Source organism: Mycobacterium colombiense, from assembly GCF_001953985.1.
GTDB classification, from domain to species: domain Bacteria; phylum Actinomycetota; class Actinomycetes; order Mycobacteriales; family Mycobacteriaceae; genus Mycobacterium; species Mycobacterium colombiense_B.
Map to the genome: position 1 here is coordinate 171,778 of NZ_MBEI01000046.1, position 55,308 is coordinate 227,085.

A 55,308-nucleotide genomic window follows, 5' to 3' on the forward strand; every position below is an offset into this window, starting at 1 on the left:
AGATGTTGTTCGAGCTCGAGGGTGAAGCGCCACGCGTCCTGCGGGCTGGAGACGCGTTCTGGGGACCCGGCGGTGACGTGATCCACTATCAGGACGCGAACAACCGCACTGACATTCCTTGTAGCTTCGTCCTGACATTGTTCTGCCTGCCCGGGCAACCGATGCTCGAGCCGGTTACCGAAGAGGAGCTTGCGGAGCGAAAGGGACTGCGCGTCAACAGTTGATGTGATGGACCCGTCCGCTCTACCGGTTTCGATAGCGTCGCGTAGTCATTCGCGAAAACCTATGAGCAAACGTGCGATTCGACCGCGTAGCGCAGGCCCGAAAACCCGCAGTCAAAGCAGCGTGCTTCCTGGTCAGGGCAGGGGTTCGATTCAGGCCTCACGACTGCTTGACGGTGAAGTGGTAGTCGGCGTCCGTGCCGCCGGCTTGGATCCGCACGGAGTACTGGCCTGGTGCGAGGCTGAGCGGCCCCATCGGGTCGCACGCGTCGTACATGCCGCGGTCGTTGAGTGCCCCGCTGGCATCGACCACGGACCATTCGAATCCGTTGACTTGTCACGCGCGCGGTATGGCGAAGCCGCCCAAGGAATTTGAAGGTCAGGATCCGCCTGCACGACGCTTCTTGGTCGCCAACCAGTCCCGTGGCGGATCGGCCGCAACCATCACGGCTCGGCAGCCATGGGTCGCGACGATCCAACCCGTTGGGCGTCGAAGGGTCCTGCCTTTCAACTCGGATTGCTTGTCCGGTCTGCCACTTCGATTAGGCTTGATTCATGGGTGGCGAGTTCATCGAAATCCGGATAACCCACCCCCGGGAGTTTATCGAGCGGACGCCCGAGGCCGTCCGCCCACGGTTGCTGGACTGGCAGGTTGACGCCAAGGGCAGGCACGTCGCCTGGCGCTACCGGATAACCCGCTACGAGCAGGACGGCCAACCGAGGTGGTGGTTGGATGGAACCGGCCAGCACCCGTGGACCAGCGACGATGTTGAGTACCTGAAGGACGTGGCCGAGCACCACGCCGGTCGGCTTTTGCGCAGACAGCGATGGCGGCCTAAGAGCATGTACAACGGCCAGGAGCCGCCGCTGTGGCTAGGTGGTCGAGGGTGGTCTTCATAGGTGACCCCCCTTGATGCCGTCAACACCCCAGGACGAACCGCAGACAACGAGCGGGAACGAACGGGCAGTTCAGCCCATTGAAAGTAGGTGTTGCGGCTGGTCTGCCAAGGGGAGCGGCACGCGACTAGGAAGCGTCGCGCAGGCGGGTCTCCACATCCTTGATTCCCTGGCGCAAGTGCTGGGCCAACGACCATTCCTCACCGCTATGGGCATCGCGTAACGCCACGTCTACTGCCGATTTGGCGTCCGAGAGGTGCCCTCGGCGTTCCTCTCCCTGAGCGGTGATGGCATGAAGGACGGCCCTCACGGCCTCCTGACAAGCGTTGGCGAAACCGCTGAGATGTGTGACCGACATGCTGACCCCTTTTTTGTGCCCGTTCAGGCGAAGTGCCCGCTGTTACGGGACTACAAACATTCCGGCGATCTCAGTCCCGGGCGGCGCCACCAACGAGCGCCTGCGGGGAGCGCAGGTCAGTTGCCGGCTTCGATTGACGCGACTCTTGCGGCCGCATCGGGACCGCAGAAGCGCTGGAGGTCCACTCCGCCCGCGCCGACCAGGTCGTCAATGCGGCGCTTGAGGTCGCCCGAGGAAATGTGGGCGTACAGGTTTCTACCCGGGCAGGAGGTTTGGGCCAGGTCCCGATGGCCCGCCAGTGTGTCGGTCGAAACGTGAAAATTCTGAGCCGCCCATGCGAACGCGCGAGCCGCTCCCTGGAGCTGGGCCTCTGGCACAGCCTCTTGATCGAAGTCTCCTTCGCAGAGAACCAGGAAATGGCCCGTCGTGTCGTAGTCCGTCGCGGTATCGCCGGCGATCTCGGTGCTCCGCAGTTCGTAGATGTTGCCATTGCGGTCCACGCCGACGTGATAGGCGATGTCGATCCACCCGTGCTGGTCCTGGTGGTATCGCTGATCCTGTCGGAGATGGCTTGGAGCATTGCGGTTTTCGCCAAGGACGACGGCCTCATGGTGGAGAGTCATCCGGGTGATGGTGTGGCGCTTCCCTCCGGAGCGGGCCGGTCGCGCGCCCCAGGCGTCCCGGCATAGCAACAGTGCCGAAGTCGTCGCGGTCAGGCTTGCACTGATTGTTCGCGTCGGAGTCGAGCAGCCGCCGACCATGGACGCCACGCCGGCGCTGCCGGCCAGCGCCAGCAACTGACGGCGGCTGAAAAAAGCTGGCCGGCCGGACGCAGGCTCACACACGGTCCTCACGATACGGGCGTGAGCCGGCCTTTCTGGCGAGATCAGATCAGGCGAGGCGGGTATTGGCCGTAAATGCCTGAGGAGTCTCCGGCCATGAATGCCTGGTGCTGGTTGTCGGCGCGGGCTGCCATCTTGACTCGCTCGTTACACCGGTAGCCACATCCCACACATAAGCAGGGTGAGGACCAGGTGCAGGGCGTGAGTTGGGCCGCTGGTCACGATCACCGGCGCCGGCGCCCCTACCGTGTTGTTGATGACGATCGACGGCGGGGGAGGGGGCGGGGGTGCGTAGATCGTCCATTGCTGCCCGTCGAAATAGCGTTGCGTCGCATGCGGGAGCGCTGTCTCGCCCTCACGCCCACGCGCAAAACACGCGATGGGGGCAGTCGACGTTGTTCGATCCCGACTCATAGATTCGCATCGATCGAGCGGCTAGCGCGTCCCGATGACCGACATGTATTTCCGTCGGCTCGAATGCTTTTCGGAATTGGTGCCGGCCAAGTCTCGCTGGATGCAGGGCTGGGAAATTCTTGAGGCACGGGTCGGGGAAAGTCTGATGAGTCTTGGAGATCGGGCCTGCGCGTCGTCGGATTAAACTGCTGTGGGTTTGGCGGTTCCATCCAGCGTTTGCGGCCATCATCCCGAGAATTCTCGGCTCAGTGCGGTTGCGTGGCGGTTAAACGGATATCCCAGTCTTTGACCATCGATTGCGGTGGCCGGAAATTAACGGTCCCGGAGGACCAAGATGGGCATCGGAATTTCAGTTGAGGGGCTAAGCAAGTCATTCGGCTCTGCGCGGGTGTGGGAAGACGTCACGCTGGACATCCCTGCGGGTGAGGTGAGCGGGCTGATAGGCCCGTCCGGCACCGGCAAGTCGGTTTTTTTGAAGTCATTGATCGGGTTGCTGGTGCCGGAGCAGGGCAAGATCATCATCGACGGCAGCGACATCATGAAGAGCACGGCGAAAGAGCTGTACGAGATCCGCAGGCTGTTCGGCGTCATGTTCCAGGACGGCGCGCTGTTCGGCTCGATGAGCCTGTACGACAACACGGCGTTTCCGCTGCGCGAGCACACCAAAAAGAAGGAAAGCGAGATCCGTGACATCGTCATGGAGAAGCTCCAGCTGGTGGGCTTGGGCGGCGACGAGAACAAAATGCCCGGCGAGATCTCCGGCGGTATGAAAAAGCGCGCCGGCCTGGCCCGCTCGCTGGTGCTCGACCCGCAGATCATCCTCTGCGACGAGCCCGACTCCGGCCTGGACCCCGTCCGCACCGCCTACCTGAGCCAGCTAATCCTCGACATCAACGCACAAACTGACGCCACGATCCTGATCGTGACGCACAACATCAACGTCGCACGCACTGTGCCGGACAACATTGGCATGTTGTTCCGAAAGCACCTGGTCATGTTCGGCCCCCGCGAAGTGCTGCTGACGAGCGACGAACCGGTTGTTGGGCAGTTCCTCAATGGCCGCCGCCTCGGGCCGATCGGCATGTCGGAGGAGAAGGACGAGGCGACGATGGCTGAAGAGCAGGCCCAGGTCGACGCGGGTCACCACGCCGGTGGTGTAGAGGACATCGAGGGCATGCCGCCGCAGATTACCGCCACACCCGGCATGCCGGAACGCAAAGCCGTCGAGCGTCGCCGTGCCCGGGTGCGCGAAATCCTGCCCACGCTACCGACAAACGCGCAGGCGGCGATCCGCGAGGACCTCGAAGGCACCCACAACCACCAGTCCGGCCAGTCCGGGGACGAATCAGGCGGGCGCGGCCGCGAGGACACCGATACGCCATCGACCACTGCCGCACACCGGGGTTGAGCGGGCAAAGCGCCATGCCGGTCGGTGTCTGGGGCGTACCAACTGCGGAGGAGACGCGATGCGACAGCACATTTCGACACTGCACTCTTCGCCGATGTGCCGGCACACCGGCCGCTGTTCGGGCACATGCCCGCGTTCGGTTTAACGACAGGAGCGCTCAATGAGCTTCAACCTCGCCGTCATCCTTCGTGAATCTTCAAATGCCCATCCCGATAAACCGCTCTGCCATCTCGGGGAGCAGACCTTCAGCTACGCTCAGGTCGACGAGCTCTCCGGTCGGATCGCCACCAGCCTGCGTGCCCTGGGCGTGCGTCGCGGTGACAAGGTGGCGGTGCACCTACCCAACATGCCCCATTTCTTGTTCGCCTACTTCGGCGTTCTGAAAGTCGGTGCGGTGCTGGTGCGGCTGAACCCGCTCCTGCGCGCGCCTGAGATCTTGTACCGCCTCGCCAATTGTGGGGCGCGACTGCTGATCACCTTCGAGGCCTCGGCTGGAGAGGCTCTCCGCGGCGCCGCCGAAATCGATGGGCTGCCAACGTATGTGGTGAAGGCGCCAATGAACGCCCAACTCCCCGCGGGCACACATCATTTCGATGAGCTGTATTTCGCCGAAGACACCAAAGAGATCGAGCCGACAGACGCCGACGACACGGCGGTCATCGTTTACACCAGCGGCACTACCGGCAAACCCAACGGCGCTGAGCTCACACATTTTCAGTTGTACAGCAGCTGCGCCAGCACCGATGAGCCTGTTTGGTTTCCGTGATGAGGGCATCAGGTATCGCGCGCTGCTTACGCTCGACGACGGTGGCCACGACCTGACCGCGTTGAGTTCGGCGAGCACCTGAAACCTGCTGTAGCTGAATGTGTTCGGGCATATGGACCACGCTCATGTCCCACCGAGCGCGTCCCGCACGCGTCCGCGGGCCCGGTCGAGCCGGGCGGCGGCCTCGGCCGCGTCGACGCCCGCGAGCAGCGCCACGATCGCGGTCTTGGCGTGACCGCCCGCGGCGGCGAGCGCGGCTGCCGCGGCCTCCTCGTCGACGCCGGCCGCGTCGCGGACGATCCGCACCGCCCGGCGGCGCACCTTCGCGTTGGTCGCGCGCACGTCGACCATCCGCGGCCCGTACGCCTTGCCGAGCGCGATCATCACGCTCGTCGAGAGCGCGTTGAGCACCACCTTCTGGGCTGTGCCCGCGGTCAGCCGCGTGGAGCCGGCGAGCACCTCGGGCCCGGTCAACAGTTCGATCACCACGTCGGCGGACGCCTCGCTGCCGGGGTTGTTGACGATCGCGACGGTCAGGGCGCCCGCGGCGCGCGCGTGCTCGAGCGCCCCGAGCACGTACGGTGTGCGGCCCGACGCCGTGATCCCGACGAGCGCGTCGGCGGCGGTCAGGTCGGCGAGTTCGGCGGGATCGAACGTGTCTTCGGCACCCTCGATCGCTACGGTCAGCGCCGCCGGTCCGCCGGCGATCACGCCGCGCACCAGGTCGGTGCCGAACGTCGGCGCGCACTCGGCGGCGTCGAGTACCCCGAGCCGACCGGGTGTCCCGGCGCCGGCGTAGACCAGGCGGCCGCCTCGCTCGAGCCGCGCGGCGATCGCCTCGGCGGCCGCCGCGATCCGTGGGACCGCCGCGGCCACCGCTCCGTGCGCTTCGGCTTCGGCGGCAACGAGCAGCGCGACGACCTCCGGGATGGGGCGCGCGTCGAGATCGTCAAGGTCTGGCCGAACCGCCTCGGTGGCGAGTGCGTCGAGCCCTTGCGGGACAATGGCTTTCGGATCCGCCTGCACGCGAATCAGATACGGCTCGTGGATCGCCCGTAGTTGCAGCGCGCCGTCGAGCGCGTCGCCGGCGGCCGGGATGAGGTCCAGCTGCGCGCGCAGCGCCGGGACTCCCGCGAGTCCGCCGACCATCGCCACCGGGCCATCCCCGGCCGCGCGGGCGGTCGCGGCGAGCGCATCGGCGGCCGCGCTGATGATCGCCAGCGCCGCGGCGTCGCCCTCCGCGGCCAGGACGTCGGGCGCGAACGACGCCAGCGCGGCGGCATCGGTGAGCTGCGCGGACCAGGTCTCCGGCGCGCCGAAGCGGGCGCGGGCGGCGTCGAGCAGCGTGGTGGCCGGTCCGCGGCCGTCGTGAGCGCGCAACGCCGCGCGCAGCCCGGCGGCGCCGATCCACGCGCCGCCGCCCTCGTCGCCCAGCCAGGGGCCCCAACCGTCGGCGCTGCGCAGCGCGCCGTTCGCGTCGATCGCGAGCGCCACCACGCCCGTGCCTACGATCAGCACGGCGCCCGGCTCCCCATTCAGCGCGCCCGCGTGTGCGATCACCGCGTCACTCGTCACGGCGACGCGTTGCACCCCAAGCGATTTCAACAACGCATCGCCCAGAGCATGCGCCGCGTCCGGCGCCGCCAGCGCCCCGGCCGCGCCCACGACCACCTCGTCGACCGGGCCGAAATCTCGCGCGATGGCCAGGATCGCCGCCTCCGCGGCCCGTACGCCGCCGGGCGTCGCGAGCCCCGGCGCGCCCGCGCCCTGGACCCTGCGGCCACCGCCTGCCGCGGCCCGGCAGGACGTCTTACCCAGGTCGACGGCGAGGATCACCGCAGCTTCTGCGCGAATTCGATGATGTTGCCGTCCGGGTCGGCGATGTGCAGCGTCCGTTCGTGCCACGGTCGATCCACCGGTCCGCTCAGGATTTCGACACCGAGCCCTTGCAACCGTGCCGCTTCCGCATCGACGTCGTCGATCAGGAAGCCGATCTCGCCGCAGGGCGGGTTGCCGCCCTCGCGACCGATGAGCTCCGGCAACTTCGAGCGTTCGAAGAGTGAGAACTTCGTGTTCTCCATTTCGAACTCGACATAGCCGTCGCCCTCGATCCGTACCCGAAGACCGATCACATTCTGGTAAAACGCCACGGACCGGCGCAGCGACTCGACATAGTGAATGACGTAGTCCACACGACGCATGAAGGCACCGTAGCGTTTCCCCGCGGCGTAAGGTTCGACCATGAACGTCCCGCCGGACATTCGCTATGCCAAGAGCGGTGGCCTCAACATCGCGTTCTCGGTGACCGGAGCCGGGCCCGACCTCGTCGTCGCGCCCGGCTTCATCTCGCACCTCGACATCATGTTGGAGGAGCCGTCGGTCGTTCACTTCTACTCGCGGCTCGCGTCCTTTCGTCGCGTCGTCACCTTTGACAAGCGGGGCACCGGTCTCTCGGATCCGGTGATGCACGCGCCGACGTTGGAAGAGTCCGTCGATGACCTGCGCGCCGTCATGGACGCGGCCGGATGTGAACGCGCCGACCTCGTGGGCGTTTCGGAGGGCGGCACGATGGCGATGCTGACAGCGGCGAGCCATCCCGATCGGGTGAATGCGCTTGTCCTATATGGCTCGTTCTCCCGGCTGCTCCGATCGACTGACTACCCGCTCGGCGTCACCGAGAAGCAGCTGTCGGCGTTGGTTGAAGTGAGTGCGAAAGGCTGGGGTGAGGGCGTCGGATTGGGCGCCTGGGCTCCAAGCCGGCGAGGCGACGCCGATTTCCGGCGGTGGTGGGCGCGGCTGCAGCGCGTGGCCGCCAGCCCGGGCATGGTCCGCAACATCTTCGCGCTCTATCCGCAGCTGGACATCCGTGACGTGCTGCCCGCGATCCAGGCGCCGACGCTCGTGGTGCACCGGCGCGACGACCGGATGGTGAGGTGCGAGTTGGGTCGCTACCTTGCCGACCACATCCCCGGGGCCAAGTTCGTCGAGATCGACGGCGCCGACCATCTGTTCTTTACGGACGACGCCGATGCGCTGCTCGATGAGGTCGAGGAGTTCCTTACCGGCGTCCGTCCGCAGCCGGCGGTCGAGCGCGTCCTGGCCACGGTGCTGTTCACCGACATCGTCGACTCCACGAAGCGGGCGGTCGAGCTTGGCGACCAGCGATGGAAGGAGCTGCTCGGCAGGCACGACGCCCAGGTACGGCGCCAGCTCGCACGGTTCCAGGGTTGTGAGGTCAACACGACGGGCGACGGCTTCCTCGCCCGGTTCGACGGGCCCGCCCGCGCGATCCGGTGCGCCATGGCGATCCGCGACGTAATGCGGAGTCTGGGCCTCGAGGTGCGGGCGGGCGTCCACACGGGTGAGGTCGAGTTGCGCGACGACGACATCAGCGGCATCGCGGTCCACATCGCGGCGCGTGTGGCGGCGGCGGCCGGGGCCGGCGAGGTGCTCGTTTCGCGCATCGTCGTCGACCTGGTCGCCGGGTCGGGCCTCAGCTTCAGCACTCGCGGCGAGCACGTCCTCAAGGGTGTGACGGGTGCGTGGGGGCTGTTCGCCGTCGAGGGTTGACGCCCGGCACCGATTGCAGCGGGGCGCAGAACTGATACCGTTCAAATCGCAGGTGGTTCACCATATTGACCGCACGAAAACCGGCAGCCCACAACCGCACTGGAGGAGTTCATGCGCAGGAGCGCGTCATGAGCGATGCCGCCTGGGCCCTCTATACCGAGCAGATGAACAACGTCGACGGCTGGTTCTTCGAGGCCGATGTCGAGCTGTTCAGCCAGTTGCTCGCGTGCCAGACGGCCGAGGGCATCACGGGTGACATGCTGGAGATCGGCGCGTACCAGGGCAAGTCCGCCATCTTGATGGGTTACGGCCTGCGTGACGATGAAGACCTGGTGATCTGCGATCTGTTCGGCGCCGTGATGGATCACGCCGACATCGCGCGGGCCCCGCGCCAAGAGTACTCCGGCCTGGATCAGCAGCAGTTCCTGGCCAATTGGGATCGGTTCCACACCCGCCGGCCAACGCTGGAGGTGTGCGAATCATCGGCGCTCGATCTGGGAGAACGGGCACTGCGTTTCGTCCACATCGACGGTTGTCACGCTTACCGGTGCGTCGCCAACGACATCAGCCTCGCCGTGACGCACACGGCCGAACGGGGCGTGATCGTGATGGACGATTATCGAGGGGTCGAAACCCCCGGCGTGGCGGCGGCCGTCTGGCAGGCCGTCGGCAATGGCTTCGTGTTTCCCTTCGCCGCGACGTATATGAAGCTCTACGCCTGCACGTCGGCCGCAGATCAGAGTTACTGGTCAGAACGGATCCGGGATCGCGGCGACATCTGCGCATTCCCCGATTTCGAGTTCCCGTCATATCGCAGCGTTTCGGATATGCAGATTCAGCACTCGACCGACGAGCACTGACGGGGCTTCAGCCCGAGTCTTGGCCGACCGTGGCTTCCACGAGATCGGCGGCCGTGGCGGCGCTTTCGGCGGGCGTGGCCATCTGCGCGGCGACCTCAAGGGTTCGGGCGATGCAGTGCGGAGTGAGGATGGCCCGCAGATCGGCGAGCAGCGAATCCGGGGTGGTTGCGGAGAAGTGGCGTCCGATGCCGACGCCCAGCTGGCCGACCGCGGCGGCCCACATCGGCTGATCGACCGAAACCGCAAGGGCCAACGTAGGTTTGCCGGCCCGTATGCCGGCGAACGTGGTGCCGGGACCCCCGTGGTGCACGACCGCGCGGCAAGCGGGAAAGACGGCCGAGTGGTTCACCGCGCCCACGACCTTTACCTGGTCGAATTGCGGGATGCCGGCCAAATCACTTACGCCGCTGCAGATCAGCGCACGCTCGCCCAGTTGCGCGCAGGCCCCGTTGATCATCTCGAGCAAGCCGGCGTGAAACGCGACTCGCGCGCTACTGCCAAAGCCGAAGTAAATCGGCGGCGTTCCCGCGGCGATCCATAACGACACCTCGTCGTCGACATTCGTCGTCAGCTCCAGCGTCAGCCCGCCGACGAAAGGCCGTCGGACACCCCATTTCGCCCACTCGGCTGCCAGCCCGGGGAAGAAGAGTTCGTCGTAGGCCTGCATCTCCAGCGGTTGTCGCGCCGAGGGCCCCGTTTGCTTTGGGAGGCCCAACGTTTGGCGCAGGGCGTCTTCGGCCTCTTTGGTAACTTGCGTACCCGTATCACGCCCGAGCGGGTAGATGTGCAGCGCAGCCTGCGGAATGTCGTAGTATTCCGCAACATTGGCGGCCAACCCCTGCTGGCTCGCGTCGGTCAACAACAGGTCGGCCCCGTCTGCCAACGACGTGAGCGCCGTGCCCAGCTGCGGCCAGAGTCGTTTGAGATCCTCCGAAATCACCCACGCCATGAAGACCGGGTTGGGCGACTCCCCGTACTTGCGGGCGATGTCCGCGTTCTGCCGAACCTGGTCGGGACCGTGGGGGACCGCAGCAAGCCCCGCCGACTCGACGAAGCCGACATAGTTGGGCGGCACCGCCATGGTGACATCGTGTCCGCGGCGCTGCAGCTCCCGACCGATGGTGGCGCACGGCTCGACGTCACCCCGAGTTCCCAAGGTTGCCAGCACAACTCTCATCGCCGGACGCCCCCAGCGGAGCCAGGGTCGACGATGCCCCTGAAATATTCGATCGTCCGTTCGACGCCGTCTTCGAACGAGAATCGTGGAATCCAGCCGAGGGCGGATTCGGCGAGAGTGATGTCCGGCCTGCGCTGCTTCGGGTCGTCCGGCGGCAGTGGCTCAAAGACCGTCGCCGAGGACGATCCGGTCATTTCCTTGATAAGGATCGCGGTTTCGAGGACGGTGCGTTCGGCTGGGCTGCCGAGGTTGACGGGTCCGGTGAACGAAGCGTCGCTCGCCGCCATAGTGACGAGCCCTTCGACGAGATCGTCGACATAACAAAAGGAACGGGTCTGACTTCCGTCCCCGAAGACGGTGATCGGTTCTTCGCGCAGCGCCTGGACGATGAACGATGAGATGATTCGGCCGTCGTCTGGATCCATCCTCGGACCGTAGGTATTGAAGATGCGGACGACCTTGATCGGGACGCGGTAGCGACGCGCGTACTCGAGCGTCAGCGTTTCCGCGACCCGCTTGCCTTCCTCGTAGCAGGCCCGCACCCCGAAGCAGTTGGCATGACCCCAGTAACTCTCGGCCTGCGGATGGATCGTCGGATCCCCGTAGACCTCGCTGGTGGAGGCCTGCAGAATCGTCGCCCCCCGGTCGCGCGCCAGTTCCAGTAGGTTCCGGGTCCCGACGTAATTGGTCTCCAGGGTGAACAGGGGATCCCGCTGGTAGGCGCGCGGCGACGCGGGGCAGGCCAGGTTGAAGATGACGTCCAGCGGACCCGGCACGACCGCGTCGACCGGCCGGGTGATGTCATGCTCGACGAAACTGAAGCCCGGGTCCCGGTCGAGCTGCGCGATGTTCTCCCGCCTGCCCGTACAGAAGTTGTCGAGTCCGATGACTTCGATGCCGTCGCGGCGGAGACGATCGCACAGGTGGGACCCGAGGAATCCGGCGGCGCCCGCGACGAGGGCTCTCACTGCTTGTTCTCCTTAGTTCCGGCCATCGAACACGTAGCTTCGCATGACCGACGCGACGTCCTGCGAGACGCCCGCTGCAACCGATTGCACTCACACCGGCGGTTCGTGGGTTGTTCAGCTGAAGTTCAAGATTTCGGATCCAGGACGACGATGGGGATCGGTCGCGACGTCTTCTTCTGGTATTCGTTGTACCGGTTTTGGTTGTTCTTGTTGACGATCTGCCACAGTCGCGGATAGTCAGGATCGTCGGACAGCACCGGTCGCGCGGTGACGGCGAAACGTCTTGGGCCGACGTTGATCTCGACGTCGGGATTGGCCTTCAGGTTGTGGTACCAGCCGGGGGATTCGGGCGCACCGCCCTTGGAGGCGACCACCAGATAGTTGTCCCCATCGCGCGCGTAGGTCAGCGACGTCGTGCGTTGTTTACCGGTCTTCGCGCCGACGGTATGCAGCAGCAGGCTTGGTATCCACAGCATGCGGTGACCGATCCAGCCGTTCGTCTTCTGATAGACCGTGTCGTGCACCCGCAGCACCTGCGGGAGCAGCTTCTCCACCAAACTCATAGCTACCAGTCTCACCCAGTGGCGTCGGGCTCCGCCAGTGCCTTCCGCAGCCGCGGGCTAGTGGTGATGCGGCGGTCGCTCGTCGCGCAGCCGGCGCTCGTCCCACGCCTCGCGCACCTGCTGCTCGTCGCCGAAGCGCTCCACGTCCTCGGGCGTGACGTGCGCCCGCTTCGGTTTCGGCGCAGGCCGCGGTGGAGGAGGTGACGGTTCACTGGGCATGAGGCGATTATCTCTCAATTCGGACGGCTCTAGGTCTGCGCCCGGGCGATGTTCTCGACGATGATCTGACAGGCCGTGTCATAGAAGGCGCTGATCAGGGTGGAGAAGGACAACTCGAAGGGATAGATCATGTGCACGGCCAACGGCTCGACCGCCCAGTCGGGCAGTATCGGCACGATGGTGCCCTCGCGCAGTTCCTCGGTGCAGATGATCTGCGTGGGCATGGCGCCGATGCCGAGTCCCTGCAGGATGTACTCCTTACACACCTGAAAGTTGTTGGCCCGTGCGCGTATCCGTGGTGACAACTCGTGTCGTCTGTCGAGTTTGGTGACCGCCAGCTTGAGCTTTTGGGGTCCGCAGAAGCCGAAGTCGATGAACGGCAGAGTGTTCACCTGCGCGGGATCGCTGATCGGGTCCCTCAGTCGCGCTACGAAATCGGTTGAGGCGCAGAGGAACAGATTCAGGTCGAAGACCTTCCGCGCGATCAGCGTCGAATCCTGAAGCGGTCCGGGGCCGAACACGACGTCGTAACCGTCCTTGACCGGGTCGACGATGTTGTCGACCAACCGAATGTCCAAGCGCGAGTTCGGGTAACGCTGCAAGAACGTGGCGCCGACGCGGGATGCGTAGTCGATGCCCAGGCTCACCGGTATCGCGACCCGCAGTTCACCCTGGGGTTCCTGCCGACTGCCCTCCACGAGGGCCCGGACACCGTTGGCCTCGGTCAAGATGTTCATCGCGTGGTCGTAGATCTGCTCGCCGATGTCGGTGACCGTCAGCTGATGGGTGTTCTTCCGCAGCAGCTTGATGCCCAGGTCGGATTCCAGCTTGGTCAGCTTCCGGCTCACGGTCGACTTGGGCATGCCGAGCGCCGTCGCCGCCTTAGAGATGCTGCCGCAGTCCACCACCTTGCCGAATACCAGCAGGGCATCGAGGTCAAAGGGCAGATTCTGTTGCATCGGTGTTCCAAGTATGCAACAGGGTGTTGCGTTCGTACACCTTATTGGGGATCCCCGCAGCTGCTAGCGTCGGCCGCACCACGTAGGAGGTACGCGGGGATGAATCAGCCCATCGCCGTCGCCAAGCCCCCAAACGGGCACTGGACCGACGCATATCCCGAACTCGGCCGCGGCCCGGTGTCGCTCGAAGACTGTGTATCCGAAGAGTTCTACGAGAAGGAACGCGAGCACGTCTTCAAAAAGACCTGGCTCTATGTCGGGCGAGTCGAACGAGTCCCGCGTTCGGGCAGCTATTTCACCCGCGAGTTCAGGTTTCTGAACACCTCGATCATCATCGTGCGCGGCAAAGACCAAGTGATCCGCGCCTTCCACAACATCTGCCCGCACCGCGGCAACAAGATGCTGTGGGAGGACGACCCTTTCCAGGAAGTGTCCGGCCGTGCCCCGCTGCTGTACTGCCGCTTCCACGGGTGGCGCTACAAGCTGGATGGGTCGCTGCACTCGGCCACCCGCAAGGACCTGCTGCTGGACTTCGACGCGGACAGCTGCCAGGTGCCGGCGGTGCAGTGTGAGGTGTGGGAAGGCTTCATCTTCATCAACCTCAACCCGCACAACACCGAGCCGCTGCGGTCCTTCCTCGGCGAATTGGCCCACGGCATCGAGGGCTATCCGTTCGACGGACCGCATCAGGTCTACAAGTTCTCGGCCGAGTTGCAGTGCAACTGGAAGATTTTCGTCGACAGCTTCGCCGAGAGTTACCACGGCCCGTACCTGCACGCATCGTCGTTCGGCGCCCTCACCGCGGAGGCCAGGGACGCGTTCGACCGGCCGAACCCGTTCACCGACGCGCTGGCCTACCAGCTCAGCGGCCCGCATCGGATGTTCTCGTTCTCCGGTGAGCCCTCGCAAAAGACCCCGTACTCCAAGCCAATTGAATGCGTGATGGAAGCCAGTGCCGCGGGCCCCTGGAATAAGAAGGTCGACCGAGGGCCGATGCCCCCGGGGATCAATCCCACGCGGTCGGAGAAGTACGGGTTCGACTCGTTCCAGTTCTTCCCCAACTTCGTCATCATCTTCGGCGCATCCGGCTTCAGCACCCACGCCCATTGGCCCACCGGCCCGCACTCGCACGTGTTCGAAGTCGAGATGTTCTATCAGCCGCCGAAGACACACCGCGAGCGACTCGGTCAGGAGCTCACCGTGACCTTCCTCAACGACATCATCCTCGAGGACGCGAGCCCGTCCGAGGGTCTGCAGGCGATGCTCAACAGCGGTGTCCTGACGCATTTCACGATGAATGACGAGGAAATCCTGCTGCGCCACCTCCACAAAGTGGTCGGTGATTATGTGGCGGCCGGCGAAGCGGCGAAGGCGGGTCAACGATGAGTACGGTTCTGCCGAAAGAGTTCTCGCAACTCGAGCACCTGGTGCCCGAATGGGCGATCGAGGACGGCCACCAGCGTTACGTCAAACGCGTCAACAGTTCCATGGAGGAAATCCGAGCCTTCTACGACGAGGTGTTTCCGCACGCCGAGGAAGCCGTCGCCTACATCGACAAGTTCGACTACTCCGAGCCGCTGCCCGACGACGTCGCCAACCTGCGCAACCTGCTCTACTCGCTGATCACCGTCTCGTTGGCGGTCGAGCTGTGGAAGCAGCCGCGGGTAAAGCATTCGGCCAACACCATTCTCACGAGAGTCAGCTGAAACCATGGGACTGACGTCTGCGCAGCTGGAAATCGTCGACCTCACGCCGAGAATCGGCAGCGAGATCCGGACCGATCTCGACACGCTGCTGAGCGGGCGGGAGGCGTCGACGATCCGTGATGTTCTCGAGCGGCGCGGCGTGGTGTTCTTCCGCGGGCTGGACATCGGTGACGAGGAGCAGGTCGCCATCGCCAAGACCCTCGGCACGCTCGTCGCCAACGAGGGTCAGGGCGGCATCAACAAGATCTCCCTCGACGAGAAGGTCAATCAGCGCGCCAAATACCTGCAGGGCTCCATGTTCTGGCACTTCGACGGTTCGCTGCAGCCGCTGCCCAATCTGGCCACGCTGCTGCGCGCGGTGCAGCTCTCCGAGACCGGGGGGCAGACCGAATTCTGCAACACCTACGCGGCCTACGACGATCTTCCGGATGCCGACAAGGACGCGATTGCCGAACTGCGCGTGGTGCACAGCGCGGAGCGCTCGCAGTATTACGTCACCCCCGAGATGAGTTACGACGAGGTGGCCTTCTGGCAGAAGTCGCCAACGAAGGCCTGCCCGATCGTGTGGACGCATCGGTCCGGCCGTAAATCCTTATTGTTGGGCGCGACCTCGGATTACGTGATCGGCCTGCCGGTAGAGGAAAGCCGCGCTCTGCTTGCGCGGCTTCGTGATTGGGCCACCCAGCCGCAGTACGTCTATCAGCATCAGTGGCAGCCGGGCGACCTGCTCATCTGGGACAACACCGGGACCATGCACCGGGTGTTGCCGTATTCGGTCGACAGCGGCCGCCTCATGCACCGAACGATCCTCGCGGGTGAAGAGCCCCTGCAGTGAAGCTCGGCATCGCCACCCCCGTCGTCACCAATGTCGCTGGCGCGCCCCTAAAATGGGAGAAGGACGCCGGCATCGAGGACATCGGCCGGGTCGCGGAGGTCGCGGACCGGCTCGGCTATCACCACATGACCTGCAGCGAGCACATCGGCATGCCCTCGACCGAATCCGGTCGGCGCGGAGCTCGCTACTGGGATCCGTTGGCGACGTTCGGTTACGTCTCGGGGCGCACCAAGCGAATTCGCTTCGCCACGATGACGTTGGTGCTGGGATACCACCATCCGCTGGCGATCGTAAAGCGTTACGGCACACTCGACCACGTCAGCAATGGGCGGGTGATCCTCGGTGTCGGCGTCGGTTCGCTCAAGGAGGAGTTCGACCTTCTCGGTGCGCCTTTCGATGACCGCGGTGCCCGCGGCGATGACGCCCTGAAGGCACTGCGGGCCGCGCTGCCCAGCAACGAGCCGGCGTATCACGGTGAGTTCTACTCGTTCGGCGGGCTGACCGTGGACCCCTGCGCGGTGCAGCCGCACGTGCCGATCTGGGTCGGCGGGCGCACACGACGTTCCCTGCGGCGTGCGGTCACCCTCGCCGACGGCTGGTGCCCGTACTACGTGTCTATCCACACGGCCGCGGACTGGTTGCAGCAGTTCGAATTACCGCCGGATTTCGAGGTGGTGATGCCCGCGGAGCAACCCCTGGATCCGGCCGGTAAACCCGAAGCGACACAGGATACGTTGCGGGAGTTGGCCGACGGCGGAACCACCACCCTTTCGGCTCGCTTCGTCCACCATTCGTTGGAGCACTATCTCGAGCAACTGCACGCCTTGATCGAACTGCACCGCGAAGCCTTCGGTGCGGACGCGCAGACGCAGTAGACAGGAATCCCATGACCGCCAGGACCGCCGACGACCTCTACTACGACCCATGGGACGTCGACCTCAACGCCGACCCCTATCCCATGTTCCGCCGCATCCGCGAAAACGCGCCGCTGTACTACAACGCCGAACACGACTTCTACGCGCTGAGCCGGTTCGACGACGTCAACCGGGCACTGGTCGACCATCAGACCTTCAGTTCCGCGCGCGGCGTCGTGCTGGAGATCATCAAGGCGGGCATCGATATTCCGCCCGGACTGCTCATCTTCGAAGATCCACCGGTGCACGACATCCACCGCAGCTTGCTCTCCCGGGCGTTCACGCCCCGCAAGATCAACTCCCTCGAGCCGATGATCCGCGAGTTCACCCAGCGTTGCCTGGACCCGCTGGTCGGCGGCGACCGCGTGGACTTCGTCAAGGATCTCGGTGCCATCATGCCGCTGCGCGTGGTGGGCATGCTGTTCGGCATCCCCGAGGACTACCAGCGCCGAGTCCAGGAGGACGGCGAGAAGTTCGTCCGGACCAAGCGTGGCGGACGCATGACCGACAACACCGATGCCAAGCTCGCCGACGGAGAGGTCTTCGCCGACTTCATCGACTGGCGCACAACCCATCCCGCCGACGACCTCACCACCGAGCTGCTCAACGCCGAGTTCGAGGACGAACAGGGCGTCACCAGAAAGTTGCGCCGCGACGAACTGCTGATGTTCATGAAGGTCGTCGCGGTCGCCGGCTCGGAGACGACAACCCGGTTGATCGGCTGGTCGGGCAAGCTGCTGTCCGAGCATCCCGATCAGCGCCGCCGGCTCGTCGATGACCGGTCACTGTTGCCGGGCGCCATCGAGGAGCTCCTGCGCTTCGAGCCGCCCGCGCTGCAAGCGGCGCGGTACGTCACCCGCGACATCGAGTTCCACGGCCAGACCGTGCCGGAGGGGAGCGCGATCCTGACGCTGATCGGCGCGGCCAACCGCGACGAACGGCGGTTCGGCGAGAACGCCGAATCGTTTGACGTGACCCGGGTGCCGCGTCAGCATCTGACGTTCGGGGTGGGTGCCCACTACTGCCTCGGCAACGCGCTGGCACGGATCGAGGGGCGAATCGCGCTGGACGAGATCATGAATCGCTTCCCGGACTGGGAGGTCGACCTCGACGCCGCGGTGTTTTCCTCGTCATCGGCGGTGCGCGGCTGGGACAGCATGCCGGCCCACATCTAGACCGCATGTTCCATCCGAGCAATTGACGGGCGCATGGCCCGAGTTCATAGTTTCTTGAGCCCGCGCAGAATCTTGAAAAATGGCGCGCCGGATGCAAGGCCTTTCCGGAAGGTCGGCTGCAAGTAGCTGAGGTTATTGACAACCAAATAGCGCACTCCGTGGTCACGCCACTGCGCAGCCTGATCGACGACCTCATCGGGCGTCCCGGCCAGCAGCGCGTCTTTGAGCAGTGATACCGGAACGTTCTTGGTGTAGGACAACACGGTCTGCTCGTCCAACGTTTGCGGGACTAGATCGTGTGCGCCGCTGAATTCGCGTCCGAGCGGATGCTGTACGCCATGGTTGGCCCACATCTGGCCCGGAATGATGAGCGCGAAAGCCTTTGCGGCATCCGAGTTGAGGGCCCGCTCGATGTCGTCGGGGTTTCGTCCGGTGACGACAAAGGCTGAGATCGCCGGCGTGATCGAGCCAGGGGCGCGGCCGGCGTCGGACGCCGCCGTTCGCACTGCTTCCAGACCCGATGCGTAGTCTTTGGGTCCCGAGACGAGCCCGGGGAACCAGGCGTCGGCGTAGCGGCCAGTGGCCCGCAGCATCCGCGGCCCCTTGGCGGCGATCCAAATCTCGGGCCATTTGCCGCGATAGGGGGGTAGGTCGAACACCGCGTTACGCAAGGGAAAGTACGGCGAATCACGCGAGGTGGGTTCGCCGCGTGAGTTCCACAGCGCCCGGATCGTGGCGACCGCCTCTTCAAAACGCGCCACGGGTTTGGTCCAGTCCACCCCATAGGGCTCGTTGCCCTCCCGCTCTCCCACACCGATGCCCAGAATCGCGCGGCCACGGCTGATCAAGTGCAATGTGGCGGCAGCCTGTGCGGTGACCGCCGGATGACGTCGATTGCTATCCGTCACGCCGACGCCAAGCCGTAGACGTCCAAAGCCGTTGCGGGAAGCGAGATGTCCGAGCATCGTCCACGGTTCGAGTTGGGCGTCGACCTTCGGGATCAGTTTGGCGACACCGAGGTAGCCCGGCGTGGCGATCGAGCGTGGGAACAGCGAATTCAGGTGATCGGCCGCCCAGTAGGAGTCGACACCGCTGGCCGCGGCCATTCGCAAGTTGGTGCGCGCGAGCATGGTCGGGGAATATCGAGAATTGAGGAGCTGACTGCTGATGCCGACTCGGATGTGATTCATGAACGTCGCCTTTCGCAGCAGTTCAATTCAAGCAGTGCGATGCTGACCGATGGTCGGCCAGGCTAACAACTGTTAACCGGCGGGGAAACTGCGTGGGCCACGTCGACTAACTCGAAAGCGCCGCCCGACCTGCGCGATTAGCATGGTGCCGCTACCCTTGCATCATTCCGCAACCCAACTAACCTTCCTGGGATCGGGGGCCGATGACGGCGACGCTATCCGGTGCCGAAGAAGCAGAAGGATGGGTGCCGAAAAGCGGCGAATGCCCGTTTGGGCGCGATGCCTCGTATTCTGGGCCGGCCGCGCGAGACCTGTCGACACCGATCGGCGATGTCGCGACTCGGCGCGTCCCGACGCTCGCGGCGACGATGAAGCGCGACGCCCAGCTCGCGCGGGCGTGCGCGCCGATGCTGACAAAAGTACTCGCCATCACCGCGGCCAAGAAGGTCCGCTCCAGACTGGCTGGCAGACACACCCCAGAGCATGTGCAGATCACCGAATTCGACCCAATGAACCCTGCGATCGCCCGCGATCCATACCCGCACTATCGAGAGCTTTTGGCGGGCGAGCGGGTGCACTACAACCCCAAGCGCGATGTTTACATCTTGAGCAGATATTCCGACGTCCGCGAGGCTGCGCGTAATCACGAGATGTTGTCCAGCGCCGAGGGAGTCACCTTTTCCAGGGGTGCACCGCCTTTCCTTCCCACGTCTGATCCGCCCGCCCACACGCGGATGCGTAAGCAACTGGCGCCGGGCATGGCGCGCGGCGCATTGGAATCCTGGCGTCCGATGGTCGACCAACTTGCCCGAGAGTTGGTCTGCGACTTGAAGACAAAGACAACAGCGGACGTCGTCTCGCTTGTGGCCGCACCGATGCCGATACGCACCATCACCAATGTTCTCGGCATTGCTGGACCGGACGAGGCCGAGTTCATCCGCTTGTCGAACCAGGCGGCTCGCATCACCGACGTCAACTTGTCGGTTTCGGGCCTGGGGTCGCTGGTGCACGGTTTCACCGGATTTCGGCGATTGCGTGCGCTTTTCACCCACATGCGCGATAACGGGCTGCTGGGGGAGTGCACCGTTCTCGGGCAGCTTGCCGGACATGCCGACCGTGGCAGGCTCAGCGATGACGAATTGTTCTTATTCGCCGTATTGCTGGTGGTTGCGGGCCATGAGACCACTGCGAATATGATCAGCACCTTGTTCCTCACGCTGGCCGAATATCCAGAGCAACTCAGGCTCCTTGCGCAGCAACCAGAACTGATCCCGTCCGCGATTGAGGAGCAACTTCGATTCCTGCCGCCGGTCCAAAACATGTGCCGTACAACGCGCGTCGACTATCCTGTCGGCCGCGCCGTCATACCGGCGGGCTCCCGTGTGCTGCTGTTGTGGGGTGCGGCGAATCGTGACCCGCGTCAATACGACGACCCGGATGTCTTTCGTGCCGAACGTAACCCGGCCGGTCATCTCGCGTTCGGCTCCGGCATCCACTCGTGTCCCGGGACCCACTTGGCGCGGATGGAAGGCCAGGCGGTCCTGCGCGAGGTCGTCGCCAACCTCGACCGGATAGAGGTGGTCGAGCCGCCGACATGGACGACAAACGCCAACCTTCGCGGCCTGGTCCGGTTACGCGTGGCCGTTACGCCCCGTGCAACCGCATAGAAATCGTCCACGTGTGATGACTGCCCCCCGCGCGACATCGCGATTTTCCTGGTGGCATGAGTGGGCAGCACCGGTGTGGATAGGCTGCAATTTCTCGGCCTGGACACGCCTGCTGATCCGTAACCGTTTCGCCGTGCACTGGAGCCGCTGGCACTACGCCGTGCTTTACACGCTGGTCAGCGCGGTCAACTCCTGTCTCGCGTTGTTGCAGAAGATCGTGTTTGGCAGGCGAGTGGCCGCAACGATGATCACCGAGCCGCCGATCTTCATCGTCGGGCACTGGCGTACCGGCACCACCTTGCTGCACGAACTGTTGGTGCTCGATGATCGCTACATCGGCCCCACGGGCTTTGAATGCGTTGCGCCGCAGCATTTTCTGCTGACCGAGCGGTTCGCGCCGTTGGCGGGATTCATGGCGTCAAAGCATAGAGCCATGGACAACATGGATTCGAGCTTGTATCACCCGCAGGAAGACGAGTTCGTATGGATCATGCAGGGCCAGCCGTCGCCGTACCTGACGCTGGCGTTCCCGAACCGGCCGCCTGAGCATGAGCGGTACCTTGATTTGGAGCACTTGTCGCCGCGAGAACTAGAGGCATGGAAGCGGCTACTGTTCCAGTTTGTTCAGCGGTTGTACTTCCGCCACCGCAAGACCGTCGTTCTCAAGAACCCGAACCACAGCTTCCGGATCAAGGTCCTCCTGGAAGTCTTTCCGGAAGCGAAGTTCATCCACATCATCCGGAATCCATACGTCGTTTATCCATCCAGCATTCATCTCGTGAAGTCGTTGTCTCGTGTGCACAGCCTGCAGCGACCGACCTTCGAGGGATTGGACGAGAGAGTTCTCACGACGTACGTCGACCTTTATCGCAAGGTGGACGAAGGGCGAGAACTCGTTGACCCGGCTCGCTTTTACGAGTTGCGCTATGAAGATCTGATCGCTGATCCCGAAGGGCAGTTGCGTTGCCTCTACGAGCATTTGGGGTTGAAGTGCTTCGAACAATTCCGGCCGCGGTTGCGCCAGTACCTTGCCGACCACGCGGACTACAAGACGAACCGCTACGACCTGACTGCGGAGCAGCGCAAGATCGTCACCGAGCGCTGGAGCGAAGTCATCGACCGCTATGGCTACCGTTCGGCTTCTGCGGCGGAGTCAAGCTCATAAAGGCGGGGGTGCCGGAGTTATGCCTCAGGTGTTTTCGGTGATCCACGTGGTGGTGAACCGCAGCATCTCCGGGATGCCCTTGGACAAATCGGATCCGATGGTTTTTTCGAGCTTGCCGCCTACCAACGGGATCTTGACCTCCACCCTCAGGGTGGTGTGCAGTTGTGAACCGCCGTCATCCGTCGGCGCCAGCCGGGATTCCGCACGGCCCGACCCCAACCCGCCGGACGCCGAGACGCTGATGTGCCCGCGCACCTGGCGGTCGCCGTCCGGTCGCCACGTCTCGGTCTGCACGATCTTCACGTCAGCGGTCACGAATTTGGCGACCATCCCGGGGAGGATCTGACGGCCCAGGTGCTGGGTCGTGCGCACTGTCACCGTGCCGTCGGCGTCGGTCACCAGCGAATCCAACGTCGCGTCGGCGGAGCCGGCCGCGATGCGGGCCAGCCAATACTCCTCGCGACCGAACGCGGCATGAATTTGCTCGACGGTGGCGGGCGACTCGGTCGAGACGTCGAATGAGCGCGACATATCCACCCATTGTTACAGGAACCAGGCTCACGGTCGCTCAAAGTGCTGGTAGTCGACGGGCGATGCCCAGTGGCCGCCCCACCGCCACCCGCGGTCCGTGAAGATGCGCACGCCGGGGTCGTCGCCGTGCAAGAGCCCCGGGTCGCCGCGGCCGCGGTCCAGGTACTCCGCCGCGTTGTGCGGTTGGAAAGTTCCGTCGGCGTAAACGCACGGGTTGACACGTGGGTTCAGATCGATGGCCCGACCGTAGGCGTGTTGCGACCAGTGCTCGCTTCCCGGGATGGCGCGGCAGTTGAACGCCGACGTGTTGTCGTCCTCCATCGAGAGCTCATCGTCGGCGGCCGGGTAGCGGTCCGCCGTGCGGATCTTCTCGATGGGAAATCCCACTCGGTAGAGCTGCGCGAAGACCGTGATCACCTCCGGCACCAGGTCCTGGTGCACGATCAGCTCGCCGTGATGGGTCCGGCCGTCGAAACCGACGTGGTCGACCTCGACTCGTCGTAGCTGCGCGGGGTCCACCGGGCAGCCCGGCCGCCAGCTCGGACCGAGCTCCGCGGCGGTGACCGGGCGAACGTTGCCGGCGGCGGGCGCCGACGACGGGCCGGCCGCCGACGACGCGGTGGACGATGGCCTGGCCGCAGGGGGCGCCGGCGCGGCGGTGCACTGCGTCAACGTGGCCCCGGCCGCCATCATGCCCGCCAGCACGGCGACCCACCGCCTGCCGGAAGTCACTGGGGATGGGTCCTCACCGCTTGCTCCATCGCGACAAGACCGTCGCGACCGGGTGTCGCGAGACAGGTCCGGCGCCAACGCTACTGCAGGCCGCCCCTAATCTTCTGCGCAGCAGCCCCTTTGCGTCGGAGCCGAATGCGTACTGGATGCCGCCAGGTCGCCGACTTACTCTTGCCATATGCCGGTAGTCAGGGGCGGGTGGAAGCTTTTGCCATCCTCGCTACGCAAGGCGGTCGTGGTCGCAATCGTGTTGCTCGCCCTCATTGTGGTTTCGCCGTGGATTTTCACGGCACGCACACCGGTAGCCGACCGCCCACCGCAGCCCGCGCCGACGCCCGCACAGGCGCCGACGCCCGCTGCGGCGCCGGCTGCGGCTCCCGCACCCGAATTCGCGACCATCTCCAAGCTGATGAACGACGCGATCGCGGCAGGGGGACTGCCGGGCGGCGTGGTAATGGTCGGGCATGACGGCAAGGTCGTCTTCCACCAGGCTTACGGGTCGCGCAAACTCGCGGGCGAACCGGGGCTGGACGGATCGCCCGCACCCGCGGAGCAGATGACCGAGGACACGATCTTCGACATGGCATCGTTGACTAAGTGCCTCGCAACGGCGGTCGCCATCATGCAGCTTTACGAACAGGGCAAGGTGGCGTTCGACGATCCGGTGCAGAAATATCTGCCCGACTTCAATACGACGAACGATCCACGGCGCGCGCAGGTCACGGTGCGCATGCTGCTGACCAACATGTCCGGCGAGGGGATCGACGTCAGCCTGGCAGACCCGTGGGGGCTGGGCGCACCCGACAAAGCCGAGGGTATTCATCGCGCGCTCACCACGCCGCTGCAGTCGGGTCCGGGTGAGGTTTTCCGATACTCCGACATCAACTACATCCTGCTGGGCGCGCTGCTCGAGAAGACCACGGGCGAGGCCGAGGACACCTACGTCCAACGCAATGTGTTTGCGCCGCTTGGCCTGCAAGACACCCGCTACCTTCCCGCGGCCAAGGCCTGTGGTCCCCACACGATCAGAGGAGCGGCGGTTGCCTGGGCCCCCGCGCCGGCCGGGGGTGAATCGATGGCTTGTCCCGCGGGAACGTGGAGCACGAGCCTCTTACCGCGCATCGCACCCACGGCGCGCGACGAGGAAAGCAGAGACGATCCCAGCAAGAATCCGGATTTCTTTGCCCTGCTTCGGGGTACGGTGCATGACCCGACGGCACGCCGGATGGGGGGAGTGGCCGGCAATGCTGGCATGTTCTCGACGGCGCACGATGTCAGCATCTTTGCGCAGGCGCTGCTTGACCGGCTGGCCGACCGCCCGAGTGAGTTTCCTTTGCGGCCAGCAACTCTCGAGCTGATGACGAGTCCTCAGCAGCCCGGCCATACCGCCGAACAAGTTGCAGCGGCAAACCGTGCCGCTCAACAAGCTCACACTCCGACCTATCCGGCGATCGAAGGGCAGAGCCTGTTTGGTTTTGGCTGGGACATCGACACGGCCTTCTCCAGGCCGCGCGGGAAGGTCTTTCCTGTCGGCAGCTTCGGCAACACCGGATTTACCGGAACCACGCTGTGGATCGACCCAGGTTCGAATACCTACGTCATTCTGCTCTCGAACTCGATCCACCTTCGGGGCAGCCCGCCGATCTCGCACCTCAGGGGTGAGGTGGCCACGGCCGCCGCGCAGGCCTTGCACCTTTACGGCACGGCGCCATCGATACCGACGCCTGCCCCGCGGAAAACGCCGTAGCGCCTTGTCATTTCACGCAGGGAATGCCGTCGGCGGTCATCCGCGAGAGGTTGGTAACGGCGGGTTGCTGCGTGCCGACGCCGGTGGCCGGCACGGTGGTGACGGGTGCCGTGGCGGTCGCGGTCGGCGATTCCGATGTGGGATAGTGGGTTTGGTCGAATCGGGAGAAATCGGTCCCGACGGTCAGTCGCACCGTGTTGGGGGCGACGCTGTCGGATGCGGTCGCCGTTATGTCGTACTGGTCGGCGAGCGCGGTGGCCGCCACCTTCGCGCCGGCTCCGTAGGTGATGGTGCTCGTCTCGGTGGTGGAGTCGGCCGTGCTGACCTTGCCTTCACTGAATTTCCCAGTCGCCAAGAGCATTTGGACCGTTGCCGCCTCACCCTGCCGACCCGAGGCGTTGACGACGTCGAGCGCGACGCTGCCGGAGGTGCTCTGCGCAGCGTCGTCCGGTTGTGCTGCGGTGGTGGGGCTGTCAGTCGAGGGTGCGTTAGACGAATCGGCGCCCACCAGGTTGTGCACGATGGAGCGGATGGTGGGTATGTCGATCAAGTTCACATAGGCGCCATCTGAGAGTTGACCGAAGCTGGTGACCGGCAGCGTGTACAGCACCACCGGTCTGTTGGGATACGCCAACGCATTACGAATGAATTCGTCAAAGTCGAAACCGGCGTCGACGGCGACGTTCTGCTTGGCGACGTTTAGCAGTCCATGCAGTTTGGTTGGGTCCGACAACGTTCCGCCGCGGCGCATCGCGCTGACCACCGCGACGATGAAGGCCTGCTGGCGCCGGCTTCGATCAAGGTCGGTGAACGCCGCGTCGTTGGGGTCGCGGCGTTGGCGGACGAAGGCCAACGCCTGAGTGGCGCTGATCTGTTGGACGCCCTTGTGAAAGTCGGCGCCGGAGTAGTACTGGTCCGACGTGTCCTCGCTGAGGCACACGGTGATCGGTTCGACCACCCGGGCGAGTTGGAAGAACCCGGCCAGGGTGACTTCGATGAAGTGATCGATCGGGATCTGCAGAAGGCTTTTGACGGTGCTGATTTCGGCTTTGCGGCCCGCCTCCCGTGCCGCCTGTTCCTTAGCCGTCGAATCTTGGCCTTGCGGCGGCGTCGAAGTCGCCTGCGAGCCGGCCGAACCGTGACCGGCCATCACCCGCTGGTAGGCGTAGCTGTACGCCTCCTTGATCTTGCCGCGGCAATCCGAGGTCGGGCATCCGGCCAGATCGACATAATCGTCGCGGGGGATCGAAATCGCCGTCGCCGGACCGCCGCCCGCAGGCAGGTGCACCACGATGAGCGCGTCGGAATCGCCGTCAGCGGAATCCTCGTTGCCCGCGTGCAGCGCGTCATAGATGTCGGGCGGCAGCGGCTGCCCGTGCTGGTCACGGCGGCTATCCAGGCCCATGATCAGGATGTTCTGGTCGCTTCCGGTGGACGCGGGTTCACCGGCCAATGCCTCGGATTTGGTGATGCCGGCCGACGCGCTCCGATAGGCATGCCAGGCGATGCCGATGACGGCGACCACCACCAGGGATGTCAAGGCGGCCAGCATCTTGGCACCGGCCACCATCCTGTGGTTGCGGTGCAAGCGATTCCGGGGCCCGGCGGTCGGCGAATCTGCTTCTTCGCCGGGCGGGCCCGCTCGACGCGTCATGACAGATCTGAGAATAGCCAGGTCGCGGCGCTTCAAACCGGGGAACGCGGGGTTCGAGGCGTCCCTCATCCTCAGTCGGTTGGTAGCCGACGGGCGATGTCGGCCAAAACGTCCCACTTCGGTTCGGCAGAGCGCACGTCCTCGGGCCAATCCGCGACGACCGTGCCGGCCCAGTCCGCCCATTCGCCGACCATGTCCGCAAAGTTCGTCAGGAAACGGCCAGTGAGCGCAAGGACGGCGGCCCGCTCGGGAAAGGGAGCGGTGCCCTCGACGTAACTGCGGGCGATGCCGATGTTTTCCGAATTGCGTTCGGCCGCCCAGCTTTTGATGCGCTGAATCGCGGCCACGGCGTCGGCTTTCGTGCCGTGGTCGGCGAAGAAGACCTTCAGCATTTCTTCGAACGCCAGGGCCGGCCCTTCCCCGGGTGTCGCAAGCCAGCGCTCCAGGGCCTCGCGGCCGTCGGGCGTAATCGTATAGACCGTCCGCGGACGCCGGCCTACCCGATCTTCGGTGGCGGTGGCCAGGCCGCCCGCCACGAGTTTTTTGGGCTCGCCGAACAAGTTGCTGCGTGCCCGGGGCCAGAATTGGCCCAGCCCGCGCCCCACCTGCTTGGCGAGTTCGTACGTGGTCCAGGGACGCAGGGCCAGCATCCCCAGCATGGCGTACGAGGTCGTGCTCAGCTTGATCCCACGGGTTGACATATAGTCCTTTTTGAACTAAAAAATGGTCCGATAGGGACTATAGCAGCCCGCCCGCGCGTTGCTGCGGAGGCGCGCAACGATGGCCGTAGCGTCGCGACAAGGAACGAGTAGCCGATGTCTGATCCGATTGTCATCATCGGTGCGGGTGCGGCGGGGATCTCTGTGGCCCTCAGTCTGAAAGACCGGGGCGTCAGGCCCGTGCTGGTCGATCGCGCCGATGGCGTCGCCGCCGCATGGCGTTCCCGATACGACCGACTGAAACTCAACACCGGACGCCAGTTTTCCCATCTCCCCGGCCGGCCATACCCTGCCGGCACGGCTCTATACCCCGCTCGTGATGACGTGGTCGACCACCTCGAGCGCCACGCTCACGAGGACGGTATCGACGTCCACCTGAACACGGCCGTCACCCGGATCGATCGGAATCGCGGCGGGTGGACGTTGACCACCTCCGACGGGGATCTGCACGCCGCACAAGTGGTGGTGGCCACGGGATTTCTGCACACGCCCGTCGTGCCGCGCTGGCCGGGCACGTTCGGTGGCGACCTCTTGCACTCGTCGGAATATCGAAATCCGGCGCCCTACGACGGCAAGCGGGTGCTGGTCGTCGGAAGCGGGTCCTCGGGCATGGAGATCGCCCACGACCTCACTACCGGCGCAGCCGAAAAGGTGTGGCTGTCGGTGCGCACGCCGCCGAACTTGTTGCCGCGCAACGCCCCTGCGGGGCTTCCCATCGATGTTTTCTCGATTCCGCTGTATCACCTGCCGGTGCGGATCGCCGACCCGATCGCCGCGACGGCCCGTCGTCGCGCCTTCGGCGATCTCAGCGCATTTGGGTTACCCCTGCCCGGCGAAGGGCCATTCGCCCGGGCCCACCGATTGCAGGCCGCGCCTTCGGTTTTGGATATGAAAGTGATAGACGCGGTGCGCGACAACGCTTTCGAAGTCGTCAGCGCGGTGACCGCGCTCGACCACGATCACGTCGTGCTGTGCGACGGTTCGCGTATCCCCGCCGATGTCGTCATCTGTGCAACCGGTTACCACCCAAATCTGGCGGGACTGGTCGGTCATCTCGGCGTGCTCACGCCGCAGGGATCAGCCGCACAGCACGCCCCGGCTCCCGCGGCGCAGGGACTGTACTTGCACGGCTTGGTCAGCAGGCCCGGGTTGATCGGCTACGTGGCCAAGCAATCACGTGCCTTGGCCCGTCGCATCTGTGCTTAGTTCCAACAGCCGCAACGGATGCAGGCCGTCGACGTTGCCGACGAACGGCGGATGAATGCTGTAGCCGAGCATCCGGCGAATGTCATCGGAGACCGCCCGCGCGATGTCGCGCGATATCGACAGGGTGTAGGCCTCCATCGGCCGCAGCCACGGTTGGCAGTACTGGGCGGTGACGGCGAGGCGCTCGCGGTCGGTGGTGTTGGCACCCCCGCCATGCCAGAGGGTCCCGACGAAGAGGACGCACGAGCCGGCGGGCATCACGACGGGTACGGCCCGATCGTCGGGGCCCGGCCGGCGCTTGCCCCAGCGGTGGCTGCCCGGGTAGACGACGGTGGCGCCGTTGTCGGCGGTGAAGTCGTCGATCGCCCAGATTGTCGCGGCGGCCAGCGGCTCCCGGGGGCGCGGAATCGGGTAGAAGCCGTCGTCGTGGTGCGCCAGCTGCGCCGCCTCGCCGGGCTGAATGTTGATGGCCTGCAACGCCGAAAGCAGGTAGTTGGGCATCAGCAGCCGATCGAGCACCGCCAGCACCCGCGGGTCATCGACCAGCCGATCGCACACCCGGGTCCTGCTCAGCACGCTGTAGATGCGCTGAGTGCGCAGGCCCTCGAACGAGTTGCGTCCGGTGTGCCCGAGCGAAGGGCGCACGACCTCACGGATCTGCGAGCACTGCTCGGCGGTGAGCAGGTTCTCCCAGATGACGTAGCCGTCGCGGTCGAGTGTCGCCATGTCGGCCTCGACGATCGCGCTGTCCACCGCGCTTCCACCGGTCGGCGTCCGCTTGTAGCGCTGAGCCAAGTCGCCCCGCAGGTCCTCCAGCGTGGTGACGGCGTCGTCGTCGATGCTCATTGGTACTCGTCCTTAGTCCACTGGCGCTTCTGCCCACACTAGGCCGAGTTCAGCCCAACCCACACCCAAATCGCCGACCGGTCAACCCCGAAGGCCGGTGATGAACCGTTGCACGCTGCGGGTCAGCGACCGTGGGACGTGGTCGGGATCCATCAGGTCGTTCTCCGCCAGCGGGCCCGCCTCGTCGGCGACGGTCCGCTCGGTGAAGGGCCGCAACGTCTTGCCTTCTCCGCGAAGTGCCTCGATCGCCTTCAACACCGACCGGTGTTCGCCGATCGCGTCTTCGAACTCGCCCACCGAAACGCCGAGGTGCTCTGCCATCAATTCACTTCGTGCCGCTGTGATTTCGCGGCGCACGTCGTCGTGTTCGGAATTGGCCGGCGCCGCCTCGATCGCGACGTCGCACTCGCTGTCGAAGCCCATCGAGCGGTTGTTGAAGTTCGAGGAGCCGATGCGCAGCAGCCGATCGTCGATCACCAGCACCTTGGAATGGATGTAGATCGGGGTACCGCCGTCGGTCGCCGGCCAATAGACGCCCAGCCGGCCATGATCGTCGGCGTCCCACAGCAGCCGGATGAGGCGGTGACGGGCGCTGTCCATCGTTCCGCGCTCGAGCGGGTTGTTGCCTCGGCGGGCCAGCACGATGACGATCTCTGGACCGTCGCCCTCGCGCAGCCGCGCGGCCAGCGCCTGGGCGATGGTTCGGGACGCAAGGTATTGGTTCTCCACATAGACGGTGTGGCGCGCCGCCGCGATGGCGGCCAGGTTGAGCGCCTCCACCTCCCGGACCTCGGGGCGGTCGTCGAGCTCCGGCACGGTGCGCGCGATTCCGACATCGATGTTGCGCAGGTTCGGTTCCAGCTTGCTCGGCCAGGCGCTGTGCTTGGCCTCGACCGGCGCCAACGAGCGTTTCGTCGCGGTTTGCCACCTGGCCAGGGCCTGCTCGCCCAGAGCCCGTGCGGCCGCACCGTCGACGGCCAGGCCGACGTCATGCCGCGGCCCGTAGCTGCGCCCCGCCGTGCGGCGGTGTGGGTTGTCATGCGCGTGCGCACGGGTGTCCCAGCGTTCGAGCGTCAGATCGATGCCGCCGCAGAACGCCACCGCATCGTCGACGACCACGATCTTCTGATGATGCACAGAGCCGATCGGGTGGGCGCCGTCGATGGCGAAATGCATTCGCCTGCTGCTGATCTGGTTCAGCAGCGACACCGGGGTGAGGCCGAACCAGATGCCGTCGAAGGCGGGCAGCAGACGCAGATTCGACTTCAGCAGGTAGATGTCCAGGCCCGGCCGCTTCCACAGCATCCAATAAAGGAACGGGCCCAGCTGGTTCGGCCCGGGAAGTGTCTTCTGGCCCCGCTCGAACGTCACCCTGGCGTCGAAGTCCCAGCCGATCAGCATGATCCGATGGCGGGCGCGCAGCATCGCCGCCTTGACGTGCCTGAAATAGTCGGCCGCGTCGATGATGGCGGCGAACCGGTCGGCCCGTGCCGTGCGCCAGCAGGTCTGGCCGGGAGTCAGAAGTCGATCGTCGTGCACGCGGGGGCTCTCAACGATGTTGCTGGGACAGCGCGGACATAGCCACTGTGTACCACACAGGGCCAGGGTGTCAGGATCCGTGCGGAACCGGCGCCCGGCGGCCCAACGTGGGCGTTTGCCGCCGTTGTGCACAGCCGGAGGGGCTCGGCAGGACAAGGGCGCCGATCTATATGAGGATGAAGCGATGCGAATGCTGCTTGTGCTTGCGGGCTGCGCCGCCCTCGCCGGCGTGGCCGCGCCCGCGTACGCCGACCCCGTCGGCACGTCGGGAGCTGACGCGAGCTTCATCGCCGCGCTCAACCAGGCGGGCATCACGTATCAGGACCCGGCTGCGGCCGTCGGGGTGGGCAAACGGGCGTGCCAACTGATGGACGAGGGCAGCCCCCAGGTCGAGGTCATCAAGAGCGTGTCGTCGAGTAACCCGGGATTCACGGTGGACGGCGCCGCCCAGTTCACCATGATCGCGGCGAGCGCCTACTGCCCCCAGCACCTGGGGCAGCACGTCAGCCAGGCGCCGCAGCCCGCGCCGACGCAGCAGTCATCGCCGGCCATCAACCTTCCGCCCCTCACGCCGGGCGCCGCCTAGCGGCCGGTACGGGCCGCGCCCGGTTGTCCCGCAACGGGATTCGCACGTTAGGCCGCGGCCTCGAGGGTGAGCAGGATGCGTTTGGCTTCCACGCCGCCGAGATAGCCGCCCATCGCCCCGTCGCTGCGCACCACGCGGTGGCAGGGCACCACGACCGGTAGCGGATTGGTGGCACACGCACTGCCGACGGCGCGAACCGCGTTGGGATTGCCGGCCAGCTTGGCCACCGCGGCATAGCTCGCGGTGTGGCCGTAGCCGATCTCGGGCAGATGACGAAGCACCGTGTTGCGGAATCCGGCCGAGAGCCGCCAGTCCAGCGGCACGCCGAAATCCCGGCGCTTACCGGCGAAGTACTCGTCGAGTTGCCTTGCGGCCGTGTCGAGGCGGCCGGGTGCGAGCAGGATGCGCGGGCTGATCCTGTCGGCGAGGCTTTGCAGGACGGTGTCGTGCCCCTCGCTGGCGTAGGCGACGCGGACGAGGCCGAGCTCGGTGGCCGCGATGAGCAAGGCGCCGACCGGGCTGTCGACGATGCGGTAGGCGATGTCGAGGAGGCCCTCGGCTTGCGCGGCGGTGGCGAGCCGGGCGTGCAGCGCGCCCAGGTCGTCGGCGGTGGCGTCGGTGATCTGCGCCAGCGCGCGGGTCAATTCGTGTTCGTTGCTCATCGGTGTTCTCCTGTCCCGGTCGTGCCGGCGGCGACGCCGGGGTATGTGCGTCTGAGGGTGGCGATGCCGTCGGCGGCGGCGCGCCGGGCGGCGTCGGGACTACCGCCGAGGATGGCGGCGATCTCGGAATAGGGCAGGCCGGCAAGGTAGTGGTAGGCCACCGCCTGCTTCTGTTTGGCGGGCAGCCGGGCCAGCGCGTCGGCCAGGTCGTCGTCGCGGTCGGGATCCGCCGGTCCGGCGGTCTCGGGGACGTCGCCGGTCGGCACCGCGCGCCGCGCCCGCGCCCTGGTGAGGTCGATGGCTTTGCGGTGCGCGATGGTGACCAGCCAGGCCTCGATGTTGGCGTCGGCGGGCAGGTCAGGGTAGCCGCGCAACGCGGACAGAAAGGTCTCCGACCAGGCATCGTCGGCGTCGACCGGCCCGACTATGGCGCGGCATACCCGTAGGACGGCGGGACCGTGGTCGACGACCACCGCCTCGAACGGTCGTTTGGCTGTCACGCTGTGTAGACGTTTCGCCGGGCAAGTTTGTGAGATGTCCCCAGTGTCGAACACCGGGAGCGACTACACGGACTGGAAGCTGCGCTCCACCTCGGAGCGGCTGCGAACCTGATCGCTGCCGAGCACGTAGGTCGGCAGGGTGTGGGGGACCGTGGTGCCGCCCTTGACCCTGGCCTGGGCCTGCCGGAATTCCGGCGCGGGGCCGGATGCGGCGTTGATCCCGTTGATGATCGACCACACCGCGGTGCGGCGGGCGGTGCGTTCGACGATGTTGCAGTCGCGGTGCTGCAGCATCTGCTTGGCCCATTTCGGCATGGTGTCGCGGATGGCCCAGTCGACGGCAGCCTGTGGCATTTGGACGTTGGGGCCGGTGCCCATCGCTTTGCCATGGGTGACAGCGAGTTTCGGCAAGTAGGACTCCAGGCACTCGAGCGTCTCGGCCTTGGTGGTCGGCAGGTCGGTGCCTCCCAGCGCGTGACCGACCCGGACGAACTCACCGTAGTAGCGGTCGAGTTTCTTGCCGCGCAACGGCATTGGGTGATAAAGCTCGTGCGCGGTGGCCAATCCCCAGACGACAGTCGCGTAGTTCCAGCGCAGCCACTCGGGGTCGTCGGCGTCGTAGCGGGCGCCGTCGGGACGAGTGCCCTTGATGGTGTGGTGCATCGCGCGCACGGACTTCGCCAGTCGCTCAGCGGTTTCCGTTGACCCATACGCCGTGCCGATGAAGAACGCCACCGAGTGGCCCAGACGTGTCGCGGCGCCTTCGGGATCGATCCGGGGCACGTGCGATATCGGGTTGCCGTTGCTGTCCCGCTTGATCAGTCGCGAGTGGTGCATGCCCATCCAGTAGATCGACGGGTCCAGGGTCTCCATGAAGGCGGCGCACTGCAGGCCGAAGATCAGCGCGGGCAGGTGCGAGTGCACGCGCCACACGGCGCTGTCGGGGCCGAACCACCCCGGATCGCCGACCGGCGCGGCGAACTCCATGCCGCGGAAAAAGTACCGCCGCATGTTGTCGTCCAACCGTTTGTTGATCAACTGCCCGACGATCTGGTGTGGCAGAAACACAGCGCACTCCCTCGAAACTTCTGGTCACGACTGTAACCAGAATAGGTTTTGGCTACAGGTGTGACAAGACCGGCGCCATCCCGACTTACGCTGTAGGGATGTCGAGTCCCACCCGGTGGGCCGGTATACCGCTCAAGGACCGCCGCGCCGAGCGTCGTGCGCTGCTGGTCGATGCCGCCTATCGACTGTTCGGCAGTGGCGGTGAGGCGGCCGTCTCGGTGCGTTCGGTGTGCCGCGAATGCGGGCTGAACACGCGGTACTTCTACGAAAGTTTCGGTGACACCGACGATCTGCTCGGCGCGGTCTACGACCGGGTGAGTGATCAGCTCGGCGAAGTGATCGAGGCCGCCATCGAGCAGGCGGGGGATTCGCTCGGCGCCCGGACGCGGGCCGGCATCGCGGCGGTGCTGGGTTTCTCGTCCGCCGATCCGCGCCGAGGCCGGGTGCTGTTCACCGACGCGCGCACCAACCCGGTGCTGGCCGCCCGGCGCCGCGCGACGCAGGACATGCTGCGCGCGGGCGTGCTGACCGAGGGCTGGCGCCTCAACCCCGATTCCGATCCGGTGGCTGCGGAGGTCGCCGCGGCCCTATATACGGGTGCCATGGCCGAGCTCGCGCAGCAGTGGCTCGCCGGGCATTTGGGCACGGACCTCGATACTGTCGTCGACTACGCGCTGAAACTGGTGCTGCGGTAGGGAGTGCGGTCATGTGCGGAATCGAACACGCGATGGACCCGATCCGGCGCATCCTCGGGCACAAGATCAGCGTCGGCGGCCTGATCGAGCTGGGATTGTGGTTGTTGATCCCATATCTGTGTATCGGGTTCGCCTGGACGGCTTTCCACCCCGAGCAGACCCAGCGAATTCAGGCGCGGATCGAAGCCGTGGCGCCCACCGGCGCCGACGCCATGGCCTTCGGGGCGGCGACCGTGCTGTGGCCGGCGTCGCTGCAGATCGCCGATTCCTGCCCGGCGCCGTGAGCGACTCTCGGCCGGAATGCGTGCACGATCGGACGATTTGCTCCTAGGCTCTCAGACCATGTCCATCGACCGGCTCGGCCTTCTTGCGGGCACCATCCGACTTGCCTCTGGCGTTTCCTTCCTCGTCGACCCGCTACGGGCGAACAAGTTGTGGGGGGACCCGGACGAGCCGACACCGACCGCGCAATTGTTGTTGCGGTCGATGGGCTATCGCGACGCGCTGATCGGTGTCCTGCTCGCGTCGGCGGCCCTGCGCGGGAACAACACGCGCGGCTGGTTCCTGGCCTCCGCGGGTGCCGACGTGGCCGATCTGGTCGGCGGGCTGAGCGTGCACAGCCAGCTGAAGCCCTCGCAGCAGATGATCGGCCTGGGCGGCGCCGCGGTCGGCGTCGCCACCGGCCTCTGGGGCGCGGTACGTCCGGCCAAGCGCCGGGCGACCCGGGCGGTGACCGAAGAAACCGTTGTGTGACTGAGCGAATCAGCAGGTATTTGCTGTTCTAGATTGCGATGCAGTCGGTACGCTCAGTGCGTGCCGGAGACGGCGTATGCAAACTGCGGTGATCTCAGCCTGGCGTACCAAGTGTTCGGACACGGGCCGATCGATCTCGTCTTCGCTGGTTCGTTCGCGAGCCATGTCGAGCTGTACTGGTCCATGCCCGAGTTCAAGGCCTTCATGGAGCGGCTCGCGACGTTTTGCCGCGTCATCCTCTTCGACAAGGCCGGCGTCGGCTTGTCGGACCCCGTTCCACGGGTCCGCACCCTTGACGATCGGGCGGCCGAGATCGAGGCCGTCATGGACGCCGCCGGCTTCGAAAGAGCTGCGCTGCTCGGCGTGAGCGAGGGCGGCCCGGCGGCCATTCTCTTCGCCGCGACGCGACCGGAGCGAACCCGGGCGTTGATCCTTACCGGGACGGCGGCATATCTGCCCAGCGAAGGTTGGGACGACCTCGACCGTGAGCCGGCCGAGCTCCGGGCACGCTCCATACGCGAAATCGGCGAGGAGTACACGCCGTCTGAAGACCAGATCATCGGCTTCCAGAAGTTCGGCCGGGCTGTCTTGTCGGCGTGGGGAAGTGGTGAGGCGCTCAAGTGTCTGCTGCCGTCCGTCCGGTCATCACGCCAGCTGGGAATGCTCGAGCGGATGTGCGCGAGCCCCGGAATGGCTCGGGTCACGCTTGAAGCCGCTTTCCAGATCGATGTCCGGCCGATCCTGCCGACACTCACCATGCCCACCTTGGTCGTGCACGCCGCCCGAGACCCCGGGGTCCCGGTGCAGGCGGGCAGGTATCTGGCCGACCACATTCCCGGCGCGCGCATGGTCGAGCTCGACGGCACGGACCATGCGCCGTGGTTCACCGACCCCGAAAAGATCGCCACCGAGATCGAGGAGCTTCTCACCGGCAGCCACGCGACCCCGGCACCGTTGAATCGCGCCCTGCGGACGGTGCTGTTCACCGACATCGTCGCGTCGACCGAACGGGTTGCGGCGACTGGCGACGAGCGGTGGCGTGCGGTCTTGCAGCGCTTCGGTGAGATCACGGCTGAGGCCACCGAACGATACGGCGGCACCGTGGTGAAGAGCACCGGCGACGGGTACCTCATCACGTTCGACGGCCCGACCCAGGGCATCCGGTGCGCCGAGAACCTGCGCGATGATGCCGAGAAACTGGGCGTCGAAATCCGGATCGGCATCCACACCGGTGAATGCGAACTCCTGGACGCCGACATCGGGGGCATCGCAGTCCACATTGCGGCGCGGATCCTCGGTCAAGCCGGAGCCGGGGAAATCGTGGTGTCACGGACGGTTCGTGACCTGGTCGTCGGCTCCGGCATCGGATTCCAAGAGCGAGGCGTCGTCGAGTTGCGTGGTGTTCCCGGCGCCTGGGAGCTGGTCGCCGTCGACCGTCATGGCGCAAGCGGTGCATCGCGCGAGGTGCAGCTGGCCGCGGCGCCCACGCCCGGCCCGCGAACGTCGATGCGGCGGTCGGACCGTGCCGTGGCGGTGATGGCGAAACGTACGCCGTGGCTGCTGCGCGGAATGGCGCGATTGGTCCCGGTTACCGACGGTGGCCCGGTGGCCGCCGGGACAAGCTCGCGCTGACAGGCGGGCGGTGATGCTGTTGACTGAGCGTCATGGGTTTCGGTGTGCTGACATTTGTTACCGACGACGGCATCGGTCCCGCGGAGTTGGGGGAGGCGCTCGAGCAGCGCGGTTTTGAATCGCTGTTTCTCGCCGAGCACTCACACATCCCGGTCGACGCGAAGACCCCGTATCCGGGCGGCGGCCCGATCCCGCCGAAGTACTACCGCACGCTGGATCCGTTCGTGGCGCTGACCGCCGCGGCGGTCACCACCGAACGGCTCGTCCTGGGCACCGGGATCGCTCTGGTGCCCCAGCGCGACCCGATCCACACGGCCAAGGAGGTGGCGTCGCTGGATCTGGTGTCGCAGGGGCGATTTCGATTCGGCGTGGGAATCGGCTGGCTGCGTGAGGAGATCGCCAACCACGGCGTGAATCCGTCGGTCCGCGGACGCGTGGTCGACGAGCGGCTCGATGCGATGATCGAAATCTGGACGCACGAAAAGGCGGAATATCACGGCGAATTCGTGAACTTCGACCCGATCTACAGCTGGCCCAAACCGGTCCAGAAGCCTTATCCGCCGCTCTATCTCGGCGGCGGACCGGCGGGCTTCAAGCGCATCGCGCGCCTGAACGCGGGCTGGCTGTCGATGACGGGGTCGGCAGAGGAGTTGTCTTCTCCGCTCGAGCAATTGCGGGACCTGGCCGGCAAGGATGTGCCGGTGATCCACTTCCACGGCGGCAAGCCGGCGGCGAAAGAACTCGAAGCCTATCGCGACCTGGGTGTGGAGCACCTGTTGCTGGACCTGCCGACGGAGCCTCGCGATCAGACGCTACAACGCCTCGATGGGTTGCAGGCCGACATCGCCAAGCTGTCGTAAGGTCAAGTGCCGCAGAAGGTCTGATACTTCCCGAAGTCCTCGGGGGCGGGCGTGGCGTAGCGCTCGAGGCCGGGCCGTTCCGTATAGGGGTCCGTCACCGCGGCCAGCAGTTGCTCCAGTGGGCCGAGCTCACCGGCCGTCGCGGCGGCGAGCGCCTCCTCGACCAGATGGTTGCGCGGAATGTAGATCGGGTTGTTGCGATCCATCGCGTCGGCGTCGGGACCCAGCGCCCGCCAACGCGTCAGCCACACGTCAAAGCCGGCGAGGTCCATGAACAATCCGCGCACGGGTTCGGCATCGGCTTTGGCATCTCCACGCGCCGCGTGGCCGAGCGCGCGGAAGAACGACGTGTAGTCGATGTGGTTCTGCTTGAGCAGCAGGAGCAGTTCCTCGACGAGCGCCGTGGCGAATTCGGCGTCGACGCGGTCGGGTAGGCCGAGTTTGGCGCGCATCCCGGAGCCCCACACGGCGTCGTAGCGGGTCTGGAAGACACCGAACGACTGTTCCGCGAGCGCGATGGCCTCCTCGGTGTTCGCCGAGAACAACGGCAGCAGCGTCTCGGCGAAGCGGGCGAGGTTCCATCCGGCGACCACCGGTTGGTTGCCGTAGGCATAGCGTCCCCAGAAGTCGATCGAACTGAAGACGGTGTCGGGGTCGTAGGCCTCCATGAAGGCGCACGGCCCGTAGTCGATCGTTTCACCCGAGATGGTGGTGTTGTCGGTGTTCATCACCCCGTGGACGAACCCGATCAGCATCCATTGCGCGATCAGCGACGCCTGGACGGCAACCACCGCTTCGAACAGGGCGAGGTACGGGTTGTCCGCCTCGGCGGCGCCGGGGTGGTGGCGGGCGATCGCGTGGTCGGCGAGGCGGCGCAGCAGGTCCTGGTTTCCGGTCGATGCGGCGAACTGGAAGCTGCCCACCCGCAGATGGCTGCTGGCCACGCGGGTGAGCACGGCACCCGGCAGCGTTTCTTCGCGGTGGACGGGGCGGCCGGTGCCCACCACGGCCAACGACCGCGTCGTCGGCACGCCCAGCGCGTGCATCGCCTCGCTGACGATGTACTCACGCAGCATCGGCCCCACCGCGGCCAGGCCGTCACCGCCGCGGGCGAACGGCGTGGCGCCGGAACCCTTGAGGTGGATGTCCCGCAGCCGCCCGTCGCCGTCGACGAGTTCGCCGAGCAGCAGCGCACGCCCGTCGCCCAACCGCGGGACGAAGCCGCCGAACTGGTGACCGGCGTAGGCCTGGGCCACCGGGGCGGCCCCGTTGGGTACCGAGTCGCCGACCAGGAAGCGCATCCCGTCGGGCCCGCGCAGCCAGGCGGCATCGAGGCCCAGCGACTCGGCCAGCGGCTCGTTGAGCGCCAGCAGCTGCAACTCGGGGAACGTCTCCGCCTGCCAGCGGACCGCCATCTCCGGTAACTCGCGGAAGAACCGGTCTTGGAGAGCAATGGTGGTATCCGGGGCAACGCTCACCTCATCGAGCCTACGGAAACCCGATGGCGCTATCCGAGGGCTTTGCCGATGAGATCGCGGGCGCGGTCGAGCATCGACGCGAACGGCCCGAGCGCGAAGTTCAGCTTCGCCGATTCAACGCCGGGGTGGGGGCGCGTCGGAGCGATGGCCTCGGCGGCGCGTACCGCCGCCCCCATTCGCTTGAGGTCATCGGTGTCGACCTTGCGCTTCAGGACGGGGAACTCTTGCTCCTCCTCCTGCCGTGCGTGCTCGAGCACGGCTTCGCGCAGCTTGGTGAGCTCTGCGATGAATTTGTTCGAGGTGATGTCGAGCTTCTCGATCGCCGACAGCAACTCCTTGGCTTCGTGCTCCTCTTGGAGGCGGGCGTCGACGATGGCGTCGCCGGCATCACCGTCCTCGCGCCGCACGCGCGGATGCACCACCATTTCCTCGGCCGTCTCGTGGACGGCCAGCAGCTGACGCAACGTTGCGAACGGCTCTTCACGCGCTTTCGGATCCGTCGCGTGCAGCACTTGGTCGAACATGTCCTCGATGAGGTTGTGCTGCGCTTTCAGGAATGCGACAACTTCGTCGGGTGATTCGACAATGAGGTCTGCCATCGCCGATACCTCCAATGATTTCGGGAATTGGGATCGCGCACTGTGGGCTGAGTGCGGCTTGTCCGAGTCATACCCGCTGCACAGAGGCCCAAACGGCGCCTCGCTGCACGCGGCGTGCTGAGGCGCCCAGTCCCGGAATCAGGACCCCTTGCGGCACAACGTATTCGCACGTCTGCGTCGACCACCCAGCCAGATCCCCGTCAGCCGCGCAGCGCCCGACGGGGATCTGGGGGTAGGGCGAGCGGGTTAGACGCCGCGGTCCCGAGTGGTGGTGGGCGCGACGCGGGTGCCGGCGGCGGCGTCCTTGCGGCGCATCAATCCGGCGAGTCCGCCCAGGCCCAGGAGGCCAACCAGGCCCCACAGCCCGGACTTGGCGTTGTGCTGGTCATTGTTGTTGTCCGCCAACGTGGTTGTGGTGGACGACGGCGTGGGAGCACTCGGACTGGCGGCGTTGGCGACGCCCGCTCCGCCGAACAGCAGTGCTCCGGTGGCGGAAACGATTGCAATGGTCCTACGCATTTTTACTCCTAATGGGTTTGCTCGATCGAGCCCAGACGGCTGATCGACAAGCATTTCGGGACCAGGGTGCTCTAGTCTCCGCAGAAAGCGACGCACGACCGATGGCCGCAACGTCGCGAGGGATGGCTTACCCCGGCTGGCAACGCCGAAACCCGATGCCGCGGGCCTTTCGTTTGCTGGCCGCCGCGGCAAGCCGAGGCTCCGGCGGCGGGAATCCGGCGCAAAAGAGAGACGTCGGGGTGGCCATCCGGGACCGCCGGTTCCAGATACTCGCTACGGTTAGGGGCAACGCACCCGCCCGACACACAGAGACGACAGATCAGCGCCATGTCCGAACAGCTCAACACCACCGCCGCCGTGCCCGAAGACATCGGCTCTCGCATCGACCCGGTCCTCGCCCGGAGTTGGCTCCTGGTCAACGGCACGCACGCCGATCGGTTCCAATCCGCGGTGGACTCGCGCGCTGACATCGTCGTCTTCGACATCGAAGACGCGGTGGCGCCCAAGGACAAGAACGCCGCCCGCGACAACGTGGTGGGCTGGCTGGGCGCCGGTAACGTCGACTGGGTCCGCATCAACGGTTTCGGCACCCCCTGGTGGGCCGACGACCTGGCCGCCCTGGCCACCACCCCGGTCGGCGGGGTGATGCTGGCGATGGTCGAATCGGTCGACCACGTGACCGAGACCGCGAAGCGGCTGCCCGATGTGCCGATCGTGGCCCTGGTGGAAACGGCCCGGGGCCTGGAACGCATCACCGAGATCGCCGCGACCAAGGGCACCTTCCGGCTCGCCTTCGGCATCGGCGACTTCCGCCGCGACACCGGTTTCGGCGAAGACCCGGCCACCCTGGCGTACACGCGATCACGCTTCACCATCGCCTCCAAGGCCGCCGACCTGCCCAGCGCGATCGACGGACCGACCATCGGCTCCAATCCGCTGAAACTGATCGAAGCCACCGCGGTGTCCACCCAGTTCGGGATGACCGGCAAGATCTGCCTGACGCCCGATCAATGTGCCGTCGTCAACGAGGGACTCTCGCCGTCCCAGGACGAAATCTCTTGGGCGAAAGAGTTTTTCGTCGAGTTCGAACGTGACGGGGGAGAGATCCGCAATGGCTCCGACCTGCCCCGCATCGCCCGGGCCACCAAGATCCTGGAGCTGGCCCGCGCGTACGGCATCGAGGCGTTGGACATCGACGAGGAAGAGCGCGATCACTCGCCCGCGCCGTCGGATACCTACCACTACTGAGCGTTATGCCGCATGTCGCGCGAGTGAGACCCCGACGCGGATTTCGAGCTTGCTCATAGTGATCGTGGGGCCGCTCGGCGGAGCCGTCGACCGGTAGCTCTTGCCTGTGGGCGTTGTGAATAGTGCTGTGTGAGTGTGGTTTTCATCGACTGCGGTGCTTACCCGCCAGCCCGCGTTTTCCTTGACGTAGTTGCAGGCTTCACATAACCCGAGGCCGTTATCCGCGGTGGTCCGGCCGCCGGCCGCGAATGGTTTTGCGTGGTCGCGGTGCCTAACCGGCGCGTCGCAGTACGGAGTACGGCAAGATTGATCACGTAGTCCGATGAATTCGGCCAGCCCCCGCGGAAAAATCCGTGCCCGTGATTCCATGGCCACCAGAGCTCCGGCCCGAGGATGTGTATAGAGCCTGCGCAGGGTCGCGCGCGAACGTCGATCGGTGACGGCGCCGGCAACCATCGCGCGGGCGACCGTCGCGGGGATGGGGCCGTAGCCGGAGATGCTGGCCGGTGCGTCGTCACCGCCAAGCAGCGTCTCGTCGGAGAGAACCAGATTGACCGCTATGGGGGTAGGGACCGTGGCGCTGTGACCGGTGATCCTTTCGACCAATGTGTCTGCCATCACCTGTCCGCGTGGGCGCCCGTCGCCGCGGGTGTCCGCCTCGCGGCGCAGCGCCGCGTACACCGAAACCCCCTGAGCCACTGGCAGTAACGCGGTCAGGTACGTCATCGTATCGGGCGCAGGCCGAATGGTGACCGTGCGTTCGTTCTCGGCCTTGGCCGCCCGCTCGACGACGGCATGCGGATCCAGCCGATAGGCGATCGCCTTCGCGGCCGCCGCCACCCGAGCGTCGCCCAGGCCGCTCAGGCTCGCGAGATCCGCGCACAGTTCCGCGTCCAACGCGCGGCGATCCTCGACGTCCAGGCAAGCGCTCTCGCGCACGATCAGCGTCGCACGCCACTCCGATAGCGCTCCGCATTCCAGCGCCGCCAGAGTGTGCGGCATCTCGTGGACGAGCGCTTTGGCAAAGCCAAGATGCCTCCCTCCCCGGACGGGTGCATCCCGTCGAGCCAGCGCGACCTCGCTGGCCACACCCCGTCCGCGCTGCGCGGCAGGCACCCCGGCGGTTGCCTCAGTGGTTCGACGTATCGCGTCCAGCTCGGCGGCCGCACGGGCCTGACCCGCGGCGGCGGCGCTTTTGATCGTCTCCAGCTCGGCGATGCGTTCGATCAGTGCCGATTCGTCGGCTGCGGGGTCGATGGTTGCCAAGGCTTCGAACATACATTCGATAATAAACAGGACCACCGACATCCGGTCATCGCTACGCTGGCAAGGGTGAGCGCCAAGGGCCGGATCCGGGTGGCGCGGGTCTACGACGACGTCAGCCCCGACGAGGGCCAGCGGGTGCTGGTCGACCGCGTCTGGCCACGAGGGGTGCGCAAAGACGATCCGCGCGTGGGCATCTGGTGCAAGGACGTCGCTCCGTCGAAGGACCTCCGCGAGTGGTACCACCACGATTGGGACCGGTTCGACGAATTCGCGTCACGCTACAAGAGCGAGCTGCGCGACAGCGGCGCCCTGGACGAGCTGCGCAAAATCGCCAAGCGCGGTTCCGTCACGCTGGTGACGGCGACCCGCGAACTCGACATCAGCCAGGCCGCGGTCCTGGCCAAGCTGCTCAAACCTCGCTGAAGCGGCTTCGAACCAGCAGCGTCGTAGGCTCGTCCCGTTGATATGACCAACCCCGACCCGATTCTCCCGCGGGAACTGACCGACCTTCCCGAGGCGATCCGCAGCGTGCCGCCACCGCCCATCCCGGAATTGCCCGCGCCCTACGGTCTGCGTGTCGCAGACCCGGACGCCGACGCCGAGATGGTCGCGGAGTGGATGAGCCGGCCGCATCTGGCCGAGGCCTGGGAATCCAGCTGGCCGGCGGCGCGGTGGCATTGCTACCTGAAGGCGCAACTGCAGGGCGAGTTTTCTCGCCCGCTCATCGCCAGCCTGGACGGGGTCGACCGTGGATACATCGAATTATACAGAGCAGCAAAGGATTCCATTGCCCTAAGATATGAGCACGACCCTCACGATCTGGGACTGCATGTCGCGGTCGCTGATTTGGACTACATCGAACGCGGCCACGTCAGTTACCTGCTGCCGCATTTGGTCATCGGCATCTTCACGCTCGATCCGCGGTGTCGCCGCATCATGTTCGATCCCGATCATCGCAATGCCTTGGCGCGCAAGTTCTGTGAACGGAGCGGCTGCGTATTTCTCGGCGAGCACGACATGTCGAATCGGCGGATGGCGCTGTACGTGCTGCCGCGCACTCCGGAAGACGTCCCCCGTCCGTGCGACAGCTGATGGGCCCGTGCGCCCGCATCAAAGCTGTTGTGCCAGCTGCTGTCCGATGAAGGCCGCCGCTTCACCGAGCAAGACGCTCACGACGATATTGGCCAGTGCCGCGCGGAGTTGGCGTTCCTCGCCGAGCCGCTGCGTTTCCAGCATCCAGGTGGAAAACGTGGTGTAGGCACCGACGAAGGCGGTGCCGGCCAACAGCGCCAAATCTTTATTCAGAGCCATCCCGCCGAGGAAGCCCAAAAGCGCTGCGCCGCTGATGTTCACGGCGAGTGTGCCGAACGGAAACGGCCGAGATAGCCGGCGCGCCACAGTGCGGTCGACGACGAAACGCAGCACCGACCCGACGCCGCCGATGAGCACGACGCCGACCCAGACCAGAGCCGTCGTCACCGCGGCGGCGGTCATCGGCGCACCCGGACGCGGCGCACCAACTTGGTGGCAAGGTGCACCGCCAGCAGTCCAAGCACGATGCTGGTCACGGTGTAGCCGGCGGCCAACCCCCAGTGGCCGTGTTCGATCATCCTCAGCGTCTCGACCTGCATCGTGGAGAAAGTGGTTAAACCGCCGCACAATCCGGTGCCGAGCAGGGGCCGCCGATAGCTCGACGTGGGCAACCGCTCCAGCAGCCGGGTGGTGAAATAGCCCACCAGGAACGCCCCAACGATGTTGACCGTGAACGTGGGCCATGGCCAGCTCGCCGGGTCAGGGCCGGCCAGAGTGCTCAGGGCCGCACGGGCCAGGGAGCCCAGCGCCCCACCGGCGAACACCGCGGCCAATTCGCGATAGTCCCGCTGAGCCACTGGGTCGATTCCCTTCGTTCGCCGGTGCGCTACGCAGCGTATGGCCGAAGTCCAGACCGGCGCAGCCCGGGGGGACGCGGACACGGGCAGAATTGGAAACCATGGTCGCCAATCCCCGCGCCGGTCAGCCGGCCCAGCCCGAAGACCTCGTCGATCTGCCCCACCTGGTGACGGCGTATTACTCGACCGCGCCCGACCCCGGTGACGTCGCTCAACAGGTCGCCTTCGGCACCTCAGGGCACCGCGGGTCGGCGCTCAACGGGGCGTTCAACGAGGCTCACATCCTGGCGATCACCCAGGCCATCGTCGAGTACCGCGCCGCGCACGGCACGACGGGTCCGTTGTTCATCGGCCGGGACACGCACGGCCTGTCCGAGCCGGCCTGGGTGTCGGCGCTGGAGGTGCTGGCCGCCAACGACGTCGTCGCCATGATCGACTCCCGCGACCGATACACCCCGACACCCGCCGTCAGCCATGCCATCCTCACCTACAACCGCGGCCGCACCGAGGCGCTGGCTGACGGAATCGTCGTGACACCGTCGCACAACCCGCCCTCCGACGGCGGCTTCAAATACAACCCGCCCAACGGCGGGCCGGCCGACACCGATGCCACCAACGCGATTGCCAAGCGCGCCAACGAGATCCTGCGCGACGGGTCGGGCGTCAAGCGCATCCCGCTGGTCCGTGCGCTGCAAACCGCGCAACGCCACGATTACCTGGGCAACTATGTCGACGACCTGCCCAACGTGGTCGACATCGACGCCATCCGCGCTGCCGGGGTGCGCATCGGCGCCGACCCGCTGGGCGGGGCCAGCGTGGACTATTGGGCCGAGATCGCCCAGCGGCACCGCCTGGACCTGACCGTGGTCAATCCGCTGGTCGACGCGACATGGCGATTCATGACGCTCGACCACGACGGCAAGATCCGGATGGACTGCAGCTCGCCGGACGCGATGGCGGGGCTCATCCGAACCGTGTCCGGCAACCCCGGCCGCTTCCAGATCGCCACCGGCAACGACGCCGACTCCGACCGGCACGGCATCGTCACGCCCGACGAGGGCCTGCTCAACCCGAACCACTACCTCGCGGTGGCCATCGAATACCTCTACATCCAGCGGCCGTCGTGGCCGGGCGGCATCGCCGTCGGCAAGACCGCCGTCAGTTCGTCGATGATCGACCGGGTCGTCGCCGGCATCGGCCGCAAATTGATCGAAGTGCCGGTCGGGTTCAAGTGGTTCGTCGACGGCCTGATCGGAGGCACCATCGGCTTCGGCGGCGAGGAGTCCGCCGGGGCGTCGTTCCTGCGGCGCGACGGCTCGGTGTGGACCACCGACAAGGACGGCATCATCCTGGCGCTGCTGGCCTCGGAGATTCTCGCGGTCACCGGGGCGAGCCCGTCGCAGCGTTATCAGCGGCTGACCGCCGAGTACGGCACGCCGTACTACGCGCGGGTCGACGCGCCCGCCGACCGCGACCAGAAAGCCCGGCTCTCGAAGCTGTCCGCCGACCAGGTGACCGCGACGGAATTGGCGGGGGAGCCGATCACCGCGAAGCTGACCGCGGCGCCGGGCAATGGCGCACCACTGGGCGGATTGAAGGTGACGACTGCCAATGCATGGTTTGCCGCGCGTCCGTCGGGAACCGAGGACGTGTACAAGATTTACGCGGAATCCTTCAACGGGCCTGAGCATTTGGCGGAGGTGCAAGAAACCGCGCGCGAGGTAGTTAATAAAGTCATTGGGTGACCTTTTCCCTCCGTCTTGCCCGCTCGGGGGGGCGTGCGTCTCGTTCTGGCCGGCTGCCGCGCGAAGTCTGGATTCTGAGCTGGGCGAACATCATGATCGCCCTGGGCTATGGGGTGATCTCGCCGGCGCTGCCAACCTTTGCGCGCACCTTCGGGGTCAGCATCAAGGCGGTGACATTCTTGGTCACCGTCTTTTCGTTGAGCCGGTTGTGTTTCGCACCGATCAGTGGCCTGCTCACCGAGCGGTTGGGTGAGCGGCGGATCTATATCGGGGGTTTGCTGATCGTTGCGGTGTCGACCGCCGCGTGTGCGTTTTCCCAGGCGTACTGGCAGTTAATGCTTTTCCGGGTCTTCAGCGGCATCGGGTCCACGATGTTTTATGTCTCGGCGCTGGGACTGATGATCCACATCAGCCCGCCCGACGCGCGCGGGCGGATCGCGGGGCTGTTCACCACTTCGTTCATGGTCGGCGCGGTCGGCGGTCCGGCGGTCGGCGGGCTGGCGGCGGGATGGGGGCTGACCGCACCGTTCGTCGTCTACGGCGCCGCCATGCTGGGCGTCGCGGTGGTGCTGTTCTACAGCCTGCGCAACTCGGCACTGGCGGCACCACCGCCGCCGACACGGTCCACGGTGACGCTGGGCGAGGCGCTGCGGGTGCGCGCGTACCGGTCGGCGCTGCTGTCCAATTTCGCGACGGGATGGTCGGCGTTCGGGCTGCGCGTCGCCCTGGTCCCGCTGTTCATTTCGGACGTCATGGGCCGCGGCATCGGCATCATCGGAGTGGTGCTCGCGGCGTTCGCGGGCGGAAACGCGCTGGCCGTCATCCCCAGCGGCTATCTGTCGGACCGGATGGGGCGGCGCACCTTGTTGATCATCGGGCTGGTGACGTCCGGGGTGGCGACCGTCTGGCTGGGCTTCGTGTCGTCGCTGCCGGTGTTCATGGTGGCGGCCGGCGTGGTTGGCGCGATGACGGGAATTTACATGTCACCGCTGCAGGCCGCCGTCGCCGACATCCTGGGCAATGAGGCGCGCGCCGGCCTCCCGGTGGCGACGGTGCAGATGATGTCGGACCTGGGTGCCATCGTCGGGTCGATGGCGGTCGGGTGGGCCGCCGAGCAGTTCAGCTACACGTGGGGCTTCGTCATCAGCGGCATCGTTCTGCTGATCGCCGCTATCGGCTGGGTGGTGGCGCCGGAGACCCGGGCGGCGGTGGATCTGGAGGCAGACCTGCTGGCGTCCGAGTCGGACGTCGAGCCGGTATGAGCAGCAACTTTGAAGGTCAGTTACCGGTGGTGTAACTTCGATGGGCACGACTTCTTGGGGCTATGGCGCAGCTGGTAGCGCACCACACTGGCAGTGTGGGGGTCAGGGGTTCGAGTCCCCTTAGCTCCACCAGGAAACAGCGATTCACACGCCGCAGGCGAACTCCGGAAGATCCGGCAATGTCAGCGACGGCGGTGCAGCCAGACGATAATGCCGACGACGGCTGCCACGACAGCCACGGCCACCGGCACGAAACCGTGTGATAGCACCGCATCTGCCTGACTCCTCGACTGCTCGAGAACGGTGTGATCTGCGGGGCTTATCGGTTGGGTGGTGGGCCCACGCTGGGTCGGCTGTTCGGCTGCGACTGGATGCCGGGGTGGGCTTCCATGACCGACCGACTCCTGCGCGGGCGCCGCCGCGGACGGTGGTCCCGGTTTCGTCGCCGACGCCGCGCTCATGGATCCAGCCGCCGGCTCGCTGACCGCTGCGAAGGGGGAAGGCCGCAACCGATCGCGGCCTCGCCTTCGTTTCGGCCCCCACGCCTCATCTCCCAATTCGTCGGGAATCATCCACATCAGCAGCGCGAGGTTGACTATCCCAAGCACGCCGTGCAGCACGATGTCAGCAGCGTGAAAACCGAACAGCGTCGGTTTTGCCTGCGCCGTGGCGACACTGCTGAGAAACAACAACATCAAGTAGGCGATTGCACTGACTGCAGTAACGGTTACTGCCGCGCGGCGGTAACCGATAGCAGCAATGGCCGCCACCCCAAACGCCAGCAGGATCGCGCTGTGTGCCGCAGTCGTTGCCAAGCCGAGAACTGGGGCGCCGGTGGGCCCGGCATGCGGATGCAGGGCGGCCGAAATCAACCCGGCAATCCCGAACGCGCTCACCAGCACGCCTTCTACCAACAAAAACCAACGCCCGCTATGGAAGCGCCCAGGATCCATGGGGATCCTGCGCAGTCCCGACGTCACGCCGGGAACGTGGCCCGCCGTAACAGGCATCCGCGGCCTTTCGCCTAACAGGAGGTTGTGTGACAGGGCTACCCGCTTCCGCCCGAACTACTCCAGCCGTTCGCGCGCAGCGTCGACGGCTATCTGGGGAGGCGGGCCGATTAAGGGACGCCGGCACGCATGACCGGCCACCTACGCGGGTACGCGGTTGGGTGAACGGTTGTTCGCAGCGGATCGGCGCGTGAAGTCCGGTTCGGTCGCAATTCAAAGGAGAAACGGATCGACCGACTAAGCACGGTCGGTCGGCGGGAGGAGCTTCTGATGCCCGAGGTCCAACTTCACCACGAGGGACACCCGCGCTATCGGCGGATGGTCCGATTCGACTGGTCCGAGACGCCACTGCACTGGGTGCCCGACGACCCGTTCGCAACGCACATGATGAACGTCTTACACCTGCTCCTCCCCGAAGGAGAGCGGCACTTCATCAAGGCCGTCCTGGAAGCATCATCGCTGGTCGATGATCCGGAGCTGGAGGCGGCGATCAAGCCGTTCATCCAGCAGGAGTCCTGGCATGCCTGGGCGCACCAGGTGGTGCTCGACCATTTGGCCGAACAAGGCATCGACACCAAGCCGTACACCTCGCGGCTACGAAAAATGCTGTCGGTGGCGCTGGGTGATCCGCCCAAGTGGTTTCCGCCAGCGATGAAGCGATGGTGGCTGTATCGGCGCCTGGCCGACGTGGCGGCGCTGGAACATTACACCGCGATGTTGGGCCAATGGGTGCTGCAGAACCGCGGTCTGGATTACGCCGGCACCGACCCGATGATGCTGGATCTGCTGCGTTGGCATGGGGCCGAGGAGGTCGAACACCGTTCACTGGTGTTCGACGTCTACCAGCATGTGTGCGGCAACTACTTCATCAGGGCCTTCTCCATGCTGATGACCACTCCGCTGTTTTACGGCTGGTGGATTGCCGGAGCGAAATACCTGATGGCCCACGATCCGACCATCGACCAGAAGTGGCGTTGGCGCGATTGGTGGCGTGCGGCCCGCGAATACAAATTGCCCGGTCCTTGGCAGCTGATGGTGACGCAACCCGCCAGGTACATGCGGCCTCACCATCATCCCGGTCCCGAAGCGGTCACGACGATGGCGGTCGACTACATCAAGAACTCGCCCGCGGCTAAGGCCGCCCGCGAACGAGCTCACCAAGAACGGGAGGCCGCGATCCGATGAAAGTCTCAGTCGATCTCGATACCTGCGACGGCAACGGTGTGTGTATGAGCCTGTGCCGCGAGGTTTTTGACGTACGAGAAGACGGGCTACACCTGCTCGACGAGCGACCGCCGCGAGAGTTACGCGGGCCGTTGAGGGCCGCCGAAGTGTCCTGTCCCACCCAGGCGATTGTGGTGGAGGACTGACGCGATGCCGGCGAATCCTCAGTTACAGCAGGTCGTCGTGGTTGGTGCCGGCGTGGCAGGGACGCTGGCGGCGGAGACGCTGCGACAGGATGGCTACGACGGTGCCCTCACCATCGTTGGTGCTGAACGACAGGCCCCCTACCATCGGCCACCGTTGTCGAAGAAGCTGCTCAGCGGTCAGGTGCACCGGGCGGGCGTCGACATGGCGCCGCAGTTCGACATGGATGCGCGGGTGTTCAGGGGGGCTTCCGCGGTCAGCCTCGACCTGTCCGCCCGTACCGTCCGGGTCCGCGACGAGGGCCAGGACCTGTCCTTGGGCTTCGACGGGCTTGTCATCGCCAGCGGGGCTGAACCGCGCGAATGGCCGGGCGGCCAGGCTCCCGAAGGGGTGCTTCTGCTGCGGACGGTCGATGACTGTTTGGCGATCCGAGACCGACTCGGTTCGCGTCCCCGTGTCGTGGTGGTAGGGGGCGGGTTTATCGGCAGCGAGGTGGCAGCGACCTGCCGATTGCTCGGGCTGGATGTGACGCTCGTGGAGAAGGCCGCCGGGCCGCTGGTTCAGGCTTTAGGTGCGGAGCTGGCGCCCTGCTGGGCGAAATTGCATCGCGAACATGGCGTGGACTTGCGCGTCGGCGTGGGTGTCGACGAATTCGTCGGCAACGGGCGGGTCGAAGCGGTACGACTCACCGACGGTTCGCAGGTGCCGGCCGACGTCGTCATCGTCGGACTCGGTGTTACTCCCGCCACCGCCTGGCTGGAAGGCTCGGGTCTGCGACTGGACGACGGGGTGGTCTGCGATGCCACTGGCGCCGCCGAGGGCAACACCGGCGACGGCAGTGTGGTCGCCGCCGGGGATGTGGCGCGCTGGTGGCATCCGCTGTACGAGCGCCATCTGCGCACTGAACACTGGGACGACGCGGCACGTCAGGGCGAGGCCGCGGCACGCACACTGCTGGCCGGTCCCGAGCGCGCCGAGGCCTTCGACGCGGTGCCGTATTTCTGGTCCGACCAATATGACGTCAAGCTACAGATGCTAGGTGTGCCAACGGATTACGACGCTGTCGAGATTATCGAAGGCAATCCGGACGGGGAGTTCATCGGCGCCTACGGGCGGGGCGGGCGCACCATCGCGGTGCTCGGGACGATCCCTGGCCGGGTCCATGTCTATCGGGAGGCCATCGAGAAGCGCGCCGAATTCCCGCCGAGGCGACCGGATTAGCAAAGGCGGACTGGACTCGAGACACGCCTTTTTGGGTACAGCATCCACATGCATCGCCCCGATACGATCATCGAAATTCATCGCGAACGCGTGCAGGATCAGACGGTCGGGATGTTCAGCGGCGACAAGTACACGCAGTCCGTCGACGGCGCGGGCTACTCCGCGACGGCCACCCTCGACCTCACCCTGGATCGCGTCTGGTTCGTCCTCGACTCTCGTCAGCGGCTGTGGCAGGAGGAAGCCGACGGTGAGACTCACGACCCCCTGCGGCACTTCGCGATAGACCTGGTGATCTTCGATTCCGAGATCGTCATCGATTCGGTTACCTGCATCCCGCTGGTATCGCTGCCCCCGGCTACCGTCACGATCCCCGATGGTCCGCGTGCCGGAGAGTCGCGGGAGATTGCCTACAACGAGATTCCGCTGTTCGGGCGGTTGACAATTCACGACCAGCTCGAGTCGCATCGACTAGAGCCGGGCAAGCAGACGATCGCCCTGAACTTCACCTCCCAGGATGCTCCCGTATTGGTGGCGGCACCGTCGGCGGACCAGCACGCCGGGTGGCTGTTCGGCCCGCACATCGAGCGGCGTGAGGGCGGGGTCACGGTCCTTGGTGGACAAGACCCACGGATCAGCTGGGAACTCGACTACGCCGAGGCGTACTGGATAACCCACAGCATCGCCGGGGAGCTGATGGTGAACCTGGAGAAAATGCAGCATCCCGGCCTCTCCGACGATGAAGCGAGAACCAGGGTGCTCGACTCGCTTGCCGCGCAAATCGCCGATGCGGTCCGCCCGCAATTGGAGGCGATGGGAGACAACGGGATCCAGGCACTACTGCCGTCCCCGGTGGACGTCGACCCCGAGGCCCTAGACGACAGCACGGCCAAGCAACTCGACGCCGTGGTGCAGCGTTTCGACGTCGGCGAGGCCACCGAGGAATCCATGGTGGTGCAGCTGCGGACACTGCGCGACTTGCCGCCCGGCGAGGAGCTGCCTGCGTCCGTCCTCGCCGAAAACCCCCGCGAGAGGGCGGCTTTGGCCGTCACCGGGTGGAGTATTCTGCGGCAGGTCCGTGACACTGTGATGAACAGTTTCGATCTCGACGAAAGCGACTTCGACCCCGATGCGCCCTGCGCGCTGGCGGGCCCCAAGACCATCAGCATCGGCGGACAGGACCGCAGCCTCGACGCTCTGGACGCCGATATCGTGCCGCGAACGGGGGACGGCCGATTGGTCGTCGACGGCACCGTGAGCGCCGACACCAAGCTCTACGACTTCAAGGCCAACTTCAAGGTGACGTACGAAATGGGCCTGGGCGACATCCCGCGTGACCCGAAGGAGAAAGAGCTGTTGCGGGAGGACGTGGACAGCATCGAGCTCCTCGAACAGACGCTGAGTCTGGCCGGTCAGAAGAAGCGCACCGGTCATCTCACTACCGAGGAATACGAGGCGGAGGTCAAGCGAGTCAGCGAGCGATTCGATCGGCTGCCGCGAACCGTGGGGGTGCGACCGGCGCAGAACTCCGACCCGGATGTGAACGCGGACTTCAGCCTGACCGCCGCCGGCAAAGTGGCTACGGCGGCAGGCGCGGCGGCTGTCGTCGGCCTGCTTGCGCTGCCGGTGACCTGGGTTGCGGGGGCCGCCGGAGTAGGAGCCGCCGGGGCGGGCGGATTGTTGACGCTGGCGATCGCGCAGTACATCACCACCGTCCTGACCATCGACTGGTTCGGCACCGGTATCGGTTCTCGTCAGGTCAAGAAATCGCTGAACGACCAACCCGAGGGAACATCGCTCCCTCCGATCGGGATGCCGGTAGACCTGGACCTCAACCGCCAACGCCTCGCGGTGTACTTCCGTCCGGTGCCGGCGAAATTGTGGGTCGATTGCGTCGAGGCCGATGCGGAAGATCAGGCAGGTGATGATGGCGACGGCATTCGGGTCATTGGTGGCCGGTGGCCCACCGATGGCCATCCGTGGCGGCTGTCGCACGATGATGCCGTGTTGTTCGTCGACTCCGACGAACTGCAGCTTTTCGTCGATCCGGCGGGCGTGGGCGGCGACGACTTGCCCGTTGGCATTGACATCGAAGAGGACGGGCGACGCCGACTGCGGGTACAGAGCGATCCCGACGCGCTGCGCCGGCTGCCGCAGTGCTCGCGGCTAGCAGAGGACAGCGGCCGAGAACCACCCACCGGCCACTAGCGCGATGAGAAGCGCGGCGGTGGTTTGTCCCATCGCCGCGGCCGCGATGGCACCGACGATCGCGCAGATGAGCACCGTGACAGTCAGGAATGCAACGAGCACCCGGTGTGAGTTGACCGCCGCGCCGGCCCGCGGCGCGATGACAGACTTTCGAGAGCGATCCACGCCAACCATGAAAGCTCCTTAGGTGTGACGCCCGCAACATCCCCATGCCATGTGTGGTCTACGTCACATCATAGCCGAGCTGCGTCCGTTACCGCATCGCAACGCCGCGGCGGTCTTGAGACGCCCTGACCGCTTATTGAGCACGCTCGGCTGGAAGCCAAGTGCCTGACGCAAATCCGTGGATGCCGTCGGGCGGATCGGTGGCGAAGAATTACGGAATCGCATCGAGCCGCGGACGATTGACCCGAACGACTCAAGTCTTCACGACGCCGAATGGCGCGGCGCGACAAGGAAGTTAGAGCCCTGCGGCCGACAGCGAGACGCCACCCGCATTTGCCCACAGTTAGCGCGTTATCCGGCTGAGACCGCGGATTAGGTTTTCGCCTCGATGCGGATTACTCTTGCCCGCGGTTCGTTCGCGACTCAGGAAAGCAGCCATGTCTGTTCAGCCCACTCTGCTGCGCCGTCAATCGTTGCGCAGCGCCCGCCGTCAGCGGGTCGCTCCTCGCGTGAAGTGTCCGATGGTCGGCCAGTGCTTCGATGTCGAAATCACCCGCGACGCGGACGGATGGATGATCCGGGTCCCCGAGATCGGCAGGGCCACCCGCGCCGGCAGCCGGGCCACGGTGGAGCTGGCGGCTCGCGAATGCATCGCGAACTGGACCGGCATCCCGATCGGGTATGTCGCCGTCTACGTCGCCAGCGAGACCAGCTAGTTATCTAGCCACCCGGCGAGATCGCGATCGATTTCGTCTCGAGGTAGCCGTCGAGCCCTTCGGGCCCGAGCTCTCGGCCGTAACCGCTCGCTTTGACGCCGCCGAACGGCGCAAACGGATCCATCGTGTAGCCCTGGTTGATGCCGAGGGTGCCGGTGCGGATCCGCGTGGCCAGCGCCAGGGCCCGGTCGGTGTCGTCGCCCCAGACCGATCCGGCCAGGCCGTAATCGGAATCGTTGGCGATCTCGACTGCCTGCTCCTCGTCGCGGTAGGGGATGACCGTGATCACGGGGCCGAAGATCTCTTCGCGTGCGATGCGCATCGCGTTGTCGGCGGCCGCGAACAGGGTGGGTTGGACGTACCAGCCGCGGTCGAGCCCGTCGGGCATCTCGGCGCCGCCGACGACCAATCGCGCGCCCTCGTCCTGGCCGACCCGGATGTAGTCGCGAACGCGCTGCTGCTGGCGTCGAGACACCAGGGGACCGACTTGGGTCCCGGGGTCGCTGGGGTCGCCGACACGAAGGCCGCTCATCTCGGCGGCGAGCGCATCGACGTATTCGTCGTGGCGCGCATGGGGCACCAGGACGCGCGTCAGGGCATTGCAGATCTGGCCGCTGTTGGACAGGCTGGCCGATCGCACCCCGGCGGCGACCTTGTCCGGCGCCGCGTCGTCGAGAACCAGCGCCGCCGACTTGCCGCCGAGTTCGAGGCTGACCCTGGTGAGGTTGGCCGCGCAGGCCGCGGCGACGGCACGCCCGGCCGTGGTGGAGCCGGTGAAGGACACCTTGTCGATTCCGCGGTGGGCAACGAGGTAGGCGCCGAGCGCGGCGTCGCCCGGGAGCACGCTGACCACGCCGGGTGGCAGGCCGGCCTCGTCGAGCATCTCGCCCAAAAGCAGCGCATCCAAGGGGCTTTCGGGCGCGGGCTTGAGGACGACGGTGCAGCCGGCCAGCAGCGCCGGCACCAGTTTGGTGACGATCAGGAATTGGGGCATGTTCCATGGCACGATCGCC

At 65.8% G+C, this 55,308-nt stretch carries 59 protein-coding genes, 1 tRNA gene and 1 pseudogene (2 of these 61 cut by a window edge); 32 read left to right on the forward strand and 29 right to left on the reverse strand.

Annotation, left to right across the window (positions count from 1 at the left end):
* A protein-coding gene (locus A5732_RS10940) for a cupin domain-containing protein (RefSeq protein WP_076052641.1) crosses the window boundary here: on the forward strand, nt 1-224 show its 3' portion. 184 nt of this gene lie to the left of the window's left edge; the window shows 224 of its 408 coding nt (coding positions 185-408); the start codon falls outside the window, past its left edge; its stop codon occupies nt 222-224.
* Between the two features lie 157 nt (nt 225-381).
* Here A5732_RS10940 and A5732_RS27330 read toward each other — a convergent pair whose 3' ends face one another.
* Entirely contained in the window at nt 382-534 is a 153-nt protein-coding gene (locus A5732_RS27330) for a hypothetical protein (RefSeq protein WP_170880022.1), read from the reverse strand.
* Nucleotides 535-776: 242 nt separating this feature from the next.
* Between A5732_RS27330 and A5732_RS10945 the strand changes: the two genes are divergently transcribed.
* The gene (locus A5732_RS10945; RefSeq protein WP_064950781.1) at nt 777-1,121 is read left to right on the forward strand and encodes a hypothetical protein; all 345 of its coding nucleotides are present in this window, start codon (nt 777-779) and stop codon (nt 1,119-1,121) included.
* Between the two features lie 471 nt (nt 1,122-1,592).
* Here A5732_RS10945 and A5732_RS10955 read toward each other — a convergent pair whose 3' ends face one another.
* Complete coding sequence (locus tag A5732_RS10955; RefSeq protein ID WP_249266739.1) at nt 1,593-2,321, reverse strand: N-acetylmuramoyl-L-alanine amidase; 729 nt, start codon at nt 2,319-2,321, stop codon at nt 1,593-1,595.
* 745 nt (nt 2,322-3,066) lie between these two features.
* Here A5732_RS10955 and A5732_RS10960 point away from each other — a divergent pair.
* Nucleotides 3,067-4,140, forward strand: coding sequence for an ABC transporter ATP-binding protein (locus A5732_RS10960; RefSeq protein WP_076102185.1), 1,074 nt, complete (start codon nt 3,067-3,069; stop codon nt 4,138-4,140).
* A gap of 160 nt (nt 4,141-4,300) precedes the next feature.
* The gene (locus A5732_RS10965; protein ID WP_076052644.1) at nt 4,301-4,906 is read left to right on the forward strand and encodes an AMP-binding protein; all 606 of its coding nucleotides are present in this window, start codon (nt 4,301-4,303) and stop codon (nt 4,904-4,906) included.
* A gap of 123 nt (nt 4,907-5,029) precedes the next feature.
* Here A5732_RS10965 and murQ read toward each other — a convergent pair whose 3' ends face one another.
* From murQ to A5732_RS10980, 3 genes and pseudogenes are all read right to left on the reverse strand, one after another.
* Complete coding sequence (gene murQ / locus A5732_RS27835) at nt 5,030-5,911, reverse strand: N-acetylmuramic acid 6-phosphate etherase (protein ID WP_436971820.1); 882 nt, start codon at nt 5,909-5,911, stop codon at nt 5,030-5,032.
* Between the two features lie 105 nt (nt 5,912-6,016).
* Nucleotides 6,017-6,811 (reverse strand): annotated as a pseudogene (locus A5732_RS27840) (BadF/BadG/BcrA/BcrD ATPase family protein); the annotation flags it as partial.
* Nucleotides 6,739-7,107: a VOC family protein gene (locus tag A5732_RS10980; protein ID WP_076052701.1), complete on the reverse strand. Its 369-nt coding sequence runs from the start codon at nt 7,105-7,107 to the stop codon at nt 6,739-6,741. The gene A5732_RS10980 and the pseudogene A5732_RS27840, both read right to left, overlap by 73 nt.
* A gap of 40 nt (nt 7,108-7,147) precedes the next feature.
* On the opposite strand from A5732_RS10980, the gene A5732_RS10985 reads away from it, so the two are divergent.
* A complete protein-coding gene (locus A5732_RS10985) occupies nt 7,148-8,476 on the forward strand; it encodes an adenylate/guanylate cyclase domain-containing protein (RefSeq protein ID WP_076102186.1) in 1,329 nt (442 codons plus the stop codon).
* 128 nt (nt 8,477-8,604) lie between these two features.
* Complete coding sequence (locus A5732_RS10990; RefSeq protein WP_076102187.1) at nt 8,605-9,336, forward strand: class I SAM-dependent methyltransferase; 732 nt, start codon at nt 8,605-8,607, stop codon at nt 9,334-9,336.
* Between the two features lie 7 nt (nt 9,337-9,343).
* On the opposite strand, the gene A5732_RS10995 is transcribed toward A5732_RS10990, so the two are convergent.
* From A5732_RS10995 to A5732_RS11010, 5 genes are all read right to left on the reverse strand, one after another.
* A complete protein-coding gene (locus A5732_RS10995) occupies nt 9,344-10,513 on the reverse strand; it encodes a glycosyltransferase (protein WP_076102188.1) in 1,170 nt (389 codons plus the stop codon).
* On the reverse strand, nt 10,510-11,481 hold the full coding sequence (locus A5732_RS11000) for a UDP-glucuronic acid decarboxylase family protein (RefSeq protein ID WP_076102189.1): 972 nt from the start codon (nt 11,479-11,481) through the stop codon (nt 10,510-10,512). The genes A5732_RS10995 and A5732_RS11000 overlap by 4 nt, the downstream gene beginning before the upstream one ends.
* Nucleotides 11,482-11,606: 125 nt before the next feature.
* Nucleotides 11,607-12,044, reverse strand: coding sequence for a nitroreductase family deazaflavin-dependent oxidoreductase (locus A5732_RS11005; RefSeq protein ID WP_076052649.1), 438 nt, complete (start codon nt 12,042-12,044; stop codon nt 11,607-11,609).
* A 57-nt stretch (nt 12,045-12,101) separates the two neighbouring features.
* Nucleotides 12,102-12,263 carry a hypothetical protein gene (locus A5732_RS27335; protein ID WP_171975001.1) on the reverse strand — a complete coding sequence of 54 codons (162 nt, stop codon included), beginning with the start codon at nt 12,261-12,263 and terminating at the stop codon, nt 12,102-12,104.
* A 29-nt stretch (nt 12,264-12,292) separates the two neighbouring features.
* Nucleotides 12,293-13,222 carry a LysR family transcriptional regulator gene (locus A5732_RS11010; RefSeq protein ID WP_076052650.1) on the reverse strand — a complete coding sequence of 310 codons (930 nt, stop codon included), beginning with the start codon at nt 13,220-13,222 and terminating at the stop codon, nt 12,293-12,295.
* Nucleotides 13,223-13,321: 99 nt separating this feature from the next.
* On the opposite strand from A5732_RS11010, the gene A5732_RS11015 reads away from it, so the two are divergent.
* From A5732_RS11015 to A5732_RS11035, 5 genes are read left to right on the forward strand one after another with little or no spacing between them, the layout of a single operon-like run.
* Nucleotides 13,322-14,608, forward strand: coding sequence for an aromatic ring-hydroxylating oxygenase subunit alpha (locus A5732_RS11015; protein WP_076102190.1), 1,287 nt, complete (start codon nt 13,322-13,324; stop codon nt 14,606-14,608).
* Nucleotides 14,605-14,928: a hypothetical protein gene (locus A5732_RS11020; RefSeq protein WP_076052652.1), complete on the forward strand. Its 324-nt coding sequence runs from the start codon at nt 14,605-14,607 to the stop codon at nt 14,926-14,928. The genes A5732_RS11015 and A5732_RS11020 overlap by 4 nt, the downstream gene beginning before the upstream one ends.
* A 4-nt stretch (nt 14,929-14,932) precedes the next feature.
* Entirely contained in the window at nt 14,933-15,763 is an 831-nt protein-coding gene (locus tag A5732_RS11025; RefSeq protein ID WP_076102191.1) for a TauD/TfdA dioxygenase family protein, read from the forward strand.
* Nucleotides 15,760-16,638 (forward strand): TIGR03619 family F420-dependent LLM class oxidoreductase, encoded by an 879-nt coding sequence (locus tag A5732_RS11030; protein WP_076052654.1) that lies wholly within the window; start codon nt 15,760-15,762, stop codon nt 16,636-16,638. Before A5732_RS11025 ends, A5732_RS11030 begins: the two co-directional genes overlap by 4 nt.
* A gap of 11 nt (nt 16,639-16,649) precedes the next feature.
* Entirely contained in the window at nt 16,650-17,852 is a 1,203-nt protein-coding gene (locus A5732_RS11035; RefSeq protein WP_076102192.1) for a cytochrome P450, read from the forward strand.
* Between the two features lie 44 nt (nt 17,853-17,896).
* On the opposite strand, the gene A5732_RS11040 is transcribed toward A5732_RS11035, so the two are convergent.
* Complete coding sequence (locus A5732_RS11040) at nt 17,897-19,042, reverse strand: LLM class flavin-dependent oxidoreductase (RefSeq protein WP_076102193.1); 1,146 nt, start codon at nt 19,040-19,042, stop codon at nt 17,897-17,899.
* A 203-nt stretch (nt 19,043-19,245) separates the two neighbouring features.
* Here A5732_RS11040 and A5732_RS11045 point away from each other — a divergent pair, with 203 nt between their 5' ends.
* On the forward strand, nt 19,246-20,709 hold the full coding sequence (locus A5732_RS11045; RefSeq protein ID WP_076102194.1) for a cytochrome P450: 1,464 nt from the start codon (nt 19,246-19,248) through the stop codon (nt 20,707-20,709).
* A gap of 16 nt (nt 20,710-20,725) precedes the next feature.
* A complete protein-coding gene (locus A5732_RS11050; protein WP_076052658.1) occupies nt 20,726-21,874 on the forward strand; it encodes a sulfotransferase family protein in 1,149 nt (382 codons plus the stop codon).
* Nucleotides 21,875-21,898: 24 nt separating this feature from the next.
* Here the strand turns inward: A5732_RS11050 and A5732_RS11055 are convergent, their stop codons facing one another.
* Nucleotides 21,899-22,405 carry a DUF2505 domain-containing protein gene (locus tag A5732_RS11055; protein WP_076102227.1) on the reverse strand — a complete coding sequence of 169 codons (507 nt, stop codon included), beginning with the start codon at nt 22,403-22,405 and terminating at the stop codon, nt 21,899-21,901.
* A gap of 27 nt (nt 22,406-22,432) precedes the next feature.
* Nucleotides 22,433-23,098: a M15 family metallopeptidase gene (locus tag A5732_RS11060; protein ID WP_253189048.1), complete on the reverse strand. Its 666-nt coding sequence runs from the start codon at nt 23,096-23,098 to the stop codon at nt 22,433-22,435.
* A 217-nt stretch (nt 23,099-23,315) separates the two neighbouring features.
* Between A5732_RS11060 and A5732_RS11065 the strand changes: the two genes are divergently transcribed.
* A complete protein-coding gene (locus A5732_RS11065) occupies nt 23,316-24,884 on the forward strand; it encodes a serine hydrolase domain-containing protein (protein ID WP_076102196.1) in 1,569 nt (522 codons plus the stop codon).
* Nucleotides 24,885-24,891: 7 nt separating this feature from the next.
* Here the strand turns inward: A5732_RS11065 and A5732_RS11070 are convergent, their stop codons facing one another.
* Nucleotides 24,892-26,454 carry an LCP family protein gene (locus A5732_RS11070; RefSeq protein WP_076102197.1) on the reverse strand — a complete coding sequence of 521 codons (1,563 nt, stop codon included), beginning with the start codon at nt 26,452-26,454 and terminating at the stop codon, nt 24,892-24,894.
* A gap of 155 nt (nt 26,455-26,609) precedes the next feature.
* Nucleotides 26,610-27,197, reverse strand: a complete 588-nt coding sequence (locus A5732_RS11075; protein WP_171975002.1) for a PadR family transcriptional regulator — start codon at nt 27,195-27,197, stop codon at nt 26,610-26,612.
* Between the two features lie 156 nt (nt 27,198-27,353).
* Here A5732_RS11075 and A5732_RS11080 point away from each other — a divergent pair, with 156 nt between their 5' ends.
* The gene (locus A5732_RS11080; protein WP_076102199.1) at nt 27,354-28,463 is read left to right on the forward strand and encodes a flavin-containing monooxygenase; all 1,110 of its coding nucleotides are present in this window, start codon (nt 27,354-27,356) and stop codon (nt 28,461-28,463) included.
* Here the strand turns inward: A5732_RS11080 and A5732_RS11085 are convergent.
* Together A5732_RS11085 and A5732_RS11090 are read right to left on the reverse strand one after the other, a co-directional pair.
* Nucleotides 28,431-29,309: a phytanoyl-CoA dioxygenase family protein gene (locus A5732_RS11085; RefSeq protein ID WP_076102200.1), complete on the reverse strand. Its 879-nt coding sequence runs from the start codon at nt 29,307-29,309 to the stop codon at nt 28,431-28,433. The genes A5732_RS11080 and A5732_RS11085 overlap by 33 nt on opposite strands.
* 81 nt (nt 29,310-29,390) lie before the next feature.
* Entirely contained in the window at nt 29,391-30,848 is a 1,458-nt protein-coding gene (locus A5732_RS11090; protein WP_076102201.1) for a phospholipase D-like domain-containing protein, read from the reverse strand.
* A 184-nt stretch (nt 30,849-31,032) separates the two neighbouring features.
* Here A5732_RS11090 and A5732_RS11095 point away from each other — a divergent pair, with 184 nt between their 5' ends.
* Nucleotides 31,033-31,434: a DUF732 domain-containing protein gene (locus tag A5732_RS11095; protein ID WP_076102202.1), complete on the forward strand. Its 402-nt coding sequence runs from the start codon at nt 31,033-31,035 to the stop codon at nt 31,432-31,434.
* Between the two features lie 47 nt (nt 31,435-31,481).
* Here A5732_RS11095 and A5732_RS11100 read toward each other — a convergent pair whose 3' ends face one another.
* The 3 genes from A5732_RS11100 to A5732_RS11110 all read right to left on the reverse strand — a co-directional run bounded on the left by A5732_RS11100 (nt 31,482) and on the right by A5732_RS11110 (nt 33,664).
* On the reverse strand, nt 31,482-32,096 hold the full coding sequence (locus A5732_RS11100; RefSeq protein ID WP_139334636.1) for a methylated-DNA--[protein]-cysteine S-methyltransferase: 615 nt from the start codon (nt 32,094-32,096) through the stop codon (nt 31,482-31,484).
* Nucleotides 32,093-32,596, reverse strand: coding sequence for an RNA polymerase sigma factor (locus A5732_RS11105; protein ID WP_076102203.1), 504 nt, complete (start codon nt 32,594-32,596; stop codon nt 32,093-32,095). The genes A5732_RS11100 and A5732_RS11105 overlap by 4 nt, the downstream gene beginning before the upstream one ends.
* 63 nt (nt 32,597-32,659) lie before the next feature.
* Nucleotides 32,660-33,664 carry an oxygenase MpaB family protein gene (locus A5732_RS11110; protein WP_065051186.1) on the reverse strand — a complete coding sequence of 335 codons (1,005 nt, stop codon included), beginning with the start codon at nt 33,662-33,664 and terminating at the stop codon, nt 32,660-32,662.
* Nucleotides 33,665-33,762: 98 nt separating this feature from the next.
* On the opposite strand from A5732_RS11110, the gene A5732_RS11115 reads away from it, so the two are divergent.
* The 5 genes from A5732_RS11115 to A5732_RS11135 are packed head-to-tail and all read left to right on the forward strand — an operon-like array spanning nt 33,763 to nt 37,604.
* Nucleotides 33,763-34,359: a TetR/AcrR family transcriptional regulator gene (locus tag A5732_RS11115; protein WP_076052668.1), complete on the forward strand. Its 597-nt coding sequence runs from the start codon at nt 33,763-33,765 to the stop codon at nt 34,357-34,359.
* Between the two features lie 11 nt (nt 34,360-34,370).
* On the forward strand, nt 34,371-34,643 hold the full coding sequence (locus A5732_RS11120) for a hypothetical protein (protein ID WP_076102204.1): 273 nt from the start codon (nt 34,371-34,373) through the stop codon (nt 34,641-34,643).
* Nucleotides 34,644-34,701: 58 nt separating this feature from the next.
* Nucleotides 34,702-35,112 carry a DUF4267 domain-containing protein gene (locus A5732_RS11125; protein WP_076052670.1) on the forward strand — a complete coding sequence of 137 codons (411 nt, stop codon included), beginning with the start codon at nt 34,702-34,704 and terminating at the stop codon, nt 35,110-35,112.
* Between the two features lie 60 nt (nt 35,113-35,172).
* A complete protein-coding gene (locus A5732_RS11130) occupies nt 35,173-36,744 on the forward strand; it encodes an adenylate/guanylate cyclase domain-containing protein (protein WP_076102205.1) in 1,572 nt (523 codons plus the stop codon).
* 32 nt (nt 36,745-36,776) lie between these two features.
* Nucleotides 36,777-37,604 (forward strand): LLM class F420-dependent oxidoreductase, encoded by an 828-nt coding sequence (locus A5732_RS11135; protein ID WP_076102206.1) that lies wholly within the window; start codon nt 36,777-36,779, stop codon nt 37,602-37,604.
* A gap of 2 nt (nt 37,605-37,606) precedes the next feature.
* Here the strand turns inward: A5732_RS11135 and A5732_RS11140 are convergent, their stop codons facing one another.
* The 3 genes from A5732_RS11140 to A5732_RS11150 form a co-directional block, all read right to left on the reverse strand.
* Nucleotides 37,607-39,082 (reverse strand): protein adenylyltransferase SelO, encoded by a 1,476-nt coding sequence (locus A5732_RS11140; protein ID WP_076102207.1) that lies wholly within the window; start codon nt 39,080-39,082, stop codon nt 37,607-37,609.
* A gap of 29 nt (nt 39,083-39,111) precedes the next feature.
* Nucleotides 39,112-39,681, reverse strand: a complete 570-nt coding sequence (locus tag A5732_RS11145; RefSeq protein ID WP_064952104.1) for a hemerythrin domain-containing protein — start codon at nt 39,679-39,681, stop codon at nt 39,112-39,114.
* A gap of 246 nt (nt 39,682-39,927) precedes the next feature.
* A complete protein-coding gene (locus A5732_RS11150; protein ID WP_076102208.1) occupies nt 39,928-40,200 on the reverse strand; it encodes a WGxxGxxG family protein in 273 nt (90 codons plus the stop codon).
* 327 nt (nt 40,201-40,527) lie between these two features.
* Between A5732_RS11150 and A5732_RS11155 the strand changes: the two genes are divergently transcribed.
* Nucleotides 40,528-41,448, forward strand: a complete 921-nt coding sequence (locus tag A5732_RS11155; protein WP_076052675.1) for an HpcH/HpaI aldolase/citrate lyase family protein — start codon at nt 40,528-40,530, stop codon at nt 41,446-41,448.
* Between the two features lie 3 nt (nt 41,449-41,451).
* Here the strand turns inward: A5732_RS11155 and A5732_RS11160 are convergent, their stop codons facing one another.
* On the reverse strand, nt 41,452-42,726 hold the full coding sequence (locus A5732_RS11160) for an HNH endonuclease (RefSeq protein ID WP_076102209.1): 1,275 nt from the start codon (nt 42,724-42,726) through the stop codon (nt 41,452-41,454).
* Nucleotides 42,727-42,780: 54 nt separating this feature from the next.
* On the opposite strand from A5732_RS11160, the gene A5732_RS11165 reads away from it, so the two are divergent.
* Both A5732_RS11165 and A5732_RS11170 read left to right on the forward strand, forming a co-directional pair.
* Entirely contained in the window at nt 42,781-43,137 is a 357-nt protein-coding gene (locus A5732_RS11165; protein WP_076102210.1) for a DUF488 domain-containing protein, read from the forward strand.
* 42 nt (nt 43,138-43,179) lie between these two features.
* On the forward strand, nt 43,180-43,806 hold the full coding sequence (locus A5732_RS11170) for a GNAT family N-acetyltransferase (protein ID WP_076052678.1): 627 nt from the start codon (nt 43,180-43,182) through the stop codon (nt 43,804-43,806).
* 18 nt (nt 43,807-43,824) lie between these two features.
* On the opposite strand, the gene crcB (A5732_RS11175) is transcribed toward A5732_RS11170, so the two are convergent.
* A complete protein-coding gene (gene crcB, locus A5732_RS11175; RefSeq protein WP_064952098.1) occupies nt 43,825-44,208 on the reverse strand; it encodes a fluoride efflux transporter CrcB in 384 nt (127 codons plus the stop codon).
* Entirely contained in the window at nt 44,205-44,603 is a 399-nt protein-coding gene (gene crcB, locus A5732_RS11180) for a fluoride efflux transporter CrcB (RefSeq protein ID WP_065075480.1), read from the reverse strand. Before crcB (A5732_RS11180) ends, crcB (A5732_RS11175) begins: the two co-directional genes overlap by 4 nt.
* Nucleotides 44,604-44,704: 101 nt before the next feature.
* Between crcB (A5732_RS11180) and pgm the strand changes: the two genes are divergently transcribed.
* The 3 genes from pgm to A5732_RS11195 all read left to right on the forward strand — a co-directional run bounded on the left by pgm (nt 44,705) and on the right by A5732_RS11195 (nt 47,742).
* Nucleotides 44,705-46,348 (forward strand): phosphoglucomutase (alpha-D-glucose-1,6-bisphosphate-dependent), encoded by a 1,644-nt coding sequence (pgm, locus tag A5732_RS11185; protein ID WP_076102211.1) that lies wholly within the window; start codon nt 44,705-44,707, stop codon nt 46,346-46,348.
* Between the two features lie 92 nt (nt 46,349-46,440).
* Nucleotides 46,441-47,610 carry an MFS transporter gene (locus A5732_RS11190; RefSeq protein WP_081389521.1) on the forward strand — a complete coding sequence of 390 codons (1,170 nt, stop codon included), beginning with the start codon at nt 46,441-46,443 and terminating at the stop codon, nt 47,608-47,610.
* A gap of 56 nt (nt 47,611-47,666) precedes the next feature.
* Nucleotides 47,667-47,742, forward strand: a tRNA-Ala gene (locus tag A5732_RS11195).
* A 50-nt stretch (nt 47,743-47,792) separates the two neighbouring features.
* Here the strand turns inward: A5732_RS11195 and A5732_RS11200 are convergent.
* Nucleotides 47,793-48,590: a DUF4383 domain-containing protein gene (locus A5732_RS11200; RefSeq protein WP_171975003.1), complete on the reverse strand. Its 798-nt coding sequence runs from the start codon at nt 48,588-48,590 to the stop codon at nt 47,793-47,795.
* 300 nt (nt 48,591-48,890) lie between these two features.
* Between A5732_RS11200 and A5732_RS11205 the strand changes: the two genes are divergently transcribed.
* The 4 genes from A5732_RS11205 to A5732_RS11220 are packed head-to-tail and all read left to right on the forward strand — an operon-like array spanning nt 48,891 to nt 53,414.
* Nucleotides 48,891-49,805, forward strand: a complete 915-nt coding sequence (locus A5732_RS11205; RefSeq protein ID WP_065075485.1) for a metal-dependent hydrolase — start codon at nt 48,891-48,893, stop codon at nt 49,803-49,805.
* The gene (locus A5732_RS11210) at nt 49,802-49,990 is read left to right on the forward strand and encodes a ferredoxin (protein WP_076052682.1); all 189 of its coding nucleotides are present in this window, start codon (nt 49,802-49,804) and stop codon (nt 49,988-49,990) included. Before A5732_RS11205 ends, A5732_RS11210 begins: the two co-directional genes overlap by 4 nt.
* Before the next feature lie 4 nt (nt 49,991-49,994).
* The gene (locus A5732_RS11215) at nt 49,995-51,209 is read left to right on the forward strand and encodes an NAD(P)/FAD-dependent oxidoreductase (RefSeq protein ID WP_076052683.1); all 1,215 of its coding nucleotides are present in this window, start codon (nt 49,995-49,997) and stop codon (nt 51,207-51,209) included.
* 48 nt (nt 51,210-51,257) lie between these two features.
* Entirely contained in the window at nt 51,258-53,414 is a 2,157-nt protein-coding gene (locus tag A5732_RS11220) for a hypothetical protein (protein ID WP_076102213.1), read from the forward strand.
* Here A5732_RS11220 and A5732_RS11225 read toward each other — a convergent pair.
* Complete coding sequence (locus A5732_RS11225) at nt 53,373-53,588, reverse strand: hypothetical protein (protein WP_075232732.1); 216 nt, start codon at nt 53,586-53,588, stop codon at nt 53,373-53,375. The two genes, A5732_RS11220 and A5732_RS11225, sit on opposite strands and share 42 nt — an antisense overlap.
* A gap of 512 nt (nt 53,589-54,100) precedes the next feature.
* Here A5732_RS11225 and A5732_RS11230 point away from each other — a divergent pair.
* Entirely contained in the window at nt 54,101-54,295 is a 195-nt protein-coding gene (locus tag A5732_RS11230) for a long chain fatty acid-CoA synthetase Faa4p (protein ID WP_076052685.1), read from the forward strand.
* A gap of 4 nt (nt 54,296-54,299) precedes the next feature.
* Here A5732_RS11230 and A5732_RS11235 read toward each other — a convergent pair whose 3' ends face one another.
* Nucleotides 54,300-55,308: the 3' portion of an aldehyde dehydrogenase gene (locus A5732_RS11235; protein WP_076102214.1), read on the reverse strand. Its footprint extends 395 nt past the window's final position; only the last 1,009 of its 1,404 coding nucleotides appear in the window; its start codon lies off the right edge, out of view — the gene reads right to left on this strand; its stop codon occupies nt 54,300-54,302.

Coding starts and splice junctions, on each gene's coding strand:
- A5732_RS11205 (WP_065075485.1), top strand. CDS start 48,891: ATGCCCGAGGTCCAACTTCACCACGAGGGACACCCGCGCTATCGGCGG.
- A5732_RS11085 (WP_076102200.1), bottom strand. CDS start 29,309: ATGAGCATCGACGACGACGCCGTCACCACGCTGGAGGACCTGCGGGGC.
- A5732_RS11160 (WP_076102209.1), bottom strand. CDS start 42,726: ATGTTCGAAGCCTTGGCAACCATCGACCCCGCAGCCGACGAATCGGCA.
- A5732_RS10990 (WP_076102187.1), top strand. CDS start 8,605: ATGAGCGATGCCGCCTGGGCCCTCTATACCGAGCAGATGAACAACGTC.
- A5732_RS11045 (WP_076102194.1), top strand. CDS start 19,246: ATGACGGCGACGCTATCCGGTGCCGAAGAAGCAGAAGGATGGGTGCCG.
- A5732_RS10985 (WP_076102186.1), top strand. CDS start 7,148: ATGAACGTCCCGCCGGACATTCGCTATGCCAAGAGCGGTGGCCTCAAC.
- A5732_RS11210 (WP_076052682.1), top strand. CDS start 49,802: ATGAAAGTCTCAGTCGATCTCGATACCTGCGACGGCAACGGTGTGTGT.
- A5732_RS11070 (WP_076102197.1), bottom strand. CDS start 26,454: ATGGTGGCCGGTGCCAAGATGCTGGCCGCCTTGACATCCCTGGTGGTG.
- A5732_RS10945 (WP_064950781.1), top strand. CDS start 777: ATGGGTGGCGAGTTCATCGAAATCCGGATAACCCACCCCCGGGAGTTT.
- A5732_RS11050 (WP_076052658.1), top strand. CDS start 20,726: ATGACTGCCCCCCGCGCGACATCGCGATTTTCCTGGTGGCATGAGTGG.
- A5732_RS11170 (WP_076052678.1), top strand. CDS start 43,180: ATGACCAACCCCGACCCGATTCTCCCGCGGGAACTGACCGACCTTCCC.
- A5732_RS11095 (WP_076102202.1), top strand. CDS start 31,033: ATGCGAATGCTGCTTGTGCTTGCGGGCTGCGCCGCCCTCGCCGGCGTG.
- A5732_RS11080 (WP_076102199.1), top strand. CDS start 27,354: ATGTCTGATCCGATTGTCATCATCGGTGCGGGTGCGGCGGGGATCTCT.
- A5732_RS11100 (WP_139334636.1), bottom strand. CDS start 32,096: ATGAGCAACGAACACGAATTGACCCGCGCGCTGGCGCAGATCACCGAC.
- A5732_RS11230 (WP_076052685.1), top strand. CDS start 54,101: ATGGTCGGCCAGTGCTTCGATGTCGAAATCACCCGCGACGCGGACGGA.
- A5732_RS11020 (WP_076052652.1), top strand. CDS start 14,605: ATGAGTACGGTTCTGCCGAAAGAGTTCTCGCAACTCGAGCACCTGGTG.
- A5732_RS10965 (WP_076052644.1), top strand. CDS start 4,301: ATGAGCTTCAACCTCGCCGTCATCCTTCGTGAATCTTCAAATGCCCAT.
- A5732_RS27335 (WP_171975001.1), bottom strand. CDS start 12,263: ATGCCCAGTGAACCGTCACCTCCTCCACCGCGGCCTGCGCCGAAACCG.
- A5732_RS11190 (WP_081389521.1), top strand. CDS start 46,441: ATGATCGCCCTGGGCTATGGGGTGATCTCGCCGGCGCTGCCAACCTTT.
- A5732_RS11115 (WP_076052668.1), top strand. CDS start 33,763: ATGTCGAGTCCCACCCGGTGGGCCGGTATACCGCTCAAGGACCGCCGC.
- A5732_RS11010 (WP_076052650.1), bottom strand. CDS start 13,222: ATGCAACAGAATCTGCCCTTTGACCTCGATGCCCTGCTGGTATTCGGC.
- A5732_RS11040 (WP_076102193.1), bottom strand. CDS start 19,042: ATGAATCACATCCGAGTCGGCATCAGCAGTCAGCTCCTCAATTCTCGA.
- A5732_RS11215 (WP_076052683.1), top strand. CDS start 49,995: ATGCCGGCGAATCCTCAGTTACAGCAGGTCGTCGTGGTTGGTGCCGGC.
- A5732_RS11145 (WP_064952104.1), bottom strand. CDS start 39,681: ATGGCAGACCTCATTGTCGAATCACCCGACGAAGTTGTCGCATTCCTG.
- A5732_RS10995 (WP_076102188.1), bottom strand. CDS start 10,513: ATGAGAGTTGTGCTGGCAACCTTGGGAACTCGGGGTGACGTCGAGCCG.
- pgm (WP_076102211.1), top strand. CDS start 44,705: ATGGTCGCCAATCCCCGCGCCGGTCAGCCGGCCCAGCCCGAAGACCTC.
- A5732_RS11120 (WP_076102204.1), top strand. CDS start 34,371: ATGTGCGGAATCGAACACGCGATGGACCCGATCCGGCGCATCCTCGGG.
- A5732_RS11025 (WP_076102191.1), top strand. CDS start 14,933: ATGGGACTGACGTCTGCGCAGCTGGAAATCGTCGACCTCACGCCGAGA.
- A5732_RS11075 (WP_171975002.1), bottom strand. CDS start 27,197: ATGCTGGGGATGCTGGCCCTGCGTCCCTGGACCACGTACGAACTCGCC.
- A5732_RS11225 (WP_075232732.1), bottom strand. CDS start 53,588: ATGGTTGGCGTGGATCGCTCTCGAAAGTCTGTCATCGCGCCGCGGGCC.
- A5732_RS11065 (WP_076102196.1), top strand. CDS start 23,316: ATGCCGGTAGTCAGGGGCGGGTGGAAGCTTTTGCCATCCTCGCTACGC.
- A5732_RS11035 (WP_076102192.1), top strand. CDS start 16,650: ATGACCGCCAGGACCGCCGACGACCTCTACTACGACCCATGGGACGTC.
- A5732_RS11135 (WP_076102206.1), top strand. CDS start 36,777: ATGGGTTTCGGTGTGCTGACATTTGTTACCGACGACGGCATCGGTCCC.
- A5732_RS10980 (WP_076052701.1), bottom strand. CDS start 7,107: ATGCGTCGTGTGGACTACGTCATTCACTATGTCGAGTCGCTGCGCCGG.
- A5732_RS11015 (WP_076102190.1), top strand. CDS start 13,322: ATGAATCAGCCCATCGCCGTCGCCAAGCCCCCAAACGGGCACTGGACC.
- A5732_RS11155 (WP_076052675.1), top strand. CDS start 40,528: ATGTCCGAACAGCTCAACACCACCGCCGCCGTGCCCGAAGACATCGGC.
- A5732_RS11060 (WP_253189048.1), bottom strand. CDS start 23,098: ATGATGGCGGCCGGGGCCACGTTGACGCAGTGCACCGCCGCGCCGGCG.
- A5732_RS11220 (WP_076102213.1), top strand. CDS start 51,258: ATGCATCGCCCCGATACGATCATCGAAATTCATCGCGAACGCGTGCAG.
- crcB (WP_064952098.1), bottom strand. CDS start 44,208: ATGACCGCCGCCGCGGTGACGACGGCTCTGGTCTGGGTCGGCGTCGTG.
- A5732_RS11125 (WP_076052670.1), top strand. CDS start 34,702: ATGTCCATCGACCGGCTCGGCCTTCTTGCGGGCACCATCCGACTTGCC.
- A5732_RS11005 (WP_076052649.1), bottom strand. CDS start 12,044: ATGAGTTTGGTGGAGAAGCTGCTCCCGCAGGTGCTGCGGGTGCACGAC.
- A5732_RS11150 (WP_076102208.1), bottom strand. CDS start 40,200: ATGCGTAGGACCATTGCAATCGTTTCCGCCACCGGAGCACTGCTGTTC.
- A5732_RS10960 (WP_076102185.1), top strand. CDS start 3,067: ATGGGCATCGGAATTTCAGTTGAGGGGCTAAGCAAGTCATTCGGCTCT.
- A5732_RS11055 (WP_076102227.1), bottom strand. CDS start 22,405: ATGTCGCGCTCATTCGACGTCTCGACCGAGTCGCCCGCCACCGTCGAG.